The organism is Endozoicomonas sp. (assembly GCF_051008435.1).
In the GTDB taxonomy this organism is placed as follows: domain Bacteria; phylum Pseudomonadota; class Gammaproteobacteria; order Pseudomonadales; family Endozoicomonadaceae; genus Endozoicomonas_A.
In genome coordinates this window covers 1-49,971 of the sequence record NZ_JBPCXO010000183.1, presented here as the reverse complement: position 1 = coordinate 49,971, position 49,971 = coordinate 1, and the positions used below count along the sequence as shown (strand labels likewise).

At 46.5% G+C, this 49,971-nt stretch carries 39 protein-coding genes; 13 read left to right on the top strand and 26 right to left on the bottom strand.

Features of this window, described 5'->3' with window-relative positions; all coding sequences use genetic code 11:
• Positions 1-79 precede the first annotated feature (79 nt).
• The 6 genes from ACR2PX_RS09150 to mnmG form a co-directional block, all read right to left on the bottom strand.
• On the bottom strand, positions 80-520 hold the full coding sequence (locus ACR2PX_RS09150) for a metallophosphoesterase (protein WP_433999051.1): 441 nt from the start codon (positions 518-520) through the stop codon (positions 80-82).
• 423 nt (positions 521-943) lie between these two features.
• Complete coding sequence (locus ACR2PX_RS09145) at positions 944-1,429, bottom strand: hypothetical protein (RefSeq protein ID WP_433999050.1); 486 nt, start codon at positions 1,427-1,429, stop codon at positions 944-946.
• A gap of 412 nt (positions 1,430-1,841) precedes the next feature.
• The gene (locus tag ACR2PX_RS09140; RefSeq protein WP_433999049.1) at positions 1,842-2,744 is read right to left on the bottom strand and encodes a ParB/RepB/Spo0J family partition protein; all 903 of its coding nucleotides are present in this window, start codon (positions 2,742-2,744) and stop codon (positions 1,842-1,844) included.
• Entirely contained in the window at positions 2,744-3,550 is an 807-nt protein-coding gene (locus tag ACR2PX_RS09135) for a ParA family protein (protein WP_433999048.1), read from the bottom strand. The genes ACR2PX_RS09140 and ACR2PX_RS09135 overlap by 1 nt, the downstream gene beginning before the upstream one ends.
• A 52-nt stretch (positions 3,551-3,602) precedes the next feature.
• Positions 3,603-4,247: a 16S rRNA (guanine(527)-N(7))-methyltransferase RsmG gene (gene rsmG, locus ACR2PX_RS09130; RefSeq protein ID WP_433999047.1), complete on the bottom strand. Its 645-nt coding sequence runs from the start codon at positions 4,245-4,247 to the stop codon at positions 3,603-3,605.
• Between the two features lie 500 nt (positions 4,248-4,747).
• Positions 4,748-6,622 carry a tRNA uridine-5-carboxymethylaminomethyl(34) synthesis enzyme MnmG gene (gene mnmG, locus ACR2PX_RS09125; RefSeq protein WP_433999053.1) on the bottom strand — a complete coding sequence of 625 codons (1,875 nt, stop codon included), beginning with the start codon at positions 6,620-6,622 and terminating at the stop codon, positions 4,748-4,750.
• A gap of 870 nt (positions 6,623-7,492) precedes the next feature.
• Here mnmG and ACR2PX_RS09120 point away from each other — a divergent pair.
• From ACR2PX_RS09120 to ACR2PX_RS09110, 3 genes are all read left to right on the top strand, one after another.
• Complete coding sequence (locus ACR2PX_RS09120; RefSeq protein WP_433999046.1) at positions 7,493-8,506, top strand: Fe(3+) ABC transporter substrate-binding protein; 1,014 nt, start codon at positions 7,493-7,495, stop codon at positions 8,504-8,506.
• A gap of 137 nt (positions 8,507-8,643) precedes the next feature.
• The gene (locus ACR2PX_RS09115) at positions 8,644-10,353 is read left to right on the top strand and encodes an ABC transporter permease (RefSeq protein ID WP_433999045.1); all 1,710 of its coding nucleotides are present in this window, start codon (positions 8,644-8,646) and stop codon (positions 10,351-10,353) included.
• Positions 10,350-11,408, top strand: a complete 1,059-nt coding sequence (locus tag ACR2PX_RS09110; RefSeq protein WP_433999044.1) for an ABC transporter ATP-binding protein — start codon at positions 10,350-10,352, stop codon at positions 11,406-11,408. The genes ACR2PX_RS09115 and ACR2PX_RS09110 overlap by 4 nt, the downstream gene beginning before the upstream one ends.
• Positions 11,409-11,413: 5 nt before the next feature.
• Here the strand turns inward: ACR2PX_RS09110 and ACR2PX_RS09105 are convergent, their stop codons facing one another.
• Positions 11,414-13,198: an SGNH/GDSL hydrolase family protein gene (locus ACR2PX_RS09105; RefSeq protein WP_433999043.1), complete on the bottom strand. Its 1,785-nt coding sequence runs from the start codon at positions 13,196-13,198 to the stop codon at positions 11,414-11,416.
• 166 nt (positions 13,199-13,364) lie between these two features.
• Between ACR2PX_RS09105 and ACR2PX_RS09100 the strand changes: the two genes are divergently transcribed.
• Positions 13,365-14,780, top strand: coding sequence for an amino acid permease (locus ACR2PX_RS09100; RefSeq protein WP_433999042.1), 1,416 nt, complete (start codon positions 13,365-13,367; stop codon positions 14,778-14,780).
• A 31-nt stretch (positions 14,781-14,811) separates the two neighbouring features.
• On the top strand, positions 14,812-16,173 hold the full coding sequence (locus ACR2PX_RS09095) for a glutamate decarboxylase (protein WP_433999041.1): 1,362 nt from the start codon (positions 14,812-14,814) through the stop codon (positions 16,171-16,173).
• 175 nt (positions 16,174-16,348) lie between these two features.
• Here ACR2PX_RS09095 and mnmE read toward each other — a convergent pair whose 3' ends face one another.
• Complete coding sequence (gene mnmE, locus ACR2PX_RS09090; protein WP_433999040.1) at positions 16,349-17,725, bottom strand: tRNA uridine-5-carboxymethylaminomethyl(34) synthesis GTPase MnmE; 1,377 nt, start codon at positions 17,723-17,725, stop codon at positions 16,349-16,351.
• Positions 17,726-17,895: 170 nt separating this feature from the next.
• On the opposite strand from mnmE, the gene ACR2PX_RS09085 reads away from it, so the two are divergent.
• Positions 17,896-18,267 carry a hypothetical protein gene (locus ACR2PX_RS09085; RefSeq protein ID WP_433999039.1) on the top strand — a complete coding sequence of 124 codons (372 nt, stop codon included), beginning with the start codon at positions 17,896-17,898 and terminating at the stop codon, positions 18,265-18,267.
• Between the two features lie 61 nt (positions 18,268-18,328).
• Here ACR2PX_RS09085 and yidC read toward each other — a convergent pair whose 3' ends face one another.
• The 4 genes from yidC to rpmH all read right to left on the bottom strand — a co-directional run bounded on the left by yidC (position 18,329) and on the right by rpmH (position 20,996).
• The gene (yidC, locus tag ACR2PX_RS09080) at positions 18,329-20,008 is read right to left on the bottom strand and encodes a membrane protein insertase YidC (protein ID WP_433999038.1); all 1,680 of its coding nucleotides are present in this window, start codon (positions 20,006-20,008) and stop codon (positions 18,329-18,331) included.
• The gene (gene yidD, locus ACR2PX_RS09075; protein WP_433999052.1) at positions 19,984-20,229 is read right to left on the bottom strand and encodes a membrane protein insertion efficiency factor YidD; all 246 of its coding nucleotides are present in this window, start codon (positions 20,227-20,229) and stop codon (positions 19,984-19,986) included. Before yidD ends, yidC begins: the two co-directional genes overlap by 25 nt.
• Positions 20,230-20,461: 232 nt before the next feature.
• Positions 20,462-20,848 (bottom strand): ribonuclease P protein component, encoded by a 387-nt coding sequence (gene rnpA / locus ACR2PX_RS09070; RefSeq protein WP_433999037.1) that lies wholly within the window; start codon positions 20,846-20,848, stop codon positions 20,462-20,464.
• 13 nt (positions 20,849-20,861) lie between these two features.
• Positions 20,862-20,996, bottom strand: a complete 135-nt coding sequence (gene rpmH / locus ACR2PX_RS09065) for a 50S ribosomal protein L34 (protein ID WP_034840262.1) — start codon at positions 20,994-20,996, stop codon at positions 20,862-20,864.
• A gap of 841 nt (positions 20,997-21,837) precedes the next feature.
• Between rpmH and dnaA the strand changes: the two genes are divergently transcribed.
• The 4 genes from dnaA (at position 21,838) to gyrB (ending at position 28,289) form a co-directional block, all read left to right on the top strand.
• Positions 21,838-23,400 carry a chromosomal replication initiator protein DnaA gene (gene dnaA / locus ACR2PX_RS09060; protein ID WP_433999036.1) on the top strand — a complete coding sequence of 521 codons (1,563 nt, stop codon included), beginning with the start codon at positions 21,838-21,840 and terminating at the stop codon, positions 23,398-23,400.
• Positions 23,401-23,484: 84 nt separating this feature from the next.
• Positions 23,485-24,588, top strand: a complete 1,104-nt coding sequence (gene dnaN, locus ACR2PX_RS09055; protein WP_433999035.1) for a DNA polymerase III subunit beta — start codon at positions 23,485-23,487, stop codon at positions 24,586-24,588.
• A 139-nt stretch (positions 24,589-24,727) separates the two neighbouring features.
• Entirely contained in the window at positions 24,728-25,882 is a 1,155-nt protein-coding gene (gene recF / locus ACR2PX_RS09050) for a DNA replication/repair protein RecF (RefSeq protein WP_433999034.1), read from the top strand.
• Positions 25,875-28,289, top strand: coding sequence for a DNA topoisomerase (ATP-hydrolyzing) subunit B (gyrB, locus tag ACR2PX_RS09045; RefSeq protein ID WP_433999033.1), 2,415 nt, complete (start codon positions 25,875-25,877; stop codon positions 28,287-28,289). Before recF ends, gyrB begins: the two co-directional genes overlap by 8 nt.
• A 63-nt stretch (positions 28,290-28,352) precedes the next feature.
• Here gyrB and ACR2PX_RS09040 read toward each other — a convergent pair whose 3' ends face one another.
• A complete protein-coding gene (locus ACR2PX_RS09040; RefSeq protein WP_433999032.1) occupies positions 28,353-28,853 on the bottom strand; it encodes a hypothetical protein in 501 nt (166 codons plus the stop codon).
• Between the two features lie 253 nt (positions 28,854-29,106).
• Here ACR2PX_RS09040 and lpcA point away from each other — a divergent pair, with 253 nt between their 5' ends.
• Positions 29,107-29,685: a D-sedoheptulose 7-phosphate isomerase gene (gene lpcA / locus ACR2PX_RS09035; RefSeq protein ID WP_433999031.1), complete on the top strand. Its 579-nt coding sequence runs from the start codon at positions 29,107-29,109 to the stop codon at positions 29,683-29,685.
• Positions 29,686-29,739: 54 nt separating this feature from the next.
• Here the strand turns inward: lpcA and ACR2PX_RS09030 are convergent, their stop codons facing one another.
• From ACR2PX_RS09030 to glyQ, 4 genes are all read right to left on the bottom strand, one after another.
• The gene (locus ACR2PX_RS09030) at positions 29,740-30,477 is read right to left on the bottom strand and encodes a lysophospholipid acyltransferase family protein (protein WP_433999030.1); all 738 of its coding nucleotides are present in this window, start codon (positions 30,475-30,477) and stop codon (positions 29,740-29,742) included.
• A 93-nt stretch (positions 30,478-30,570) separates the two neighbouring features.
• Positions 30,571-31,116: a D-glycero-beta-D-manno-heptose 1,7-bisphosphate 7-phosphatase gene (gmhB, locus tag ACR2PX_RS09025; RefSeq protein ID WP_433999029.1), complete on the bottom strand. Its 546-nt coding sequence runs from the start codon at positions 31,114-31,116 to the stop codon at positions 30,571-30,573.
• Positions 31,117-31,295: 179 nt separating this feature from the next.
• Positions 31,296-33,395, bottom strand: a complete 2,100-nt coding sequence (gene glyS, locus ACR2PX_RS09020; RefSeq protein ID WP_433999028.1) for a glycine--tRNA ligase subunit beta — start codon at positions 33,393-33,395, stop codon at positions 31,296-31,298.
• Positions 33,395-34,360 (bottom strand): glycine--tRNA ligase subunit alpha, encoded by a 966-nt coding sequence (gene glyQ / locus ACR2PX_RS09015; RefSeq protein ID WP_433999027.1) that lies wholly within the window; start codon positions 34,358-34,360, stop codon positions 33,395-33,397. Before glyQ ends, glyS begins: the two co-directional genes overlap by 1 nt.
• 477 nt (positions 34,361-34,837) lie before the next feature.
• Here glyQ and ACR2PX_RS09010 point away from each other — a divergent pair, with 477 nt between their 5' ends.
• Positions 34,838-39,442 (top strand): hypothetical protein, encoded by a 4,605-nt coding sequence (locus ACR2PX_RS09010; RefSeq protein WP_433999026.1) that lies wholly within the window; start codon positions 34,838-34,840, stop codon positions 39,440-39,442.
• A 42-nt stretch (positions 39,443-39,484) separates the two neighbouring features.
• Here the strand turns inward: ACR2PX_RS09010 and ACR2PX_RS09005 are convergent, their stop codons facing one another.
• From ACR2PX_RS09005 to def, 5 genes are all read right to left on the bottom strand, one after another.
• Positions 39,485-40,933, bottom strand: a complete 1,449-nt coding sequence (locus ACR2PX_RS09005; RefSeq protein WP_433999025.1) for a TrkH family potassium uptake protein — start codon at positions 40,931-40,933, stop codon at positions 39,485-39,487.
• 290 nt (positions 40,934-41,223) lie between these two features.
• Positions 41,224-42,597 carry a Trk system potassium transporter TrkA gene (trkA, locus tag ACR2PX_RS09000; protein ID WP_433999024.1) on the bottom strand — a complete coding sequence of 458 codons (1,374 nt, stop codon included), beginning with the start codon at positions 42,595-42,597 and terminating at the stop codon, positions 41,224-41,226.
• The gene (gene rsmB / locus ACR2PX_RS08995) at positions 42,594-43,976 is read right to left on the bottom strand and encodes a 16S rRNA (cytosine(967)-C(5))-methyltransferase RsmB (protein WP_433999023.1); all 1,383 of its coding nucleotides are present in this window, start codon (positions 43,974-43,976) and stop codon (positions 42,594-42,596) included. The genes trkA and rsmB overlap by 4 nt, the downstream gene beginning before the upstream one ends.
• Positions 43,976-44,977 (bottom strand): methionyl-tRNA formyltransferase, encoded by a 1,002-nt coding sequence (gene fmt / locus ACR2PX_RS08990; protein WP_433999022.1) that lies wholly within the window; start codon positions 44,975-44,977, stop codon positions 43,976-43,978. The genes rsmB and fmt overlap by 1 nt, the downstream gene beginning before the upstream one ends.
• Before the next feature lie 159 nt (positions 44,978-45,136).
• Positions 45,137-45,646 carry a peptide deformylase gene (gene def, locus ACR2PX_RS08985; RefSeq protein WP_433999021.1) on the bottom strand — a complete coding sequence of 170 codons (510 nt, stop codon included), beginning with the start codon at positions 45,644-45,646 and terminating at the stop codon, positions 45,137-45,139.
• Between the two features lie 446 nt (positions 45,647-46,092).
• Between def and ACR2PX_RS08980 the strand changes: the two genes are divergently transcribed.
• On the top strand, positions 46,093-47,937 hold the full coding sequence (locus tag ACR2PX_RS08980) for a DUF885 domain-containing protein (RefSeq protein ID WP_433999020.1): 1,845 nt from the start codon (positions 46,093-46,095) through the stop codon (positions 47,935-47,937).
• A 3-nt stretch (positions 47,938-47,940) separates the two neighbouring features.
• Here the strand turns inward: ACR2PX_RS08980 and ACR2PX_RS08975 are convergent, their stop codons facing one another.
• The 4 genes from ACR2PX_RS08975 to ACR2PX_RS08960 form a co-directional block, all read right to left on the bottom strand.
• On the bottom strand, positions 47,941-48,366 hold the full coding sequence (locus ACR2PX_RS08975) for a hypothetical protein (RefSeq protein ID WP_433999019.1): 426 nt from the start codon (positions 48,364-48,366) through the stop codon (positions 47,941-47,943).
• A 66-nt stretch (positions 48,367-48,432) separates the two neighbouring features.
• A complete protein-coding gene (locus ACR2PX_RS08970; RefSeq protein WP_433999018.1) occupies positions 48,433-48,912 on the bottom strand; it encodes a DUF29 domain-containing protein in 480 nt (159 codons plus the stop codon).
• 26 nt (positions 48,913-48,938) lie between these two features.
• Positions 48,939-49,373 carry a DUF29 domain-containing protein gene (locus tag ACR2PX_RS08965; RefSeq protein WP_433999017.1) on the bottom strand — a complete coding sequence of 145 codons (435 nt, stop codon included), beginning with the start codon at positions 49,371-49,373 and terminating at the stop codon, positions 48,939-48,941.
• A gap of 26 nt (positions 49,374-49,399) precedes the next feature.
• A complete protein-coding gene (locus ACR2PX_RS08960; protein ID WP_433999016.1) occupies positions 49,400-49,834 on the bottom strand; it encodes a DUF29 domain-containing protein in 435 nt (144 codons plus the stop codon).
• Positions 49,835-49,971 lie beyond the last annotated feature (137 nt).

Below are 49,971 nucleotides of genomic sequence, written 5' to 3'. Positions count from 1 at the left end.
GGTGGCGCTCCTATAGAAGTCATCAAACAGTACGTTCAGCAGCAGAGAACACCGCATTAGTCGGCTATCGCCGACGAGCTTACATCCCCGCACTCAAAGTACGGGGTTTTACGCTCAACCGATAATTAAATTCATGGTTACCAATATTACCAACATCATAATCCATCAGGTTCATAGCTTTGTAGACCGGATGGACATCGCCTTTTTTCAGTCCTTTATCCGCCATAAAGTCCCCCATGGGAGAACCCTGAATCAGATCACCGTTATCCACGAGAACACTGTTTTCTACTTCATTGCGAGCTTCACGGATCAAAGTGGCAACACGGGCATAGCCGAATTGGTTGGTAGGTTGTCCCTTGTAGTAATCGAAGTCCATGATATTGGTATGAATATCAGTGGTTTCGAGCACTCTAAGCTCAATGGTGGCTGCCTGTGAAAGACCGCTCAGAGAGGCCAGACCAGCAGATGCCAATAGCCCATAAAGAGCCGCTGCGGAAAGAGTCGTCCTGTTCAAACGCATGAAAGATCCTGATGCTGTGGATGATATCTGGCGTTGAAGTTTATAGTCGTTCTGCTCCCCTTAATATCAGGGTCTCTTGCAAAGCCATGGAATATTTTCCCGATAATCCCCTTCTTTCATGGCAGTATACGCCGGACTGACGGTAATCATTCAATCTGAGGGGATGATCACCCCCTTTGCAAAAACTTTTTATCCTGAGAGAGCTGAAACCATGGGGAAAGACGAATCAAGCCCCTGGAAAATCGAATTTGTTTGTTGGCTGGACATTGAAGGATCAAAAACCAGAACCGCTTATTGAGCAGAGTCCCACTTCAGGGGACTTAGACTGATTACCAAAGTGGAGACAGCCCTGAAGCTCCAACTCTTATTCAGCTTCTGTAGGAAGGAGTTCTCTCTTCTCACACGACGCTGAACTCGAATGATTTATTCAGTTAATGACAACCATTCCAGTTGCTGATTAGCCAGCATACTATTCAATTCTTTGATCAGTGAGTCTTCATCATCAAATACAGTCAGACCTTTATTGATTTGCAGTAAATGCAAAGCGACTGCCTTTGAGGCACTTTCAATATCAACATTGTAAGAACTATTGATACCTGCAAGGTAGGACCTCACCAGATTGAACACACTGTCTTCTACTCTAAAGAATGCTACTTGTGGCTTATAAAAATTCGCAATCAATCCCAGCGCTTGAATAGCGTCGGATAAGCACTTGGGCTTTACAAACCAGCTCAACAACTGATCGGGATCTTCATTAAACAGTGTCTGGTAAAATACGTAGTCTGCGGTCACTATGTGGGAAAAAACTCTTGCCCGTCTTGGGCTACCTTCGAACAGCAGGTTGGCTAACCGACTGTGGTTCTGTGCATGGCTCTGAATCTTGCTGGAAAAGAATCGCTTGAAGTCCATCTTTCTGCCCCTGCCTGGTATACCCAGATCTCATTATTATGGATTTTTATTCAAGGCCGTTTAACAGCATACGCCAAAGTTTACTCAAAATAGAAGAGGTTATTTAAAATAAATATTCACTAAATCAAATAACTGTTATCTATCTCTTCATCCATGACTTTGAAGACTGAATCTACGGTTCGTCATTTCACTTTTATGAATATCAATAAAGACTTTCATTATTTGAATAGTTTGCTTCTTTCAAAGAGCAAAATAACTGCATGGGGTTATCTTCTCGTCTCAATACTATTCTACTTCTGACTTATGACTCGGATATAAGCCAGCAGAGACAGGTCTTAGGCAGGGTAAAGCGATCGAAGCCTGACCACCCTTTTGTTGATCATCAGGGCAGTCAGTCTTAATAATCAGGGATTTATTGAATATGGGCCAGAACACCATCCAGCTCATCAAGGCTGTTATAGGAAATGACCAGTTTTCCTTTTCCTTTCGCGTTGTGGGAAATAGCCACTTTGGCTCCAACACGATCGGACAAGTCCTCTTCAAGGCGCTTGATATCAGGATCAATTTTTTTCTGGGTTTTCTTCTTGCCCTGCTCTTTCTCCTGAACCATTCGACGGACCAGAGCTTCTGTCTGGCGAACCGATAAGCCTTTGGCAACAATGGTTCTGGCAGCTTCGAGCTGCTCCATATCAGAGAGAGGCAACAAAGCGCGGGCGTGACCCATTTCCAGATCACCGTATTCCAGCATCTTTTTCACGTCAGGGCTCAAAGACATCAGACGCAAAGTATTGGCAACCGCCGTTCTGGATTTACCGACCGCTTCCGCCACTTCCTGCTGGGTCAGTTCAAATTCTTTTTGCAAACGGGACAAAGCGATCGCTTCTTCAATGGGATTAAGATCTTCCCGCTGAATATTCTCGATCAGAGCCATGGCAATGGCTGCTTCATCAGGCACGTCCCGAATCAGGGCAGGTACTTCGGCCAGTCCGGCGATCTGCGCTGCTCTCCAGCGCCGCTCTCCGGCAATAATCTCATAACGATTCTGAGACAAAGGACGAACAATAATAGGCTGCATGATGCCCTGGGCTTTAATACTTTCAGCCAGCTCTTCCAGTGCATCCGGATGCATGTCCCGACGCGGTTGATATTTGCCACGCACAACAAATTCAACAGGAATTTCTTTTAGCTCTCTATCATGAGCTGCTGCGCCTTCAGGTGTATCTGTCGGATTGGTCAGTTCATCGGAAACCGAGGAAGAGAGGTTTGCGCCTCCCATCAACGCACTTAAATTGGTGCCAAGACGTTTTTTAGCCATCAGGTCCCTGTCTTCCTTTCAGTCTTGAGCTCTTGAACACTTTTTTCGTGTCTGCGAACCAACTCACCTGCCAGTGCCAGATAAGCTACCGCTCCTCTGGAGGTTCGATCATAAGCCAGTACGGGCTTACCATGGCTTGGAGCCTCTGCCAGGCGCACATTGCGTGGGATAACAGTACGATAAACCTGATCACCAAAATGACCAATCAACTGTCTGGAAACTTCATTCGTCAAACCGATACGAGGGTCGTACATGGTTCTGAGCAGACCCTCAATATGAAGTCTTGGATTAATCGTCTGTCGGATGCCAGTAATGGTTTCCATCAGCGCGGTTAAGCCTTCCAGTGCATAATATTCACACTGCATGGGAATAATCACACCTTCTGCTGCAGCCAGAGCATTCAGTGTCAGCATATTAAGCGACGGTGGACAATCGATTAAAATAAAGTCATACCGATCGCTGACAGAGGCCAGTGCGTTTCGCAGTCGGGTTTCCTTTGCGTCCATTGACATGAGCTCAACTTCAGCTGCAGTCAGGTCGGCATTGGTCGGAATTACATCATAACCCGCTTCTTCAGAACTCTGAATAGCCTGGTCAATGGAGCATCGCCCAGTCAAAACATGATACGACGAATACTCCAGGTCATGCTTATTAACACCACTGCCCGTTGTGGCATTCCCCTGAGGATCCATATCGACCAGTAGCACCTTTCGTTTGGTGGCTACCAGGGAGGCGGACAGGTTGATGCAGGAAGTGGTCTTCCCTACTCCACCTTTTTGGTTCGTTACCGCAAGAATTTTTCCCACTGCCAATTGCTACCGTATCGTCGTTGTGTTTGTTAAAAGCTGTCTGTTTAAATTACACGTCTGCCTTCAGGATAACCAGATGCCTCTGTGCTTCACAACCCGGGACATCCAATGCATGACTCTCCAACATGGATATTTCCGGTCTTACCTGCTTCAAATCAACCAGCTCTTGCTCAGGGTACAGACCCTTCATTGCCAGGAACCTGCCATCGGCTTTAATCAGGTGACTTGTACCTTCAATCATATCCACCAGTGAGCTGAAAGCTCTGGACATGATAACGTCAAACGGCTGCTTTGCCTCAAATGATTCTACCCGGCAATTGGCCACTATAACATTTTCAAGACCCAGCTCTGTTTTGGCCTGAGTCATAAATCGAGTTTTCTTACCGTTACTGTCCAGCAGTGTGAACTGTTTTTCCGGATTCAGAATAGCCATGGGAATTCCAGGCAAACCCGGCCCTGAACCTACGTCCATCAGATAGTCGCCTGACATGAAGGGCGCAATACTCAGACTGTCAAGTATATGCCGGGACACCATCTCTACCGGATCGCGAACTGCTGTCAGATTATAGGCTTTATTCCACTTGGCAAGCAGCTCTACATAACGCGTTAGCAAGTCTGCCTGGCTATCCGCCAAAGACAGGGATTGCGCAGCTGCGCCCTCGCAGATGCGTTCACGTAAGGACAGAAATGACATCAAGAAACAGTCCGGATAGGGTACATGGATTAAGAGCCTTGCGGCTTGGTGGATAGTGTATTGCAAATAGCGGGTTCAGTCGAATTCAGAACTTTCGAATCCAGGGGTATTTTTCATAGCCACATTGATAAAAAAACAGTATCAATTAGACTTATGAAAAAAATAATCAAACGACTTTTTCAGAGTATTCTCAACCGGCTTGAAGCAGGGGTTAATCTTTTTTTTGGAGATGCATCAGAACCTGAACTTGCGATAAGAGAACAAGCCCAGCTCATCACCGATTTCTCAGCACCCGTTACAAATATCTGGAAGCCCGCTTTAACCGCTAGACGAGTAAATTCGCATTCTGCTAGAAAAGGTCGGATAACGCTCCGTACCCTTTTAAAAACGAAGCGCCAATCGTTACGTGACAAGGCCTTACACAAGAAAAGCGATCGCCCGACTCGAGGCAGACTTCACTTCCCGGCATAGAAAGCAAAGTCTGTAGGCAATACTCTGGATCAGGCAACCATTGAACGTTTTTTAAGATGGATCAGCAACAGTGAAACCGCCGCCGGGGTCATTCCCTGGATTCGAGAAGCCCGCCCAAGTGTTTCCGGCCTGTACTCAATAAGCTTCTGTTTCAGCTCATTGGATAAACCTTCGATAACGCTGTAATCAAGCGCTTCAGGAATCCTTGTTCCTTCATAACGGCGCATGCGATCAATCTCTTCAGTCTGTCGATTGATATACCCTTCGTACTTAGTGGCAATTTCAACCTGCTCACACACCTGAGGATTTTCTTCCGGATCGCCAGAAAGCGCAGCTACATCATCATAAGTCAGCTCGGGACGACGCAGCAGTTCCTGCAAGCTGTATTCACGGCTGATGGGGTTGGAAAGCTTACCGTCAATTTTGGCCGAGGCTTCTGTCTTCGGATGAATGTAAGTTGTCCGAAGGCGCTCATTTTCCTTTTCGATCAGCTCTTTTTTATTACAGAACGCTGCCCAGCGCACATCATCCACCAAACCCAGCTCACGCCCCTTTTCTGTCAGACGCAAATCAGCATTGTCTTCACGCAGAATGAGGCGGTACTCAGCCCGGCTGGTAAACATTCGATAGGGCTCGCTGGTACCGTTGGTAATCAGGTCATCCACCAGAACACCAATGTAAGCTTCATCTCTGCGAGGACACCAGCTCTCTTTTTCCTGAGCCTTCAGACCCGCATTCAAGCCCGCCAGCAACCCTTGTGCTGCAGCTTCTTCATAGCCCGTTGTGCCATTAATCTGTCCGGCAAAGAACAAACCGTCAATGGCTTTGGTTTCCAGAGAGTACTTCAGCCCTCTTGGGTCGAAGTAATCGTATTCAATGGCATAACCCGGACGGGTAATGTGAGCATTTTCCAAACCGCGAATAGAGCGAACCATAGCCACTTGAACATCAAATGGCAGACTGGTGGAAATACCATTGGGGTAGAGTTCATTGGTATTCAAACCTTCTGGTTCGAGGAATACCTGATGAGAGTTCTTGTCGGCAAAGCGGGTGATTTTGTCTTCAATGGAAGGACAGTATCTTGGACCAATCCCTTCAATCACACCGGTGAACATAGGTGAACGATCAAGACCCCCACGAATGATTTCATGGGTTTGCTCATTGGTATGGGTAATGTAGCAAGATACCTGGCGTGGGTGTTGATCCACAGAACCCAGATAAGACATAACCGGAATTGGAGTGTCACCCGGTTGCTCATCCAAAACCGAGAAATCAACTGAACGGGCATCAATACGGGCAGGTGTTCCGGTCTTAAGACGCTCAACTGCAAGATCCAGGTCTCTCAGTCGATTTGCCAGAGCAATGGATGGAGGATCTCCGGCTCGGCCACCACTGTGATTTTCCAGGCCAATATGAATTCTGCCACCCAGAAAAGTGCCCGCTGTCAGGACAACATTGGAGGACAGGAATCTAACCCCCATATTGGTGACAACACCAGCCACCTGACCCTGTTCGACAATCAGGTCATCAGCGGATTGCTGAAATATCCACACATTGTCCTGTTTTTCCAGAATGTTCTTGATGGCTTCTTTATAAAGCGCACGGTCAGCCTGAGCACGAGTGGCTCTGACTGCAGGTCCTTTACGAGCATTTAATACCCGAAACTGAATACCGGCTAAATCAGTGGCCAGTCCCATAGCACCACCCAGAGCATCTACTTCTTTTACCAGGTGACTCTTGCCTATCCCACCAATGGCTGGATTACAGGACATCATCCCCAGAGTATCGATGTTATGGGTCAACAAGAGTGTATTAACACCCATGCGTGCAGAAGCCAGGGCAGCCTCTGTACCTGCATGGCCACCACCTATCACTATCACATCAAACCGGGTTGGAAAGTCCACTGCCAAGGTCACATTACCTGTATTTGTTCATGGGTAGCCGTAAGGCCCAAACAGCTATGAGCTAAACATTCAGCTCACTTCAAACCATAACTATCCACAGCAACGATTCGAGCTGGAATATTTACGATCAATAAAAAAGAGCGTGGATTATACATCAGCTCTCTTGTTCACAACATGCATCCTTTTCATCACAGAGGTTTTTCAGCCTCTCAATCAACTGCCGCGTAGCTTAATGCGGCTTGGACTATGGGTTCAGTCGTAAAGCCCGAAATTTTCTATGTTGGCTTCCCATAGTCTTTAGAGGTCCTTACTTGTGAATAACAGTAAATACAATTGCCATCGCTAATGTAGTGTTTATTAGATGTTTTTGTTATTAATGGTGTGAGTACTTTCTGTGGATAAGTAAAAAAACCTCATATACATCATAAATTTAGAAAATGAATAAGTCTGTCAGTGTGCTGTTAGAATCCTCCGGTTAAGGTGTTCTTTATCTGTGGATAAATAGCCTTTTATCCACAGTAGAAATTCATCAAGATCTTATCCCTCTACCTATGAATAGCTTCTCAATGTAGCTTTCCACAGCTCAGATTTTGCTGAATCTTCTCACTGAAAGCGTGATAGAACCTGTGCTCGAAGAATATTTAGACTTATAAGAAGTCATTTTTTATCCACAGACGGATATAAGAGACTTTTTATTGAAATAGAAATGAAATGTCAGGATTTGGTATGAGCGGAGTGAAGATGAATAGAACTAAATAGTTAGTACTTATGTACTTAAATAACTGGCGATCAGAGGGAATTTCTGTAGAATCCGCGAATGATAATGTTTCTTGTTTAGATTGATGTTATAAAAATCAACGGTTGTCGCTCATGTTAAAGAAAGCCCTCATCGCACTTTCCGCCACTGGTATTATGGCTGTATCAGCTATTTCTCAGGCCTCGGAAGCTATTAATGTTTACTCCTACCGCCAGCCGTTTCTGGTGGAACCACTGTTTGCTCAATTCACCAAAGACACAGGCATTGAAGTCAATGTTGTGTTTGCCAAAAAAGGTTTGAGTGAACGACTGGAGCGAGAAGGCAAGCTGAGTCCTGCTGACCTTGTATTAACGACCGATATCAGTCGACTGATGAATCTGGTGGAAAAAGATCTGAGCCAGCCCGTCAACAGCAAGTCCATTAATGCAGACATTCCGGCTCAGTACCGAGATCCGGATGGTGAATGGTTTGCCTTGACCAAGCGTGTCAGAAATATTTACACCACCAAGCGCTCAGATAAGCCAGAAGGTATTACCTACGATGATCTGGCTGATCCAAAATACAAAGGCAAGATCTGCACCCGAAGCGGCAAGAATGCTTATAACGTTGGACTGGTAGCCTCTTATGTGGCTCACAATGGTGAAAAAGCTACCCGTGAATGGCTGGAAGGTTTCAAGGAAAATCTGGCCCGTCGTCCTCAGGGGAATGACCGTGCTCAGGTGAAAGCGATCAAAGAAGGTGTTTGCGACCTGTCTATCGGCAATAGCTACTACTATGGCGCCATGATGGCAAACGAAGAGCAACGCCCATGGGCTGAGTCTGTTTTCATCAACTTCCCTGACCAGAAAGGCAACGGCTCTCACGTAAACGTTAGTGGTATGGTTCTGACCAAGTACGCTCCTAATAAGGATAACGCCGTTAAGCTGATGGAATTCCTGGCCGGGGACAAAGCTCAGGCCACCTACGCTGAAGTCAACATGGAATACCCTGTAAACCCAGAGGTTCCAGTATCCGAGATAGTCGCTTCCTGGGGTGAGTTCAAATCCGACGATCTGCCGGTTTACAAACTGGCTGAGAACTACGCTACAGCTCAAAAACTGTTAGACGAAGTACGTTTTGATCTGTAATTAAATAGAGCTCTGTCATGATCAGCCCAAGCCGTTTGAAAAAGACATGCAAATTCTACTGATATTCATTCCGGTTTCTGTAGAATTCGCAGCTTGGCAGAGCTCAGACAGATATTTAACAGACTTTCATGAAACATGTGCCTACAGCTTTAGAAGCACCGGAAAATGACTCGACACCACTCTCTATGCAGCGTGGCAGTGTTCAGTCACTTTCAAGGCAAGGCCTTTCAATCTATTGGAGAGCTGGCAGCTGGTTGCTGGCTTTTCTGCTTTTTACGCCGGTACTGGCTCTGGTCTATGAGGCCTCAGCGCCCACCGGCGAGATTTTTGCTCATCTGCGCAATACCGTTCTCGGCACCTACATTCTCAATACCGTATTACTGATTTCCGGTGTAGGCATTCTGGGTTTGATACTGGCCCTGCCTGCCGCCTGGATAATGGCAAATTGTGATATTCCCGGTAAGCGTTACCTTCAGTGGCTTCTGGTTCTACCTTTGGCCATGCCGTCCTATATTGTTGCCTATATCTATACCGATCTTCTTGAATACGCAGGCCCGGTCCAAAGGCTGTTAAGAGATCTAATGGGTTGGGAAAGTGCTGCTGATTATTTCTTCCCTGATATTCGCAGTTTGGGTGGCGCAATCATTATTCTGGCTCTAGTGCTGTATCCCTATCTTTATCTGCTGGCCAGAACGGCTTTTCTTGAACACTCTCAGAGCCAGATTCTGGCCAGTCGGTTATTAGGCTGCTCTCCTGTTTCCAGTTTTCTCAGAGTATCGGTTCCCATGGCCAGGCCAGCCATTATTACCGGGCTTGCGTTAATGGGCATAGAAACACTGGGTGATTTTGCCACCGTCGATTACTTTGCCGTCCCTACATTAACGACAGCCGTCTATGATACCTGGCTGGGTTATGGCAGTTTGAATGCCGCAGCAAAACTGTCTGCCATTATGCTGGTTGTGGTTATGCTGCTGATCTCCATGGAAAAGTACAGCCGCAGAAGACAACAGCTTTATCAGAAAAATACCGGGCAGGATCATAAGAAACCCACTCCTCTTAAGGGATGGAAAAAGGGTTTGGCTATGGTCTGGTGCTGGATGCTGGTGACGCTTGGATTCCTTCTGCCTTCCTTGATTTTGCTGGATTATGTCTTCAGATATTTCGGTGACTCCTGGAATATAGAACTGCTGACATACAGCCTGAACAGTTTAAAAGTCTCTCTGGGTGCCGCTACATTTGCGACACTGGTCGCCCTGTTTCTTGGACTGTATCAACGCCTGCAGAAAAGTCGCTTTGCCAGTGTTCCCTCTCGTTTGGTATCAACGGGTTATGCCTTGCCCGGTAATGTTTTGGCCATTGGTGTTCTTACCCCATTAACCCTGTCGGATCACGGACTGAATGGTATTATCATGGCCTTCGAATACCCCTCTGTTGGTCTGATCTTCAGTGGTTCCATTTTTGCGATTATTTTCGCTTACACTGTGCGCTTTTCAGCCGTGGCCGTTGGCAGTGTGGAATCGAGCCTGGGCAGGGTATCTCCTTCTCTCGACATGGCCAGCCGAACTTTGGGATGCAAGCCTGTGGAGATGGTCAGGCGAGTGCATGTGCCCATGATCCGAAAAGGCTTGTTAACGGGCTTTCTACTGGTTTTCATTGAGTCCATGAAAGAGCTGCCTGCAGCCCTTCTATTAAGGCCTTTTGGCTTTGAATCACTGGCAACTTGGGTTTTCCAGTTTGTTTCCGATGAAAGACTGGAACAGGCAGCATTGGCTGCCCTGATACTGGTACTGGCCGGACTGGTACCGCTGATACTTCTGAACCGATCACTGGAGGCAGAACAAAAATGACAGCCCTGAATATTGCTGGCCTGAGCTGCCGCTATGCACAAACCAATGTGCTCTCTGACTTGAATCTTCAGGTGGAAGAGGGAGAAATTGTTTGCCTGTTGGGTCGAAGTGGCTGTGGTAAAACAACGCTATTAAAAGCTATTTCAGGACTGATAGAACCTTCAGCAGGAAGCATTTCCCTGCACGGTCAGAAAGTCAGTTCTGCCCATGGAATCCTTCCGCCCGAACAACGGGGAATTGGTATGATTTTTCAGGATTATGCCCTCTTTCCTCATCTGACCGTGTTTCACAACATTGCTTTTGGTTTGAAAGATCTGTCTCGCAGAGACACTCGCAAGCGAGTTGATGAAATGCTGGAGCTGGTCAATCTGTCAGGTCTTGATAAGCGTTATCCTCATGAACTTTCCGGTGGACAGCAGCAGCGAGTAGCCATTGCCAGAGCTTTAGCCAACAACCCTTCCCTGCTGTTGCTGGATGAACCTTTTTCCAATATCGATAGCCAGGTGAGACAAAGACTGGTGAGGGAGATCAGGGATATTCTCAAACAGCAAAAAGTGGCTGGCCTGTTTGTTACTCACAGCCGTGACGAAGGGTTTGCCTTTGCTGATTCTGTGGCCATCATGCATGAAGGAGAAATTCTGCAAAGAGGCCACTCTTTTGATGTCTACAATCGCCCTGCGAATCGGTTTGTGGCTGAGTTTATGGGTTCAGGCAATCTGTTGCCCTGTGAAATTATCAACAGTCGCAGTGTTTCCACCCCGGTGGGTATTGTTGAATCATCCAGTGAAATTTCAGCCCATCCTGGCCAGGCTGCAGAACTGTTTATCAGGCCGCAAATGTTCTCAATTGAAAAGTGTCAGTGCGAGAACCCAGTGGATCCAGCCCAGATCAAGAGCCAGCAGTTTATGGGTACCAGTCTGAGGACAGAGGTTAAGCTCAAAGAAAGTATTCTGGTTGTGGAGAACTCAACCCCATTCCCGGAAAGCACGCCTGTGGATATCTCAATACAGCCTCATGGACTGGTGCTGTTCGATCAGAAAGGGCATTCACTCTGACCCCTTCAGAGTTCATCCCTCTCTGGTTTGATCGATGCTCCCAGCGTTGGGTCATGATCTTTGCTGTCTTCACGAGCTTTGCTTAGCGGGTAATTGGCCGGATTACAGTAAAGTCCTTTCTCAGACATCATTTCGCAAGCCATCTTGGCAATGGCATAGTGAGCTTCTGCACTGGGGTGAACACTGTCAGCAAAGAAGGCCACTTTTTTATCCACAACCTTTATGGAGGTGGCTTCTGCTTTGGAGCGCCCTTTCAACTTCCAGTTATCATCAAAAGCTCGATTTTCAACCAGTTCTTGAGTGACAAAGTTTTGGGTTGCCTTAGCTTCTTTTCTGACGTCCTCTTTATCCACACCCGGCACTTCTACATCCAGTAAAGGGTTTACGGTATCCCAGCGATCCTGAGCCAGTAAAACATCGAAAATATGATCGCCATGAATGGTAGTGACCTGATAACCCCCTTCACCATTAAAGCGCTCCCTCAGCAGCTGTAACCTTTGCTCCATACTGTCATTGTATTTTTCTATCAGGCCGCTCACTTTAAGACCTTCTTCGGTCCCTATGAATCTCGGTGTTTTACCAATATCGGGCAAGAGAACCACAACGACTCTCCGCGCTCCAGACGAGAGAATGTTGAAGATATCGTTAATGTGTTCCTGGGCGACATCATCAGGGTCTGCCCACATATTCAGGAAGTCATTGGCACCATTAAAAAATACGACCAGAGTATTATCAGGAATCAGATCATCCTTTAGTGTTGCTTTTCTCTTCTCTCGTTTTCTGAACAATTCTCTTTGTTGGTTCAGATAAGATTGAACAATCAGACCTTCACAGGGAGGAATCAGACTGCCCTGAAACAACATCACAAAACCATTGAAGAGTCCGGCAGCTGTTTTCTTCAGGACATCTATATTGACCATTTTCGCAGCAGCGCAAAGCGTCCAACTGCCAGCCATTGCACGATTATCCAGCTCTACCTTCTGCTCATCAGTAGACATCATGCGAATGACATACTCAGCCCATACCCTGTCCAGCTCAACTCCGGCAGTCCATTTACCGGTTATGTAGTACTCAGGATCGGGGACCAGAGGAATCATATCTTTCAGTTGACCGGTGATCTCCAGCAACTGATCTTCTGAGAAATCCAGCATTAAATCCTCCAGATCATCCTCCACCAGATCTATCAGAAAGTTTGTTTGATGCTTGAGTGATTTCAGTACGGTCCAGGTCGTGCCATCTCTCTTAACCTTTCTCATCCAGGAATCGAGTTTTCCAGAAACCTGTTCCAGGGTACTCAACATGATTTTATCGAGCTTGCCTTCAGCCTTATCAATTAAAACGACAATTTTCGTCAGCAGATCCCCTAAACCTTCCAACAGGTGAGCTTGAATTTCTTTGAAAAACCGCCCAAGCGGCCCTTCTTCCTGACTCTCTCTATAAATCTCTCTGCTCATCAGTTCCAGATTAATCTGAAGATTATTAATACTGGCTCTTCTACCGATGATCCCACTGAGATCCATGGGGCGAACTTCATCACCTTCCTTGTTTGTCACCATCTCCCCGTTGAGCGTTCTGAGCAGGTTATAAGTCGAATAGGCTCTGTCGGGGTTTAGAAAACTGTCACCGTGACTGTCACTTAAACTGTCGCTGAATAAGACAACCACTTTAGGGTGCCAGACTTCAGGCTCAAATGTTTGAGGCGGACTGATATCAATCTTATCAATGGCGGAGGCAAAAAGTGGCAAAATAATGAATGGAAGAATCAGGAATAGACGTGAATGAATAAACATCTGGCAACCCTGTGTGGCACTAAAACAGGTTTAGCACAGCTTCCGTAAAATACCAATAAATTGTCGTATTTAAAGAAACTTCAGCCTAAACTTGTTTATCATTTGATTTTTACTGATCATTGCAAACAAACAAATTCCATTACAATCCAAGCTTTAACTTTTGATAATGAAAAACTCTGACAATAAAGGTGGGACAATTACTGTTCTGCCACTGATATTTATAACTGCAGCTCTGTTCATGACCCTAAGAAATATGCCAGCCATGGCGGAAACCGGGTTACATATGGTGATTTTTAATGCGATAACCGTATTTGCATTCCTCATTCCCGTAGCGCTTGTTTCCGCAGAACTGGCGACCGGATGGCCTGAACGAGGTGTATATCAGTGGATAGACGCAGCATTTGGTTCATCTGCGGGTTTTCTGGCAGCCTGGCTGCAGTGGATTCAAAGCGTCTTTGGTATCACCAGCATACTAGCCTACGTGGGAGGTTCCCTTGCTTATGTGTTTGCTCCCGACCTTGGCTCTAATCCTTATTTCATTACTTGCGTTATCATTGGTGTTTACTGGTTTGCTACTCTGATTAACTTTAAAGGAACTCACCTTTCCGGTCTAATTTCCAGCGTTGCCTTACTTGCCGGTGTTCTATTGCCAACAATCCTGCTTATTCTTGGAGCAGGGTTTTATATTGTGTCGGGTCAGACTATTCACATCGACCTGAGCCTGACACGAGACAACATAATTCCATCTCTCACTGATACGACAGGCTTGCTGTTTTTCTTGAGCTTTGTATTTGGCTTTGTGGGTATAGAGGTATCTGCCAATCATGCGGTGGAAGTGAAAGACCCTCAGCGTAACTTTCCCCTGGCGCTATTTACTGCGGCAATCCTCGGGTTTATCCTCACCCTGCTTGGTGGGCTGGCCGTCGGCGTGCTGATTCCAGCTGAACAGATCAATCCGGTTAATGGCGCAACCCAGGCATTCTTCATACTTCTTGATCAGTTTCATGCTGGAGAGTGGATTTCCTTGATCGCATTTCTGATTGCCATGGGGGCCGCAGGGCAAGTCAGTACCTGGGTTGTAGGACCTGTCAAGGGGCTTTGGGCTGCTGGCGTATGCGGTAACCTGCCTCCTTATTTCCAAAAGACCAATAATTATGACGTGCCTGTACGACTGTTGATTGCACAGGCTCTCAGTATATCTATGATTGGCTTACTATTTCTTTTGGTGAACGACGTTAATAGTGTGTTCTTGTTACTAACGTCTATTGCTATCATCCTCTATGCGATCATGTACATCATGATGTTTTCGGCAGCGATACGTTTACGGTATACCCATCCAGAAGTACCCAGAGCCTATAAAATTCCTGGAGGGAATCTGGGTATGTGGATAATCAGCAGTATCGGGGCACTCTGTGCCACAGCCTGTCTTATTATTGGTTTTATTCCCCCAACACCTGATCCGCTAGGCTTTTTTGGCTTTGAAGTTTTGATTCTACTGACCTGTCTGGCTTCTCTTGGCGGAGCAATTATTATTCTCAGGCTTCGCAAGCCTGAATGGCTTTTAGTAAAATCAGGTCAATAATACAAATCTGCGAACAAATAAGTAGGAACCCATGGTTTTAGTCAGAAAAAGCACCAAACACGGTAGCAATGTATCACCGTCGTATAGCTCTAGAGCTATGTCGGAATCTATCCCAAAGTTTCAAATGCCTGAAGAGGAAATCTCCCCTACAACAGCTTATCGTCTTATTCATGATGAATTGATGCTTGATGGTAATTCCCGTCTTAATTTGGCAACGTTCGTGACAACATGGATGGAGCCTGAAGCAGAAGCACTCATGGGGGAAAACTTTGATAAAAACATGATTGACAAGGATGAATATCCCCAAACGGCAAAGATTGAAGAACGATGCGTAAATATACTCTCCCATTTGTATCACGCACCTCAGTCCGGAGCGGGAACATCAACATTGGGCTCTAGTGAAGCAGTCATGCTGGCAGGACTGGCATTCAAGTGGAAGTGGCGAGAAAAGATGAAATCAAGAGGGTTACCTCAGGATAATCCTAACCTGGTTTTAGGTAGCAATGTTCAGGTTGTCTGGGAAAAGTTCTGCCGTTACTGGGATGTAGAACCTCGTTATGTGACCATGACCAAAGACCGTTACGTTATTGATCCTGAAGGAGTCCTTGCCCAGGTTGATGAAAATACGATTGGCGTTGTCGCAATTCTTGGAACAACCTTTACAGGAGAATATGAGCCAATAGAGGCGATTCATGATGCACTAGTAAAGCACAATGAATCATCCGGTTGGGAAATTCCTCTACATATTGATGCGGCCAGTGGTGGCTTTGTGGCACCTTTTCTGCACCCTGATTTAAAGTGGGATTTCCAGTTACCCCAGGTAAAGTCCATTAACGTTTCAGGGCATAAATATGGCTTGGTTTATCCTGGTGTCGGATGGGTTCTCTGGCGTGATTATGACGAGTTACCAGAAGACCTGATTTTTCATGTGAACTACCTTGGCGGCGATATGCCAACGTTTACATTAAACTTCTCCCGCCCAGGAAATCAGGTGCTCGCACAATACTATAACTTTATACGCCTTGGGTTTAATGGTTATAAGCGGATCATGGAAAGCCTGCAACAAACTGCCATAAATCTTGCGAAGCAACTTGAGTCGACTGGTCACTTTGCCATCATCAACAATGGTGCAACCATTCCTGTTATTTCTTTTAGAGTCAAGGATAATGTAGGATTTGATGCCTATGAACTGTCTGACGCATTGCGTCGCTTTGGCTGGCAGGTTCCGGCTTATACAATGCCAGCCAATATTCAGGATATATCTATCCTGCGCATAGTGGTTAGGGAAGGATTTTCAAGGGATATGGCTGACTCTCTGGTGGAAGATATTAATCGCTCTATCTCCCGGTTCCAGGGAGAAGAAACAGTCGTTCAATCCATGTTTTCTCACTGACCTGATAAATTTTGATCCAAAGCGTACCCTGTAAGAAAACCATGTACTAGTTTGGTATATCTGCTCAGGGTGCACTCAAGTAATGGGTACATACCTTAAATTTTCTAATTCGAATGATTACTGCGTCAGCCCCAGGAGTTTCAAAAACCCACTTTTTTAAACTGCCCCAGTTTAGTTACTTACCAATGCAGAAAGAAGAGAAAATACGGCCCAGTAAATCATCGCTGGAAAACTCGCCGGTGATCTCGCCTAATGCTTTTTGAGCATGACGAAGGTCTTCAGCCAGAAGCTCTCCTGCTCCCCTATATTCAAGCTGCTTCTGACCATTATCCAGAAACTCTTCCGCTCTGCGTAATGCATCAAGATGCCTTCGACGAGCCGAGAAGCCACCTTCCATAGCGCCTTCATAACCCATACAGGTCTTCAGGTGCTCTCTAAGCGCGTCCAGGCCATGTTCTCTCATTGCACACGCCATGATCAGGGGAACGCCTGAAACGTCCTCTACGCCCGCTTGTTCGCCTGTGAGATCAATCTTGTTACGAATGACCGTCAGCTTTTCTCTGGATGGCAGACGATCAACAAACTCAGGCCAGATATCATGAGGATCTTTTGCGTCGGTGGTTGATCCATCCACCATCAAGAGAACCCGGTCCGCATCCTCAATTTCCTTGAAGGCTCTTTCTACTCCAATCTGCTCGACTTTATCTTCAGTCTCACGCAGACCGGCAGTATCGATAACATGCAAGGGCATTCCATCAATATTGATATGCTCTCTGAGTACATCACGGGTGGTGCCGGCTATATCCGTTACGATGGCTGATTCCCGTCCTGACAGAGCATTCAACAGACTGGATTTACCTGCGTTGGGACGACCGGCGATCACAACGGTCATTCCCTCACGCTGAATCGCACCCTGACCCGCTTCTTTCATAACCTGTGAGAGGTGACTGATAATGGTTTTGAGATCCCCTGCCACTTTTCCATCGGCCAGGAAATCAATCTCTTCTTCCGGGAAATCTATGGCCGCTTCGACATAAATTCTCAGTTCGATCAGACACTCTACCAGCTCATTCACTCTTCTCGAGAAAGCGCCCTGTAATGATCTCAGAGCCGACCTGGCTGCCTGCTCTGAAGTACTGTCAATCAGATCCGCTATGGCCTCAGCCTGTGCCAGATCCATTTTGTCATTAAGAAAAGCCCTTTCGGAAAACTCTCCCGGGCTGGCCAGTCTGATCCCCAGAGCATTAATTCTCTTCAGCAACATGTCCAGAATGACCGGTCCACCATGCCCCTGGAACTCTATAACATCCTCTCCAGTAAATGAGTTTGGATTAGGGAAGAAGAGTGCCAGGCCTTCATCCAATACCTCGTCCTGCTCATCATAGAAAGGGCCGTAATGAGCGTATCGAGGTCGGGGTTCCATTTTCAGAACATCTCTGGCTACTCGCAAAGCCTCAGGACCGGAAACTCTGATGATACCCACCCCACCTCTACCGGGAGCGGTAGCTTGAGCTGCAATAGTGTCTTTATGGAGATTACTGAGATCGGACATAAGCCAGGTCGGAGATAGAAAATTGAGGCGTAGTCTAATCCAAGGAGGATGCTGGCGCCATGGCCGTCAAGAACATGGGACGTCAGTACTGCCAACAGATTGGTCAGTCAAGGTTTTAGAATAGAAAGATAAAGTCTTCAACTCAAGACAATTAACGGGGGGACTTATCTATGAGCTTGAATATCAGTATGCCGAGCCTTGCTAGCGTCGGATCAAGCATCGCAGCCTTGCCAGGAAACATTGCTAAAGGTATTTGTAGCTTTGGACGACTGGTTAGAAAGTATACAACAGGAAAGCTGCTCGAAAGCACAGTAAATAGAGCTATCCGTGATGGCTCTCATGACAAGGTCAGCACACCTACTCTGAAAACCGTAGGTGAAAGAGGCACTTCGGTGATCAAAGGAAAGACTCATTACAACCTTAAGACTTCCGATGGAGATGTCGTTCGTTCTCGAGGGTTTGGTGAATACTGCCTGGACATGGCCTTGAAGCCAGTAATGAAGGTTCTGATGAACAGTGACAGCCCTGCAACCTCTGTGTGATGAATACCCAGCAATAAAAAACGGACCTTTACGGTCCGTTTTTTATTGAGAGATGTCAGGCTCAGGAGCCTTCGTTCTCGATCTTCTTGGTAATGAAGTACTGCTGAATGATCGACAATGTGTTGTTGGTCACCCAGTACAGAACCAGACCTGCGGGGAACCACAGGAAGAATACCGTAAAGATGAGTGGCATCAGCTTCATCACCTTGGCCTGTATAGGATCAGGTGGAGTCGGATTCAGCATCTGCTGAATAAACATGGAAGCGCCCATGATCAAAGGCAGGATGAAGTAAGGGTCCATCTGAGACAGATCCTGAATCCAGCCCAGCCATGGAGCCTGTCGCAGATCAACAGATTCCTGCAATACCCAGTACAGAGCAATGAATACTGGCATCTGTACAAGAATCGGCAGGCAGCCACCCATAGGGTTAACCTTCTCCTTCTTGTACATCTCCATCATGGACTGAGACATCTTCTGACGGTCGTCACCGTACTTCTCTTTCAGCTCCTGCATCTTCGGCCCCAGCTTGCGCATCTTAGCCATAGAGCGGAAGCTAGCCTGGTTCAGAGGATAGAAGACAGCTTTCACACAAACAGTCAGCAGAATGATCGACCAACCCCAGTTACCCACCAGAGAGTGAATAAACTGCAGCAGAATGAACAACGGCTGAGCCAGGAACCACAGAATACCGAAATCCATGGTCAGCTGCAGGCCATCGGCCAGATTCTTGAGTGCTGTCTGCTCTTTAGGACCAGAGTACAGTGTGGCGCCCGTGGAAACCTTCTCACCAGGATTGGCCACGATAGGATCGTTATAGAATCCCACCATGTAGTACTCATTGTTACGTGACACTTGCGTGTAGTAAGTATGAGGCTGATTCTGACTTGGCACCCAGGCGCTAACAAAATAGTGCTGAAGAATTGCAGCGTAGCCACCATCAACTCTTTCCTTGAAAGCCTCTTTCTGGAAATCGTCAAAAGACAGCTTTTTGTAAGGTTCGTCAACAGAACGAACAGCGGCACCCAGATAGGTATTCATGGGGGCACTGGAGTTCACAGAGCTTGGATCTTCAGAACCATCACGCTTCAGCTGAGCGTAGAAGGTATCACGCCATACCTTGTCACTGTTGTTGGCAATCTCATAGGCCATTTCGACCTCATAGGTGCCACGCTCAAAGGTATAACTTTTCGTTACCTGCACATCACCCGTAGATCGTGTCAGCTTAACGGTCAGCTGATCCTGCCCGGTGGGTAATGTATAGCTGGTTTGTTCTGAGCTGTAGAGTGGTCTCTGATTCTGGTCGTTTGTAGGACCATCAGTAGAAATCAGACCACTTTGTGCGGTGTAGACACAGGTAACATCGCCAGGTGTGCAATCGGGTCTGTTAACCAGAAGCTGGAAAGGAGTGGCTTTTTCGCCTTCTTCAGGCAGCCAGGCAGGATATTTGGGCAGGCTGAGCCCAATAATGTCACCACCGGCCGGGTCAATCTGAACGTCCAGGGTATCTGTTTTAACGCTGATCAGTTGAGCAGATGACTGAACCTTGGCATCCAGAATTTCTGGAGAGGAAGATGATGACGTAATCGTGGGTAAATCAGAACCACTTTGAGAAGTGGAGACATTAGCCACTACAGCATCGCTGGCCGGCCGGGTCTGATTGTAGTCTTCATTCCATTGCTGAAGTGTCAGTACACCAACAACGGCTATAGCACCTATCAAGAGTGTTCTTTGCAGATCCATGATGTCCGAGCCAAAGAGTCTTGGTGATGAATATGATCGTCTGATGACCGGTTTTGCCTGTCTGAGGGAGCGGGCACCGGATCAAAACCTCCTGGATGCCAGGGATGGCAACGCAGCAGTCGTTTCAAGGTCAGAAAACTGCCTTTCAGAAAACCATGATGTTCGAGAGCTTCCTGAGCATAGCTGGAACAGCTTGGGTAAAAGCGACAATGCCTGGCCATAATCGGGCTCAAGCAATAACGGTATACCTTGATCAACCCCATGGCAGTGCGTCTGGGCAAAAGCATGAGAAAGTTCATCACAGGTTTGGTCATGTCAGCTTTACTCTGTCTGTGCCGATTCGACAGGAAACACGTCGGCTGATTTGTGTGAGACAGTATGACTGGCTCTTCTGAAGAGTGACTGGAGGTAGTCTCTACCTCCTCTGTCACGCAGCTCCATAGAGTGCCTGCTTCAGGCTGTGGCTTCCATTTCGGAAACCTTCCGCTCATTCCGACGTCTGGCCAGTTTAAACCATTGGTTAGCGAGCAGTTTATTGATATCGCAGCTATCTAGCTCACCCAGACCTCTTCTGGCCAGAACAACAATATCCAGGTTTCCCAGTTCCTCCTGATGGAGGCGAAAAGTTTCCCGGATATGCCGCTTGACTCGATTACGGTCGGTGGCTTTACGGATATTTTTCTTGGCTATCACCAACCCCAGCCGGGGTTGATCCAGATCATTCTTACAAGCCAGTATCAGCAAATTGCGACTGCTGACCTTGATATCCGTATGGTCGAAAACCTGCTTAAAATCAGCTGCTGAGCAAAGTCGCAGATCGCGACCAAAAGCGAAGCCCACCTGTCAATCCAAATCAGGCGGCCAGACGCTTACGACCTTTGGCACGACGACGGTTAATAACCGCACGACCGTTCTTAGTTGCCATGCGAGCACGGAATCCATGGCTACGTTTACGCTTCAGATTGCTTGGCTGAAATGTTCTTTTCATGACGTTTCTCGTTTTATCAATTTACAAAAAGACGGGCATTCTAAGTAATTGAGGGATTAGCGTCAATTTGCATTTGTCAAGAGTTTGCCACTGGGGCTAAAGGTCTAATCCTTAGGGCTCTGGTAACTCTCGGCAGATATTCAAAAAGGCTAGTAAAAAAAAGCATTTTTATAAGGGTAATTACTTCCCTATATCTTTATAGAAAAAATCCTGTCCGAGAGAAATTTAAATCAAGAATCAAATCACGAATACTTATTCTGAGTAACCCATGAATACGAAATATATATAGTACATATGTACTTGAGTAATGTTGTTTTGTTTATGTAATAAATATTAAGCAGCCCTTTTTCTGTGGATAAGTCCTATCAGCCCTGTTGTGCTCTGGGCTTGTCCTTGTGTGTGATCGTGTAGAAAAAGAGCGATTATGCTGTTCTCTTCTTGCTGACAGTTTGTGTATAACTTGGCACCTTATACACAGTACGAAAATGCAGTCTACTTATGCACAGCTCACCCAGCCTTCATTACCCCTCCTCAACACAGCCTTTTCCACATTATTTTTTCAAAGGATTTTGCTTCCTGTTTTAGCTCTTTTTGTTCATAACATGCTGAAATATATGGTTTATTTGACTTTAATGTACTTACCTTTGAGAAATTTAAGGTGTGGATAACTTTTCCCTGAAAGGATACAATTGAAGCTGTTTTTTGCTTATTCTTCCCTCGTTTCTGCAGTATCCGCTGTGGAAGAGTACGTATTCCTGGACAGGTTCTGTTTCCTGCCTTTAGTGAAGTCGACCAGCAGGCTGACTGACTTCCATTTCACCCATTTTCAGGAGAGCCGCCTGTGCCTCTAGAGCTCTGGCAAAAGTGTGTGGACTTGCTTCAAGATGAACTGTCCTCACAGCAGTTCAACACCTGGATTCGCCCGTTGAAAGTGATGGGTGATGAGCACGATCTTTGCTTGCTGGCTCCTAATCGTTTTGTTGCAGACTGGGTGAAAGAGAAGTTTTTGCCCCGTGTAGAAGAGATTCTTGATGAACTGACTGACGGGCAGTCCCCGGCAGTTGCTTTGGCTGTTTCGAATCGTCGTCCCCAGTCCCTTAGTCGAAGGGTATCTGCACCTGTAAGCAAACCTGTGCATACAGAGGCATCACAGTCGGCCGTAGAAGAAAAGAAGGTAGTGACTCGGGAGCTGGTTTCGAGCCTGAGTGAAGCTCCAGGGCCATCTTCCAGCCAGCATACACCTGCTGATATAATTGAGACGCCAGTTCTTCAGAAGAAAGTGAATCCTCTTAAAGTAAAAGAGGACGCAGTTAGCCGTCTACCTGTTGAAAAGGAAAAGCCTTCATCTGGCCGACAGATAGAAGTCGAAGGATCAATAAAGCACAACAGTTCTCTCAATGCTCACTTCACCTTTGATACTTTTGTAGAAGGTAAATCTAACCAGCTGGCACTTGCTGCTGCTCGACAAGTAGCTGAAAACCCGGGCGCTGCTTACAATCCGCTTTTTTTATACGGCGGTGTTGGTTTAGGTAAAACTCACCTTATGCATGCTGTTGGTAATTCTCTGGTTCGTCAAAATCGCAATGCCAGAGTCGTGTATTTACATTCTGAACGCTTTGTTGCAGATATGGTTAAAGCACTGCAATTAAACGCTATCAATGATTTCAAACGTTATTATCGATCTGTAGATGCTTTGCTGATTGATGATATCCAGTTCTTCGCCGGTAAAGAACGATCCCAGGAAGAATTCTTCCATACCTTCAATGCTCTGCTTGAGGGAGGTCAGCAAATGATTTTGACCTGCGACCGTTACCCTAAGGAAATCAATGGGGTTGAAGAGCGATTAAAATCCCGCTTTGGCTGGGGTCTTACGGTAGCTGTGGAGCCTCCTGAGCTTGAAACCCGGGTGGCTATCTTAATGAAGAAGGCAGAGCAACAAAAAGTGGATTTACCCCATGAAGCCGCTTTCTTTATTGCTCAGCGTATTCGATCCAATGTTCGTGAGCTTGAGGGGGCTCTGAAAAGAGTCATCGCCAGTGCTCACTTTATGGGTCGCAAGATTGATATTGATCTGATCCGGGAATCTTTGAAGGATCTACTGGCCTTGCAAGATAAACAGGTCAGTATTGATAATATTCAAAGAACAGTGGCAGAGTACTACAAGATCAAGGTTGCGGATATTCTTTCCAAGCGTCGTAGTCGTTCTGTGGCTAGGCCCAGGCAGATAGCCATGGCTCTTTCCAAAGAACTGACCAGCCACAGTTTGCCTGAAATAGGTGATGCTTATGGTGGCCGTGATCATACCACTGTGCTTCATGCCTGCCGTAAAGTGAAAGAGCTGGTGGGTGAAGATGGTGAAATCCGTGACGACTACAAAAATCTTTTGAGATCCCTGACCAGCTGATCGAGACTCAGTTGGCAGACATTTATGAATTCAGGAAGAAAGTCGCAGGGACTTCCTTCCAGGTAGCCAAGAGAAAGGAAAGCGATGAAATTTACCATTAATCGGGAAGCATTGCTCAAGCCACTGCAACTGGTGGCAGGCGTTGTTGAGCGCAGACAGACACTACCTGTATTGTCCAACGTCCTGATGGTGGTGGACGGTGATCAGCTCTCTTTGACAGGAACAGACCTGGAGGTGGAGCTGGTCGGTAAAGTGACCCTGGATGCGGTTTCTGAGGGAGGAGAAATTACTGTTCCTGCCCGGAAGCTGATGGATATCTGTAAATCTTTGCCAGAAAACTCACTGATTGAGTTTTCTCAGGATGAACAGAGGGTCAAACTGAAAGCAGGTCGTTCCCGCTTTACTCTGTCGACATTACCCGCCAATGAGTTCCCTAGCATTGAAGAAGAAGCGGGTTCTATGACCTTCACTATTGGTCAGACTCGTCTGCGTCGACTCATTGATCGCAGTGGCTTTGCTATGGCGCAGCAGGATGTCCGCTACTACCTTAATGGCATGTTGATTGAAGTCAGTCAGAATACTTTACGCTCAGTGGCTACCGACGGTCATCGTCTGGCTATGTGTACTGTAGATGCTGATATTAACCAGCAGGATCGACACCAGGTGATCGTTCCTCGTAAGGGTATTCTTGAAATGGCTCGTCTTTTGATTGAAGGCGACGAGATGGTTCATATCTCTCTTGGAGCCAATCACATCAGGGCTAAAACGGGCGATTTCATGTTCACCTCTAAATTGGTGGACGGTAAGTTTCCTGACTATGACCGTGTTGTTCCCCGTGGTGGCGATAAGATCATTATTGGTGATCGTCAGGAGCTTCGTCAGGCGTTCCAGCGTGCTTCCATTCTCTCTAATGAAAAGTACCGTGGTATTCGTCTAATACTCTCTGATGGCATGCTGAAGGTTATGGCTAACAACCCGGAGCAGGAAGAAGCAGAAGAAGAAATCAATCTGGCTTACCATGGTGAAACCATGGAGATTGGTTTTAATGTGAGCTATCTGCTGGATGTTCTGTCTGTAATTTCTGGAGAATCCGTCAAGATTACTCTTTCAGACACAAATAGCAGTGCTTTGCTGGAAGAATCTGACACCAGTGATTCCACTTATGTTGTTATGCCTATGAGACTTTAATGAAGGTTTTTTTACCATCATTGAATGTTTCTCTATTATTCAGGGCCTTCTCAGCGCAGAAGGCTCTTTTATTGCTGAAGTCTCCCTCCTCATTAAGAGCTGTAGTGAAGAGCGTCATTCCTGAGAGTTGTATAGGCAAATGACCATTCACAAGCTGATGATCAAGGATGTCAGGAACCTGGCTTCCGCTACTTTCTCCCCTTCTGCGGATATCAATATTCTCTACGGTCTTAATGGCAGTGGAAAAACCAGTATTCTTGAGTCTATACATCTGCTGGGTTTGGCAAGATCTTTCCGAAGTGCCAGACTCAAACCGGTGATTCGGCATAAGCAGGGAAAATGTACGGTCTTTGCACAAATCCAGTCTAATAACGATCGCCTGATACCCGTGGGTGTTTCCCGGGATATAGAAGAAGAAAACTTTCAAATCCGGGTGGCAGGAGAAAGTCTTAAGTCCACTTCCGAGCTTGCCAGGCTCTTGCCTTTGCAGATTATTAATCCGGATACGTTCAAGCTTTTGGAAGGGTCTCCCAAGCAAAGAAGACAGTTTCTGGATTGGGGAGTGTTTCACGTGAAACACAATGAATTCTTACCACTTTGGAAGCGAACTCAAAAAGCACTTAAACAGCGGAACAGTTTGCTTCGGCATGGTAAAATAACGGGTTCGTCTTTGTCATCCCAATTATCAGTCTGGGATGTGGAGCTGGTTAGAGCCGCTGAGGCCGTAGATCAACTCAGGCAACAGTATTTTGAACAACTGACACCCGTTTTTCAGAATGTTCTGAGCCAACTAACCTCTCTTGCTGATATCAAGATCAGCTATTACAGAGGTTGGGATAAAGAGCGGTCTCTGGCTGAAGTGCTAAAAGAAAATGCAGTTCGAGATCTTCAGACAGGATACACACAATCAGGACCACAACGTGCAGATATCAGAGTTCGGCTTGAAGGAAGTAATGCCGTCGATATTTTGTCTCGTGGTCAACTAAAGTTAGTAGTTTGTGCATTAAAGCTGGCGCAAGGTTATCTCTTTTCAGAAGCTAATAATAGCCAGTGTGTTTTTCTTGTGGATGACCTGCCTTCAGAGTTGGATGCACCCCACAGAAGAGCTATGTGCAGAATATTGCAGAATATGCAAAGTCAGGTATTTATTACCTGTGTTGAGCCGGGTGCACTGGTGGATTGCTGGGAGCCTGAAATTGATCTTAAAGTGTTTCACGTGAAACAGGGATCTGTGAACTTGGAATCTGGGCGTGAGATTCGCCAGACTGAATCGCTGGAGAAAGAGTATGAGTGAACAAAATTACGATGCGTCCAATATTAAAGTGCTGAAAGGCCTGGATGCAGTTCGTAAGCGCCCAGGGATGTACATAGGCGATACGGATGACGGTACAGGTCTTCACCACATGGTGTTTGAGGTTGTAGATAACTCGATCGATGAGGCTCTGGCTGACTTTTGTGATGAAATAGCTGTCATTATTCATCCCGATGAGTCTATAACCGTTCGTGATAATGGACGGGGTATTCCTGTAGATATTCACGAAGAAGAAGGCGTCTCTGCCGCTGAAGTTATCATGACCGTACTGCATGCAGGCGGTAAGTTCGATGACAACACTTACAAGGTCTCAGGTGGTCTGCACGGTGTAGGTGTCTCCGTGGTTAATGCTCTGTCCAAAGAGCTTAAACTGACGATTCGCAGGAATGGTCAGGTTCACCAGCAGATCTATTCTCACGGTGTTCCCCAGGAACCCATGAAAGTTATCGGCGAAACTGAGAGGAGCGGTACAGAGGTCCATTTCGTGCCATCAGAGGATACATTCTCCAATATTCAGTTCAGCTATGACATTCTGGCAAAAAGACTCAGAGAGCTCTCCTTTTTGAACTCTGGCGTGTTTATTCGTCTCTTTGATGAGCGCACCGGTAAAGAAGACGAATTCCGCTATGATGGTGGCCTAAGTGCATTTGTTGAATACCTGAATACCAATAAAACTAATATTAACAAGGTCTTTCACTTCACCAAAGTTAGAGAAGACGGTATTGGTGTTGAAGTGGCCATGCAGTGGAATGATGGCTTTCAGGAAAACATTTACTGCTTTACCAATAACATTCCCCAGCGCGATGGCGGAACTCACCTGGCAGGATTCAGAGCCGCTCTCACCCGAAATCTGAACAACTACATTGAGCGGGAAGGTTTTGCCAAGAACCAGAAGGTTTCCACTTCCGGTGATGACGCGCGTGAAGGTCTGACTGCAATTATTTCGGTTAAAGTCCCTGACCCTAAATTCTCATCCCAGACCAAAGACAAGCTGGTTTCTTCTGAAGTAAAGACGGCTGTTGAGCAGGAGATGAGTAGTTACCTTGCTGATTATCTGATGGAAAATCCTCAGGAAGCACGGGCTGTGGTCAATAAGATGCTGGATGCAGCAAGAGCGCGTGAAGCTGCCCGTAAAGCTCGTGAGATGACCCGGAGAAAAGGTGCTCTGGATATTGCCGGTCTCCCAGGTAAACTGGCTGATTGTCAGGAAAAAGATCCAGCCCTATCTGAACTGTATATAGTGGAGGGTGACTCTGCGGGTGGTTCTGCCAAGCAAGGCCGAAACCGGAAAACCCAGGCTATTCTGCCACTGAAAGGTAAGATTCTGAATGTTGAGAAAGCTCGCTTTGACAAGATGCTTTCCTCTCAGGAAGTAGGAACTCTGATCACCGCTATGGGTTGTGGGATTGGTCGTACTGAATTCAATATTGAGAAGCTGCGCTATCACAACATCATTATCATGACTGATGCGGATGTCGATGGCTCTCATATCCGAACCCTTCTCCTGACGTTCTTCTTCCGTCAGATGCCTGAGCTGATCGAAAACGGCTACATCTACATTGCCCAGCCACCGCTTTATAAAGTGAAAAAAGGCAAGCAGGAACAATATCTGAAAGACGATATTGCACTGGATGAGTATTTGACCCAGTCGGCTCTGGAAAGCGCCACTCTTCACGTCAATGAGAATGCACCAGGTATCGGTGATGAATCTTTGGAATCTTTGGTAAAAGAGTACAGAAAGGTCATTGCTACTATCGAGCGATTGTCTCGTGTTTACCCGTCCGAAATCATGAGAGAGATGATTTATATGGATGGGGTCGCTGAAGAAGATCTTAAAGATCAAACAAAAATGCAGGCGTGGCTGGATGTTCTGAATGCCCGTATTCAGGACTTGAAGTTAGCGGGCCGTAGTATGAGTTTTGAACTGTTCGAAGATCGTGAACATCAGGTATGGATACCTAAGGTCACTATCATTTCTCACGGAGTACCTACCGACTACACATGGAATGTCGACTTCTTTGGTTCTGGTGACTATGGCTCTATAAAACGCCTTGGTTCCAAGTTGCAGGGTTTGCTGGAAGAGTCTGCATTTATCCAGAAGGGTGAACGTAAGAAAGCAGTAACAACCTTTGAAGAAGGTCTTGAATGGCTCATGACCGAATCAACCAAGCGCCATAACATTCAGCGCTATAAGGGTCTGGGCGAGATGAACCCTGAGCAGCTTTGGGAAACAACAATGGATCCTGATGTGCGAAGAATGCTGAAGGTTACCATTGAGGATGCTATTGGTGCTGATCAGATCTTCAACACCTTAATGGGGGATCAGGTTGAACCACGCAGAGACTTTATTGAATCTAATGCATTGAATGTAGCCAACCTCGACGTCTAATCCTCTGTTGAGCTCTTACTAAACTCAGAGCCGCCAGATATGAGCGGCTCTGAGCTTATCTCACTATTCCTCTTTAGGGCAAGAGAATGTATGGTGCACTGTTAAAGCATCAGCAGAACATTTGTAAGTACCTTGCCAGCTGTCCCCGTCCCTGACTTCCACTGTAATTGTATCCTGGCCACTTTCATCTTCTGTGATAGAAACATTTCTGACATAGAGCTTAATAGGTTTTCTGATGTCGTCAGGAACCATATAGTCATTGAGCATCAGGATGTAACTGGCTTTGATAGCTTGGTTAGAGCGACTGAAGAGCTTGGTTGCAGAGGCTCCTTTGAGACTGAATGAGTAAGTCCAGTCGTCTTCATTATCGGATGAAGGCTGGTCACTACGTTTCTCTAACTGACACTTATTGGCATTAATTACTGCCTTATATTCACTGCCATGGGTGTAGGCATTCTCGACCCATTTAAAGACTTCTCCTGCTTCTACAGAGAAAGCGGTAAGAGATCCAAGAGCAAGAATAAAGCTGGAAAGTATGGTGGAAAGAGAGCTTCGTAAAAACATGATGTTGAACCTGAGGGTTGGGATTGAATGAAGAGTGAGAGCTAAGCTCTCGGAGAGGGACGGGTTATTGAAAGGGTGAAGTGATGATAGCGTTCAGTATAGTTCTTGCTCTTATAAAAGCATAAAAAAAATCAGCAAATTCGTTATAACCTGAAAGCGAAGTTTTAATCATTTAGCATTACGCGGGATGGTATCTATGGCGGTATGCCGTCATGCAGTATACTTGAGGCTTCAGATTTGACAGTTGATAGCCATGTACCATTCAGTAATTCGAGCAGAACTCGAAGAAGCCCAGCAGGTTCTGGAGCGCTTTCTTAATGATGAAACCTGTATTGATGCCATAGATAGGGCTGCGAGCCTTCTGGCTGAATCATTTAAGCAGGGTGGAAAGGTTATTTCCTGTGGTAATGGTGGCTCTCATTGCGATGCCATGCACTTTGCTGAAGAGCTGACGGGTCGTTATCGTGATAACCGTCCAGCCTACCCCGCTATTGCTATCTCTGATGTCAGTCACCTTTCCTGTGTTTCCAATGATTATGGCTATGAGTATGTGTTCTCGCGCTATCTGGAAGGTGTTGGCTTTGAGGGAGACGTACTGTTCGGTCTTAGTACCAGTGGTAACTCAGGCAACATTTTGAAAGCGATAGAAGCTGCTAGAAAGAAAGGGATGAAAGTGATTCTGCTGACAGGTAAAGATGGCGGAAAAATGGACGGTCTGGCCGATGTAGAGATCCGGGTCCCACACTTTGGTTATGCAGATCGGATTCAGGAAATTCACATCAAAGCCATTCATATCATGATCCAACTGATTGAGAAGCATATGGCTGCTTGATGATCTTGAAAAGTCATTCATCACCTTTCTGAAGGTGATGAATGATAGGTTATATTAAGCCTGCCCTGAACTGTTCATCTCGTCCAAAGCGTTTGAAATCCAGCCCCGGATTTCGTTATTGATATCCAGTGCAGTTCTGTCTTTGGAGTCTACAGCGGGTCCTATATGAAGCTGGATCGTACCGGGCTTTTTCAGAAAGCTGCCCATCGGCCAGCAAACCGCTGCATTATGAGCAATGGGCAGTACATTAGCCTCAGCCTTGCGAGCCAGATTCACACCACCTCTTGAGAACTTACCCAGCTTACCATTGGGGTTACGAGTCCCTTCCGGGAAAATTAATACCCACCTTTTTTCATGCAGAGCCATCGTGCCCTGCTCTACTACATCGTTTAATGCTGCTCTGGGATCATCTCGATTAATTGCGATGGGCTTGATGAGTCTGAATGCCCAGCCAAAGAACGGGATCATCAACAGCTCTTTTTTGATGACCTGAGCCTGGGGACTGAAGAGTGTTTGAAGGAAAAAGGTTTCCCAGGTGCTCTGGTGATTACTGATTATTACACAAGGTGTATCCGGTATATTTTCCTTGCCATGAATCTCATAGCGAATACCACAGATAAATCTTGCCAGCCCCACGGCAATAACCGCCCAGTATTTTACCAATACTTTATGGCGTGTATTCATGGGAACAAAGGGAACAACAAAAACCAGTACAGTGGACCAGAGAACAGTAAATGTAGCCAGCAGAAAATAAAATAACGCTGTTCTTATGGATTGTACGACGAGTGACATTTATAACCTATCTTGTTTATCTTTGGATACCCAACTGATCGCTGAGAGGGTTGATCAGTGGGTATTACAGTTGCTTCTACCTGTTTCGGGTAACTAAAACTGTTTGTCGAGAATAAAGTTAGTAAATGTTGAGAGGTCTTCAAATACAGGGATACCCTCAATACCTACACCTTTATCCAGGGTTCTGATGCCTTTCCCTGTTTTCACCAGTGCTATCTTACATTCCATGGCTTGTCCTGCTTGAAGATCTCTCAGAGAATCTCCAACTACCCAGGCAGATGCTGCAGGGATGTTCAGAGTTTCTTCGATCTGTTCAATCATACCTGGCAGAGGCTTTCTACAGCGGCATTGATCGTCAGGGCCATGAGGGCAGTACTTGATACAGTCTATTTTTCCACCTTCAGCGGTCACCAGATCCCGCATTTTCTGATGCATCGCATCAAGGGTTTCTTCACTAAAGTAGCCCCTTGCAAGACCAGACTGGTTCGTTGCGATAGCAATCCTATAACCTGCTCTGCTGAGTTTGGCTATAGCCTCAATACTGCCAGGCAGAGGAATCCATTCATCTACCGTACGAATGTAATTATCGGAGTCTTCATTGATGACTCCGTCGCGGTCAAGAATGATCAGTTTGCTCATAATCTCAGAAAGCAGGTTTCGTATCTAAAGTACTGGAAAAGTATTTTTCTGCTCGAATCTAATAAAGAAGGAGAAGCAAATTACTTTTCTGACAGATAAAAAAGTGCGGCATAAAAGCCGCACTCACTGTATCAAGCTTTGCTCAGGATTTCTGTAACAAAGACAGCCCTGTGCGCAATCTACAGTAATGAAATGTCTGCAACGTGCAGGAACAGGCTGCGTAATTGTTTCAGAAGCGCGTAGCGGTTCAAACGAACCTGCATATCTTCAGCGTTTACCAAGACTTCATCAAAAAAGCGGTCAACAGAGTCTTTCAGTGGCGTCAGGCTTTCCATGGCTACAGAGTACTGTCTTTGTTCCAGAATGGGCGCTACTTTCTCTTTGCTGTCTGCCAGAGCTGAAGCCAGAGCTTTCTCTGCGGCTTCTGTCATCAGTGCGGGATCAACGGAATCAGGAATAACCAGATCTCCGGCTTTAGCCAGAATGTTAGAAACACGCTTGTTGGCTGCAGACAGGGTTTCGGCTTCAGCCATTTGGCTAAAGCTGTGCACCGCCTTGACGCGCTGATCAAAATCGAACGGACGAGAAGGTTTTAGTGCCTTAACAGACAGGAAGACCTCGACAGGAATCTGTTCATCCTGGTACCAGGAGCGGAAGCGCTCCAGCATGAACTCCAGAATGGTTTCAGTGAGCGCTTTCTGATTGGCTGAGGGCTCTTCGGCTGGAAGATCAACCCCCTGTGATTTATAACCTCCAATGGATTGGTTTATGAGATCACGCAGATCCAGATCCAGTTTCTTCTCAACAATAATTCGCAGTACACCCAAGGTAGCTCTTCGCAGAGCAAAGGGATCCTTGTTGCCTGATGGAGGCTGGTTGATACCAAAGATACCGGTAATGGTATCGATCTTATCGGCTATCGCTACTGCACACCCTGTCAGGTTTGAAGGGAGTTCATCGCCGGCAAAACGTGGCATGTATTGTTCATTCAGAGCTAGGCAGACGTCTTCAGGCTCATTATCGTTTGCTCCGTAGTACTGGCCCATGATGCCCTGCAGTTCCGGGAATTCCAGAACCATTTCAGAGGTCAGGTCTGATTTACAAAGTTCACCAGCACGGACAGCCAGCTGTTCTTGTCCACCTTCCTGGTGTGCGATGAAACCGGCCAGTTTTGCAATGCGATCCGTTTTATCAAACAGCGATCCCAATTGAGCCTGGAAGACAATGGGCTTCAGGGTTTCCCTGCGTGCTTCAAGGGTGGTTTTTTTGTCCGTATCAAAGAAAAACTTGGCATCTGCGAGACGAGGCCTTATTACCCGTTCATTACCGGATACCACTTGTTCAGACTGCAAGCTCTCAATATTGGAAATGGTTATAAAATGGGGAAGAAGCTTTCCTTCCTTTGAAACCACATGGAAATATTTCTGATGCTCTTTCATGGATGAGATCAGAGCTTCGGCAGGTACTTCCAGAAATTCGTCATCAAAACGGCCGGATAAGGCTACTGGCCATTCGTTCAGAGCAGTGACTTCATCCAACAGGTCTTCATCAATAACGGCTTCGCCACCCAATCCGGTAGCTACTTCTGTCACCTGTTTTTTGATGAGGCTGCGTCGCTCTTCAAAAAGAGCCATAACCTTACCCTGCTCTTTCAGAAGACTCTGATAATCTGCAGGTTGGTTAACGGTCAGAGACTGATTAGCATGGAAGCGATGGCCTCTGGTTTGGTTACCTGATTTCAGCCCCAGAATTTCGCAATCAACCACTTCTTCTCCCATCAGCATGACAAGCCAATGGACGGGGCGAACAAATTCTGTACGGCTAGCTCCCCAGCGCATACGTTTGGGAATAGGCAGCTCATTCAGAGACTGGCTGATCATTTCAGGCAGCAGTTGAGATGTCTCGGAACCCTGCTGAACGGCACGGTATACCAGCCAGGCGCCTTTATCGGTTTCCAGTGTTTCCAGTTGATCCACTGAAACACCATTGGAGCGGGCAAAACCTTCGGCCGCTTTCGTGGCCTTGCCTTCAGCGTCGTAAGCGGCTTTTACAGCAGGGCCCCGGCGCTCAAGTTGCTGATCAGGTTGAGCGGTTTCCAGTCCTTTTATCAGCAGAGCCAGGCGACGTGGAGCTGCAAATGCTTCAAAGCTGTCAAAAGACAGTTGAGCACTCTTCAGACGATCAACAATACCCTGGGTGAAAGCATTGGAAAGGGTTTTCAGAGCTTTTGGAGGGAGTTCCTCAGTACCCAGCTCGACCAGGAAATCTTTCTGACTCATCACTTCTTCTCCTGTGTCTTGCTTTCTTCCAGGCTGGCCAGCACTTCTGTGCGGATATCATCGCTTGCCAGCGGGAAGCCCAGATTATGGCGCTTATCAAAGTAGGCTTTGGCAACGGCTCTGGCCAGAGTTCTGACTCTTAGAATGAAGCGCTGACGCTCTGTGACAGAGATGGCATGACGGGCATCCAGCAAGTTGAAAGTATGAGAAGCTTTCAATACATATTCATAGGCAGGCAGAGGCAGGCCGGCTTCAACCAGGCGTTTGGATTCACCTTCGTAAAAATTGAACTGATGGAACAATTCTTTGGTATCAGCATGTTCAAAGTTGAAAGTAGACATCTCTACTTCCTGCTGATGGAAAACATCGCCATAAGAAACGGCGCCCTGTGGCCCTTCAGTCCAAACCAGGTCATACACGTTATCAACATTCTGAATGTACATGGCCAGACGCTCGAGACCATAGGTGATCTCGCCTGTTACCGGATAACATTCAATACCGCCTACCTGCTGGAAGTAGGTGAACTGACTGACTTCCATACCATTCATCCAGACTTCCCAGCCCAGACCCCAGGCACCCAGTGTTGGGGATTCCCAGTTATCTTCTACAAAGCGAAGGTCATGAACCAGAGGGTCTATACCCAGCTCTTTTAGAGAGTCGAGGTAAAGTTCCTGAATGTTGTCAGGAGACGGCTTCATTACTACCTGAAACTGGTAGTAATGCTGAAGACGGTTTGGGTTCTCTCCATAACGGCCATCAGTTGGACGGCGACTGGGCTGTACGTATGCAGCGTTCCAGTTTTCCGGACCTATGGAACGAAGGAATGTAGCTGGATGGAAGGTGCCTGCACCTACTTCCATGTCCAGCGGCTGCATAATGACACAGCCCTGGCGAGCCCAGAACTGCTGAAGGGCCAAAATCAGGCCCTGGAATGTCTTGATATCAGGCGTGCTTTGAGAAGTCACAGTACTACCTCATGGAGGCTCAAAATTAGGCTTTATTCCTCTATCCCGGCTGCCAATAGCTTCGACAATTTGAGTCCGGGCGCTTGCAATACCACTGACAGCATGAGCATTTAACAGCCCTCTGTGCATTAAGAACGATGGCATCTTCTAGAAACAGCAGCGGATTATACCGTTTTGGCTTTGGGGCGGATACTGTTGTAACCCTCTGGAGAAGAGGCTGTTGTGCATAAAGTTATCAGAATATCAGAAATATCTTTACTTGATAGAGTTCAGAGGGTTTTAAGGGGTTGTGGATAAGGTGTTAGTAATTGTGAATAACTTTCTTCACTCTGCTTTAACTCAATAGAAAGAATCTAAATTACAAATCAAAACAATATAACCATTCAAAAAAGAAGCCTCGGTTGAAAAACCTGAACTACTTTGCTTGGAGTGACATAAATCTGAATTTAATATTGAGACTGCAACAGAAATTTAGATATGACTCTAAGAAATTTATGGATACAGCTGAGCTTGCTGGGATGCTCTACTCTGCCAGCCTCTCTCATGTGCAATGTAAATAGCACTGACCCCAATTACTTTGAAGTTAGTATCGGAGAAGGCGAGATTGAAAGCAGCTATGCCTGTGATCTTGTTTTCGACAGAGAGGCTGTAGCCGTAAAGGAAGAAGCTAAAAAAACTATTGATGATGATGAAGATGATGATGAAGATGATGATGAAGATATTGAAGATTCAAACACTTTATTGATTCCCGTCTCAAACTCTTACATTGCTGAGTGCCGGCCTGGTGTCGTTCACCAAAAATCAGGTTATCAGTTTTATTTCAAAGGCACTTTATCCGTTTCAATCGTTGATCCACAAAGTAACGTCCAATGGCTGGCAGAAGCGTTTAAATATGCGATGGTGATCTGGCTGATTAAACCCTTAAGTCAGTGGTTGGGAGAAAGCACACTGGCCCGACCAGAAAGCTACAGACAGTATGATCCGAAGAAGTGGAGGAATAGAGAGGTTCCTGAAAATCTGGAATCTATCCCGGATAAGAAAAACCTCCTGAAAACGATTTTACCCAATCAAAGAATGTTCTTTCCTGGTTTACCCGGCCTTTCTGGCGCTTCTTTGCAGGGAGGCGATTTTCTGGTTCAGGAAGAGCTTTATCAACCTTCGGCTCCCATAGTAGAGAATCTGCCCGCCGAACTGGCGGTCATTGATTTCACTCACAATACCCAGATTCAAGCTGTTTTGATTGAAGTGCTGAATCTTCTTTCTGTGATAGGTGATTCCGCTATGACGGAAGTTGGGCTCGACCTCTCCGATTTTGAAAATATGAATCTGGGAGAGCTCATGCACTATCGAAATCTGCTTAGAGATTATCTGGAAAGACTTGAGCAAAATGAATTACTTGAAGACGTTGCGAATACGCCTTCTGCAGTTGCCTTCAGAGAATTTGTACTGTTGATTCTTTCAGATCTGGATAGGTTACAAAGAATACAGTCAGAAAGATTGAATGATCCCAACCCTCATGTAACCAGTCGACCTCAATCTCTGGCTGGTGAAATTTTTGACAGACTCAGAGATTTGAAACCAGGGTTTTCAGGTAAAAGGCTGAAGTTTGCGATTATGCAGACTTATATGACTGAGGTAGAGAAATACCAACCCGTATTAGAAGCAGAGCTTCAACAGAGCGTTTCAGAATTGTTGGAGAGCAGACACTTCCAGAGAATGACTCCTCAGGAGAAAAAGCGTCACATAGAAAAGAAAAAGCAGGAAGTATTAAAGCGCTTGACTGCATTAGAACAAGGCTCTTCCTATTGGGAGAGAACCATGAAACAGATTCTTTCCAACAGGCTGGATATTCTGACGGCGGATCTTGCTGATATAGACGAAGAGCCGGTTGATATGGATGGAAAAGACAGTGTAACCCCATCACCTCCTGCGAGTAATGATGAAGATGAAGAAGACAGAGAAGAAGAGCAGCCTGATCCCCCTCATTCCGGAAGCTCTGAACATTCTTCTGGTGGTGGTAATCGAAACCCGGATGGCAATGAAGTCACGGAGCAACCTTCCGCTTCAGCTCATGCTGGCTTTCTGATTCAGAATCCTTCCTACACTGCCTTTCTTGCCGACCTCTTTGCCAGTTACCACCAGTCTGAAGAGAGCACTCAAGATGAATTTATATCCAACCTGATGACAATTCTGAATGCTGTTACAGAGGAATATCAGCAAAAGACCGTCACTCTTCAACAGCGACTGATTAAGTTGCTGAAAGAGGAAAAAGCATACAGTCATCTCCAAAAAGAATGGGACATTATGAGGCTTGATGAACTCATCAAGCTGACTCTGGATTATGGTCGTTATGCTTATTTGACCCGGGAGGTCATGAAGGTATTCACAGAGCAGGATGCTCAGCAGATGCGGACTATGGCTAATGAGCTAAATATGGGCCGACAATCCACCCAGTTTGAGGTACCTGGTCCTCAAAGTTCATCAGGTCTGGTGGTTAGCTTTTCTCACGATAGTATGGACTACACAGAGCCGTCACCTTTCATGCAATTGCTAAGAGACCGTCTTGAACACCTTGAGTTACATAGACGTATGCTTTCTCTGACCCAATCTGACAGGCTATCTTTTTCCGAAAATGAAATCCGTAGATGGCGAGAACAATGTGCAAGAGATGGTCAGCGATTACCGATCATTTTCAGGTATTTTGTAGAGGGAGAAGAGTCTGAAAGTTATATCCTTGGGGACACTGCTAACCTGATTCGTCATTTCAAAAGCCGTTTCCCCCAAGTGGATATTACCGCTCTGGAGGCTGAAAGAAATAAGGCATCAGGCGAAAGAAGACGGCAGCTTGAGCAAAAGATTGCCCGTCTGCGCTCCGAATCAGCAGTAAATGCTGGTATTGAGACTTCTGCCAGAATGGCAACTGTTTGCGAATTACCCGAGATTCTGGATCCACAGTTGCCAGGTTTGGAAGTCCTTCTTTATAGGGTCTTGAATCAGGATTCTCCCAATACACTCAGGGGAGCTGTGTTCGGAACGGACCGACTGCTGGGAAGGGATAATCTTTTAGGTTTTTTAGTCACGAATGGCGGGATGATCAGCCCGTCTAACCGTGATGATACTCTGGATTCGGCCACCCCTGTGATTGTTGAGCTCACCTCTACGGGGCGATTAAAACTGAAATTTCATAAAGAGTTTGATATCTGGACAGTTCCCGACAGCAAGCAGCAAATGGATGGAATGTTCACGGTCAGTATGGAATACGAATTTCAGATTACAGGTCAGAAGTTAATACTCGAATACAGTGGCTTTAGTTATAGAGGCAATATTCGTGATAAGGTTCTAGACAAAGGCCGTAAAGAGCTTGAAAGCAGACAGAAAGAACGGTCAGCAGACTTCAAGGAGAGAATGAAGGGCCGGGTAGGTGAAAAAGGGAACAAAAAACCAGGAGGGTTACAAAAGAGATTTAGTCAGGAGTTAGGTGCTGTAACTGCTTCTGTTGAATGGTCTCAGGAACGAGCTCAGGCTGTGGGCAGGCTTCTTAGTGATATTAATACTCAAATGCTTGAAATTGAGCAGGCTAATTTAAGGAACTGGCCAAAATTAGATGAGTACTATAAGCGGCTTGAAACCATGATGGCCAAAGTTGAGAAGGAGTATCAAAAGCTTCTTAAGGCAGAAGCTGAGTATTACAGGAAGCAAGTTAACAGCTTTACACCCTCTTCTTCTGCCGCTGGAAAATATGCAGAGATCCATCGTCATGCTGAACACTATAGAGATCGATTGAAAGTGTTGGAAAAGACGTTAGTCAGGATGAAATCTGTATCCAGACAATCGGTTACTGATCTTGAACTGGAACGTGTTCGCTATCTTCAGGCATCAGAAGAACTGGAAACCATTCTCTACGACATTGATTTCAGAGGGGCGCTGTATAAATCAGCTAGGGCCTTACCAGAGACAGAAAAGGAAAACCTTCATCATTTGTTTGAGTCCGTCAAGCTAATGGTGAGCCATGCCACTTTAACGGTGACTGAAAAGCTCAATCAAATAACACAAGAGACTACGAGCCGTTTAAATACTCCGTCTGAACCTTCGGCTTTGAATCGAGAAGGATCTCAGAGTCAGGAAGATCTTCTGGATTCTTCCCATAGAAGAGTTTCTGAAGGGCATAGAGAGTATGGTCTGAGAAGAAACGCGAGATACGGCTCTGAAGGCGCTATTAATAAGCTGGGGGTTAAAACGTCGCAAGATTCGTCTCCGTCTTCCAGCCCCGGTAGAAGAGTTACCAATTATTTACGACCTCCAGCATGGCTTGGAAAAGTGTGGAAAGCGATTAGCCGACCTGATCTGGATCTTAACATGAGTGGGCTCAGAGAGTTCAGCCGGGATGGTACGATGAGGAGTTATTCAAGGGGTTATTCAAGGGGTCGTGGAAATGACAGATTAACTGACTATCCAGTCAGTGCGGTTTATATACACGTTTCTTCACCGGAATCTGATCAGAGCACGGGTGAAAATGGCCGCAGTAGAGAGCTTATGAGCTTCCTGGAATCCGATAACTCCCCAGGAAATGTATTACCTTTTCCTCATCCTGAGTTCCATACACAACGCTCTTTACCTGAACAGAGACTTGCTGCCAGAGAGAGTCATACGCACACACTCAGTGCGCCTGAAAGCACAAGGTATAGAATGGGTCATAGAAGGAGTGATCGTCAGCCAGAGGTTCAGCTGCATAGAGTGCCAAGCGTACCGGACCAGACTGAGAATCAGAGAATGAGCAGTTATCTCTCTGCTTATTCCCAAGATCAACGATTCATCGGCCTGATCAATCACTATGTTCAGACCAGTTTTGATGGAGACATTAGAGACTTTGGAGAAGATCTGAAACAATTTTATCGTACTCTCTCATCTACAGAAAGTTCGGCATTGGAGCCCATTGCTCTTGAACAACGAGTGGCCAGTTTATTGACTCGCTTCATTGATGCGATGGGAATAGAAAGTCTGGCTAATGCTTTGATCAGGATTTTCGGAGAACAGATTTTGATAGATTTACAGAGAATATTTCCGACAGCTACTGATGTTTGATAGTGGGTGCAGCCTGGGTTTGAAATCCAGACTGCATCCCTCTCAGTACTTCCAGAATGTTGGTGTAAACAACACCAACAGGGTGAATATTTCCAGACGACCCAGAAGCATGGCAAAGCAGAGAATCCATTTTGCTGTATTAGGCAGAGAGTCGTAGTTTTCAGCGGCTTCACCCAATGCGGGCCCCAGATTATTCATACTGGAAGCTACGGTAGAAAATGCGGTAGTCAGATCAACCCCTGTTGCCATCACGGCCAGAATCATCACGGCAAACAGGAATACATAGGTAGCAAAAAATCCCCAGACTGCTTCACCGACTCGACTATGAACGGCTTTGCCACCCAGCTTGATTGAGAAAATAGCGTTGGGATGAACCAGACGACGAAGTTCTCTCATTCCCTGTTTAAAGATCAGCAGGACACGAATCACTTTCATACCTCCCGCCGTTGATCCTGCACATCCCCCTGCAAAGCTGGTCATAAACAACAGCAGTGGCAAAAATGTCGGCCAGGCTGAGAAGCCGCTGGTGGCATAACCTGTCGTGGTGGCAACGGATACCACTTCAAAAACACCGTGATTCAGTGAGTCCTCCAGATCATAAGTGCCAGAGAAGTAGAGACCAGAAACTGTGATGAATGAGACAACCAAAAGGATCAGCAGGTAAGCTCGAACTTCAGGATCTTTCCAATAATGATGCGTCGATTTATTGCGCCAGGCGAAAAAGTGCAGAGCAAAGTTAATACCTGCAACCAACATGAAGAAGGTGGCGGTGGCGTTAATCAAGGGTGACTCAAAATAGCCAATACTGGCATCGTGGGTTGAGAAACCGCCAATGGCTATTGTGGAAAAGCTGTGGCTTATGGCATCAAAAAGATTCATACCGGCTAACCAGTAGCCCAGGGCACAAACCGCAGTCAATGCGAGATAAAGAAACCAGAGTGCTTTGGCTGTTTCTTTGATACGGGGAGTCAGTTTGTTGTCTTTAATCGGCCCGGGCGTTTCTGTCCGGTAAAGCTGCATCCCACCGACCCCTAACATGGGCATGATAGCCACAGCGAGGACGATGATTCCCATTCCACCCAGCCATTGGAGTTGCTGGCGATAAAAGAGAATGGATTTGGGCAGCTCGTCAATCCCCGTGAGTATTGTCGCCCCGGTGGTGGTCAGGCCTGACATGGACTCAAAAACAGCGTCAGTTACGCTAAGAGCCGGATCTGTCATAAACAGCAGAGGCAGAGAACCCATTCCCCCAAGAACTACCCAGAAAAGAACCGTGATGATAAAGCCGTCTCGGGTGCGCAGGTCAGCTTTGATCTTCCTGAGGGGAAACCAGAAAAAGAAACCAATCAGGAATGTCAGGAAAAAAGTATATAAAAACAGTGAAACCTCTGTTTCTCCATAGATCAGCGCTACCACCAGTGGCGGTAAGCTGGAGAAACTGAACAACATCAAGAGAATACCCAGGACAGGCAAAATAACAGAAAACTGCATAAGACCCTGTTTTTCTAGTTATACAGACAACGGCCATGCTGTCTGATTCAGTTATCGTTACGTGCGCAAGGTAAGAGGTTGGTCGAGAATAGCGCTCAAGCATAAAGTTCAGTGAAAAAGATGGACGCTCTTTCTGGGCTTTAGGCCAAACTGTCTGTTCTCGGTCAGTCTCTTGGTACTTCTGCATCCTTCCCTCCCCCGGATGATGCAGAAGTACTTCCAAGCCAACGTTGCATTTTTTCAGTAGCGGGAAAAAAGAAACCGCTGACTTTGATTTCGAAATGTATCGTTTAAAAGAAGCCGAGTCCAACCTGGAAGAGCTGTTCTACTTCATGAATACGTTTCTTGTTGGTCAGGAACAGGATGATATGGTCTCCGGACTCTATACGAGTAGTGTCGTGTGCGATCAACACTTCATCGTTTCTGACAATGGCCCCGATAGTGGTTCCAGGGGGCAACTCGACTTGCTGAACGGTTTTGCCCACGACTCTGGATGAACTTTCATCACCATGAGCAATGGCTTCAATCGCTTCGGCTGCACCCCGGCGCAGCGAGTGTACATTGACGACATCACCACGGCGAACGTGTTTGAGCAGACTGCCAATTGTGGCCTGTTGTGGTGAAATCGCGATATCGATTTCACCCCCCTGAACCAGATCAACATAGGCAGGGTTATTAATCAGAGCCATCACTTTTCTGGCCCCCAGACGTTTGGCCAACATCGCAGCCATTACGTTGGCTTCATCATCGTTGGTCAAAGCACAGAAAATATCAGTTTCTTCAATATTTTCAGAAATCAGCAACTCTTTATCCGACGCATTACCGTTGAAAACCATAGCTTTGGTCAACGTTTCTGACAGAAACTGACAGCGCTCCATATTCTGTTCAATAATTTTTACCTTGAAATCATTTTCAGCAGACTGGGCCAGACGCAGACCAATGTTACCGCCACCGGCAATGATGATGCGTTTGTAATCATCATCCAGCCTCTGCAGTTCGCTCATTACTGCCCGGATATGACGGCGGTCAGCAATAAAGAACACTTCATCATCGGCTTCGATGACGGTTGTGCCTTTTGGCATGATGGCTTTGCCCCGACGGAAAATCGCAGCAACCCGGGTATCAACGTTGGGCATATGCTCACGCAGATAGCGCAGTTCCTGACCAACCAGTGGACCACCATAATAGGCTTTCATGGCCACCAGCTGGGCACGACCATCGGCAAAGTCCAGAACCTGAAGCGCTCCAGGGCGTTCAAGGAGGCGTCGAATGTAATTGGTGACAACCTGCTCGGGACTGATCAGTACGTCGATGGGCAGTGCATCATCGCCAAACAGGTTTTCCTTGTTCAGATAGGCCGCCTGACGAATACGGGCAATCTTGGAAGGTGTGTGAAATAGGGTGTAGGCAATCTGACAGGCCACCATGTTAACTTCATCACTGTTGGTGACCGCCACCAGCATATCAGCGTCATCAGCACCGGCCTGCTTAAGCACAGAGGGAAAAGACGCCATACCCTGAATAGTCCGGATGTCTATACGGTCCTGGAGCTCCCTGAGACGCTCTCCATTGGTATCCACTACCGTAATGTCGTTCTCTTCATTGGCCAGATTTTCTGCCAGGGTTCCGCCTACTTGTCCGGCACCGAGAATGATGATCTTCATAGACTTTCCTGATTGCTCTCTATGAGCTGATGGCTCTCTATGAGCTGATGGCTCTTCTTAGCGGTGGATTCGTCAGAATCGCTTTCCACTTTCTTCAGCAGGCTGTAGAAAAAGCCATCTCCTGAGCCGGGTAGAATCTGTCGGCCAAAGCCGGTGTCCAGTCCCCATTCACCAGGAATAGGTTGCAGTCTGGCATCTTCACGTTGCTCGATGAAGGAGGCAATCTGTTTGCTGTTTTCAGCAGGCATAATAGAACAGGTTGCATACAGCAGTGTGCCACCGGGCTTGAGCAATGACCACATGGTATTAAGAATCTTGCCTTGAAGTTCGGCCAGAGCGTCAATGTCTTCGGGTTTTCGAAGCAGTTTAATATCCGGGTGGCGACGAATCACGCCTGTCGCGGAGCAAGGGGCGTCCAGAAGAATATGATCGTAACGCTGTCCATCCCACCATTGATCCGGCTGAGTGCCATCACCGGTCATGAGTCGTGCTTTCAAGCCAATACGGTCCAGGTTTTCCTGCACGCGGACCAGTCGCCTTTTATCAACATCCAGTGCATCCAGTTCAATATTTGGATACATTTCCAGCAGCTGGCAGGTTTTGCCTCCGGGAGCACAGCAGGCATCCAGAACCTTATCGCCTTCTTTGACAGGCAAGAGGTTTCCGGAAAGCTGGGCGGATTCATCCTGAACACTGACCACACCTTTAGAGAAGCCTGGCAGCTGATCAACCGGGAGTGCCCGGGCCAGGGTAATTCCCTGGGGAGAGACCAGCGAAGATGATGCCTGGATACAGTCGTCCAGCAGTTTTTTCAGGTAACGATCACGCTTGATGTGCTGTTCGTTAACCCTGAGCGTCATAGGGGGTGACTGGTTGTTGGCTCGGGCAATATCCTGCCAGTGATCAGGCCAGGCTTTGCGGATCTTGCCGATCAGCCATTGAGGATGAGCGGTCAGACAAATATCGTTGGAATCAGCCAGTGCATTGAGCTCTTCTTCCTGACGCTGTGCAGAACGAAGCACACCGTTGACCAAACCTCTGGCCCAGGCTTTACCCAGAGTACGGGTTACCTGAACCGTCTCACCAATAGCGGCATGTGCAGGAATACGCGTGTAAAACAGCTGATAGAGCCCTACCAGAATCAGACTGTGAATAGTCTGTTCTTTCGCTTTCAGAGGCTTGTCCATCAGAGTACTGAGCCAGATGTCCAGGCGAAAGTAGTAACGCAGTGTGCCGTAGCAGAGTTCTGCCAGCAGTGGCTGATCTTTCTGTCGCAACCCCTCCTGGTATTCAGGAAGCACCTGATTCAGGGACTCACCGGAAACAACACGGCTGATCACTCTGGCGGCGGCCAGTCGAACGGAAGATTGTTTAGCCATCAGCTGAATTTTTTCCCGGGTACAAACATATCTCTACGGCTGTTCAGAAGATCCTGAACTGACATGGCGCGACTGCCAGATAATTGCACATTAGTCAGACGGAGTAAGCCTTCTGCTGTAGCAACATCCAGACCAGACTTGTCTGCCTGAATCAGGGTGCCTGGCGTTTCATTGCTGGAACCTTCTACTCGTTCCGCTTCCCAAACCCGAATAGCATTACCTTCAAGTTCTGTGGTGGCTACTGGCCAGGGATTGAAGGCCCGTACCAGACAATCAAGATGCTCTGCCGGTTTGGTCCAGTCTATCCTGGCCTCTTCCTTACTCATCTTGTGTGCATAGCAGGCGCAGCTGTCATCTTGTTTTTCTTTTGTAATAGAGCCTTCTGCAATCGCATTAACGGCTTCAATCAGAGCCGGTTGCCCTACTTCGATCAGACGGTCATGCAAGTCAGAAGATTTGTCTGTTTTGTGAATGGGGCAGCAGGCTTTAATCAACATATCACCTGTGTCCAGCCCCTTGTCCATCTGCATGATGGTAACGCCAGATTCCTCATCCCCTGCCGCAATCGCTCTCTGGATAGGCGCTGCTCCTCGCCATCTTGGCAAAATTGAGCCGTGGACATTGATGCAGCCGTATTTTGGAATATCCAAAACACTCTGAGGCAATATCAGGCCATAGGCCACCACAATCATCAGATCAGGTTTCAGTGCAGCAAGCTGTTCTCGGGCAGCTTCATCCTTTTTCAGGGACAGTGGCTGAAATACTGGAATATCATGTTGCAGAGCCAGTTCTTTCACTGGGCTGGGCTTGAGCTTTCTGCCTCGTCCCGCCGGTCTGTCGGGTTGTGTATAAACTGCAACCACTTCATGGAGGTTGTCCTGTACAGCCTGACTGTCCAGAACCGCTTGACTGTCCAGAACCGCTTGACTGTCCAGAACTGCTTGTAGATGGGCGCTGGCAAATTCCGGAGTACCGGCAAAAACAATACGAAGGCTTTTCATTGGGTTTTCTACAGGCTCGACAGAACGATGGGGATGGCGGCGATGATAGATAAAGTGAGGAGCTGAGTAAATCAGCCAAGGACGAAAGTCAGTTTAATATCTATTTAATAGTGCTCTCAGAAGAGCGGCTTTTAGCCTCTTCTGGGAGCAACAAACTCATTAAGCCGTAGCCAGACGTTTGTTTTTAATCAGCTTTTTACGGATTCGATCTTGTTTCATACGAGACAGATAATCGACAAACAGTTTGCCATTCAAGTGATCAAGTTCATGCTGTACACAGACTGCAGGCAGGCCATCCATATCCTTTGAATACTCTTTCCCGTCTCTGCCCAGGGCAGTCAGACGCACCTGAGCCGGGCGATCCAGTAATTCAAAGAATCCAGGTACAGACAGACAGCCTTCAGACAGATCCGTCAGCTCATCGGTCAAGGGTTCAAAAGATGGATTGATCAGAACCAGAGGTTCCTTTCCATCATCAGAAAAATCCATGACTACGATACGCAGATGGATATCGACTTGAGTGGCAGCCAGACCAACACCCTTGGAGTCGTACATGGTTTCCAGCATATCGTCGACGATTTTACGAATATCGTCGTTCACTTCAGCCACAGGCTCAGCAATAGTGCGAAGTCTATCGTCAGGGTATTGGAGGATTTCCAGAAGCGCCATTCAAATTCTCAAGCTTTTTGTCGGTAAAAACGCAGCTTTGGCTGCATGGGCTCAAGGCTGGTTTATTTGATTAAAAAATAATTTTAAATTTCTTTTAGGTATATAGGTAGTTTTAAGTGCGAACGTTCCATTTTCAAGTATTTATTTTCAGTAAAGTGATTAACGCGAGTAGAGAGGTCTGTGTTTCAAGCTGAGTAATCGGGATAAATGATTAGATTGCCGTGTACTGACAGAAGGGCGTGAAATGTCATGCATCAGTCTGTGGGTTTGTCTCACAGTTAACGGATGGAAATCGGTCACGACTGGACAAAGGAGAAAGTGAGGAGTGAAATAGGTGTCGAGTCAGCTTTGAGTAATGTGTATCTCCTCCTCTAAAGCCGTTGAGAGCAGGCTTCGAACCAGAGCTGAAAAACAACAATAACTCACTCTTACTTGTGTACCCCACAATGCAAAAAACAAAAACACTTTTGGCCATTGCTATCGCAACAGCCTTCATCTCAGGATGCTCTACCCAGCAATCCCGGAATCAAGCTGACAGTCAGATCTCAGGCATTGAGCAACAAGCTCTCTCTGAGTCTGAAAAGGCAAACCAGTTCTTTGATGCTCTCTTTATGGAGAGGGTGATGCAGAGTCCCAATCTCCAGACCATGCTGGGCATTAAAAAAGACCAGGATAAATGGGATGACATCAGTGAAGCAGGCAGTGAACGATCGCATCAGCTGAACATTAAGCAGCTGGAAAGAATCAGAAAAAGCATTAATCCGGACATGCTGGATGCCCAGGCTCAATTGAGTTATCGATTGGCGATCGCCAGCCTGGAAAATGAAATCGCTGACTATCAATGGCGTTATCATAATTATCCGGTCAACCAGATGTTTGGTGTTCATGCTCAGGTTCCTGCGCTGTTAATCAACCAGCACCAGATAAAGGATAAGGTCGATGCAGAGGCCTATATAGCCCGATTGAAGGCAGTGACCGTCTATTTTGATCAATTGATTAGTGGGCTTAATACCCGGGCTGATATGGGCATTCTGGCGCCCGGATTTGTTTACCCCCATGTCATCCGTGATTCTAAAAACATTATCGCCGGTGCGCCTTTTCAGGATGGAGAGAGCAGTACACTACTGGCCGACTTTACTCGTAAGGTAGAAAAGCTGAATCTTGAAGACAAAGACAAAAGTCTTTTGATCAAAGAAGCTGAACTGGCGCTGAACCAGCATGTGGGACCCGCTTACCGAAAGCTAATTACTCGTCTTGAATCGCTTGAATCACGGTCAGATGACAGAGATGGTATCTGGAAGCTGCCCGAGGGCGATGATTTCTATCGGAACGCTCTTAGAAGAACGACCACAACAGAACTGAGTGCTGATGATATCCATAATCTGGGGCTCTCAGAGGTGGCTCGAATTCAGGATGAAATGAGAGACATCATGAAAACCGTGGGTTTCGAAGGAGACCTTCAGGATTTTTATGACTTCATGCGCTCCGACCCGCAATTTTATAAATCGGAGACAGAAACCGGTCGTCAGCAGTATTTGAATGAGAACATCCGGTTTATTGCGGATATGAAGGCTTCTCTGGATCAGATGTTTCTGACCAAGCCAAAAGCGGAACTGGAAGTGAAACGGGTGGAAGCTTTCCGCGAAAAATCGGCAGGCAAAGCCTTTTACCAGCGTCCTGCACCCGATGGATCAAGACCGGGCATGTATTACGCCAACCTGTTCCAGATGAAAGAGATGCCTACCTACCAGATGGAAGCGCTGGCGTATCACGAAGGTATTCCTGGTCATCATATGCAGTTGGCTATCTCTCAAGAGCTGGAAGGTGTCCCCATGTTTCGGAAGTTTGGCCGCTATACCGCCTACACGGAAGGTTGGGGTCTCTATGCAGAGTACATTCCCAAAGAAATGGGTTTTTATAAAGATCCTTACTCAGACTTCGGTCGGCTGGCTATGGAAATATGGCGAGCTTGTCGTTTAGTAGTGGATACTGGTATTCACAGCAAACGCTGGACTCGTGAAGAAGCCATTGAGTATCTGGCTGAGAATACGCCGAACCCCAGAAGGGATATTGAAAAAGCCATTGAGCGCTACATTGTGATGCCCTCTCAGGCGACCGCTTATAAAGTAGGTATGCTGAAGATTCTGGAACTGAGGGAAGAGGCCAGAGAAACCCTGGGCAGTCAGTTTGATATTCGAGAATATCATGATGTGGTTTTGAAAAATGGTCCTGTGCCGCTGGATGTCCTTGAAGAGCAGGTCAGTCTCTGGGTCAACAAAAAGAGAGGCTGAATCTTATTGTTCAGCCGGTTTATTGATTCTGGGCCAGGATTTTGTGGCTTCCAGCACGGCTGTAATATTACAATTTTCTGGTCCACCTGCATGGCGAATCAATCGATAGGCCAGGTGGCAGGCGGATTGTTGTGGGTAACCTTTACTCATCAGCGATCGAACGATCCGCCGGCTTACCTGCTGCTGTACAAAGAGGCGGGACTTGTGTTGTTTGTGGTAATAGGACTCAGCATAAACAGGTCTGCCTGTGACCCATTGAATGAAGGTGGCTTTCTGACCTTTCATACGCGTCAGCATTTTTTGGATGATCCGAGTTGAGACCTTGTTGGAATAGCCTTTACGTTCCAGCTCACCCAATGCCCACTGAAACAACGATGGGTTCGATTCCAATGGTTGAATGGGCAGATTTTTTTCGAGTGTGATTTCCATGATTTTGCCAGCGCCTGTGTACTAAGGCTGATATCGGCAGGCGTCATTTAATCTTGCTTGCTGTTCTCAGTTCGGCAGCCAGCCTTCTTCCATGATTTGCTCAAAGCTCCAGAGACACTGCGCTGGATAACTGTTGTTATTCAGTTGTTGATGAGACTGAACGTAGTCATTCATGGCTTCTATGGCTAGCTTCTTGCTTGTGGGATAAATCTCTGCCAGTGCGTTGTTTTTTTCATATTTCAAGTGAGGACGTTTTTTCATCAGTCGCTTGATTTGCTCACGCTGTTCCCGGATGGTTCCCTTCCAGTTACGACAGTTATAAGGCTCTGACAGGTTAGGGTTAATGACCTGTACCTGATACTGGTACTTGAGCAGATGGAGCAGTAAAGTGGTCAAGCGGGATTCAAGAGTATCCAGATCACTGCCCATATCGTCTATTTCCTCGATAAGGTTTTTCAAGTCAAGCTGATCAAACTGACGATTGGCCAATAGCTCTTTTTGCCTTTTAATCCACTGGTAGTAATCAGTTTTGTACAGATTTTCCATACCTTTCATCCTTTGGTTTGGCGGCATCACTTTTTTGGCAGCCAGCCATCTTTCATAACTTGCTCATAGGTCCAGGGACACTCTCTTGGAAAAGTCTGTGTCGGCAGTCCTGTCTGCTTGACAGTCAGTACAACCGCTCTTTGATAAGCTTTACTGTAGAGTTCAGTCACTCTGGGTTTCAGACTGGGGTTATCCAGAAGTATCTCCTGAACATCTTCTCTATGGAGAATAATGGAATCCTGCCAGCTTCTGGATTGACGTTCTGGTTGATACTGCCATTTAAGGAGATGCATGAGCAATTGCTTCAGGTGACTGGTGAGAGACCGGGGCTCATGCTTACCCATATCGTCTACTTCCTCAATGAGATTCTCCAAGTCAAGCTGGTCAAACTGACGGTTGAGAAGTAACTCTTTTTGTTTTTTTACCCACTGGTAATAATCGGTTTCGTACAGGTTTTCCATAAAGAGTCTCCTTCAGCCTCACAGCATCATTTATTTGGCAACCAACCGTCTTCCATAACCTGTTCATAGATCCATGGACATTCTTTTGGGAAAGTATTTTTCGGGAGACCGGTCTGCTTGACTGCCAAGGCAACGGCTTTTTTATAAGCTCTATCGTAGAGTTCAGGCAGAGGGGTTTTCAGTCCGGGGTTTTCTGAAAGAGTATCCTGCGTTTGGAATCGGTGGTTAATGATCGAATCCTGCCAGCTTCTTGATCTTCGAGAGGGTTGGTACTGCCATTTCAATAAGTGCATCAGCAGTTGCATGATATGACTGGTTAAACTGTGTCTCTCACTACCACCCATGCTTTCGAGTTCTTCTATAAGATTTTCTACGTCCAGTTCATCAAGTCTTCGCTGTTTGAACAGTTCAGTTTGCTGATTAATCCAGCTATAAAAATCGGTTTCGTAAAGGTTTTCCATAAATCACCTCCCTAGGAGCCTGTCGGACTTACCACTGACCTACTGCGAAAAAGCCTGATTTGGCCATTTTTTATGATTCTTTTCGTTGAATAGCTCGCTATTCGCCTCAAATAATCATAAAAACTGTCTCAAACCGG

What these genes read in the sequence shown, in the direction of transcription:
- ACR2PX_RS09150 (WP_433999051.1), bottom strand. Translation starts at nt 520, where the DNA reads ATGCGTTTGAACAGGACGACTCTTTCCGCAGCGGCTCTTTATGGGCTA.
- ACR2PX_RS09145 (WP_433999050.1), bottom strand. Translation starts at nt 1,429, where the DNA reads ATGGACTTCAAGCGATTCTTTTCCAGCAAGATTCAGAGCCATGCACAG.
- ACR2PX_RS09140 (WP_433999049.1), bottom strand. Translation starts at nt 2,744, where the DNA reads ATGGCTAAAAAACGTCTTGGCACCAATTTAAGTGCGTTGATGGGAGGC.
- rsmG (WP_433999047.1), bottom strand. Translation starts at nt 4,247, where the DNA reads ATGTCATTTCTGTCCTTACGTGAACGCATCTGCGAGGGCGCAGCTGCG.
- ACR2PX_RS09120 (WP_433999046.1), top strand. Translation starts at nt 7,493, where the DNA reads ATGTTAAAGAAAGCCCTCATCGCACTTTCCGCCACTGGTATTATGGCT.
- ACR2PX_RS09110 (WP_433999044.1), top strand. Translation starts at nt 10,350, where the DNA reads ATGACAGCCCTGAATATTGCTGGCCTGAGCTGCCGCTATGCACAAACC.
- ACR2PX_RS09105 (WP_433999043.1), bottom strand. Translation starts at nt 13,198, where the DNA reads ATGTTTATTCATTCACGTCTATTCCTGATTCTTCCATTCATTATTTTG.
- ACR2PX_RS09100 (WP_433999042.1), top strand. Translation starts at nt 13,365, where the DNA reads ATGAAAAACTCTGACAATAAAGGTGGGACAATTACTGTTCTGCCACTG.
- ACR2PX_RS09095 (WP_433999041.1), top strand. Translation starts at nt 14,812, where the DNA reads ATGGTTTTAGTCAGAAAAAGCACCAAACACGGTAGCAATGTATCACCG.
- mnmE (WP_433999040.1), bottom strand. Translation starts at nt 17,725, where the DNA reads ATGTCCGATCTCAGTAATCTCCATAAAGACACTATTGCAGCTCAAGCT.
- ACR2PX_RS09085 (WP_433999039.1), top strand. Translation starts at nt 17,896, where the DNA reads ATGAGCTTGAATATCAGTATGCCGAGCCTTGCTAGCGTCGGATCAAGC.
- yidC (WP_433999038.1), bottom strand. Translation starts at nt 20,008, where the DNA reads ATGGATCTGCAAAGAACACTCTTGATAGGTGCTATAGCCGTTGTTGGT.
- yidD (WP_433999052.1), bottom strand. Translation starts at nt 20,229, where the DNA reads ATGGCCAGGCATTGTCGCTTTTACCCAAGCTGTTCCAGCTATGCTCAG.
- rpmH (WP_034840262.1), bottom strand. Translation starts at nt 20,996, where the DNA reads ATGAAAAGAACATTTCAGCCAAGCAATCTGAAGCGTAAACGTAGCCAT.
- dnaN (WP_433999035.1), top strand. Translation starts at nt 23,485, where the DNA reads ATGAAATTTACCATTAATCGGGAAGCATTGCTCAAGCCACTGCAACTG.
- recF (WP_433999034.1), top strand. Translation starts at nt 24,728, where the DNA reads ATGACCATTCACAAGCTGATGATCAAGGATGTCAGGAACCTGGCTTCC.
- gyrB (WP_433999033.1), top strand. Translation starts at nt 25,875, where the DNA reads ATGAGTGAACAAAATTACGATGCGTCCAATATTAAAGTGCTGAAAGGC.
- ACR2PX_RS09040 (WP_433999032.1), bottom strand. Translation starts at nt 28,853, where the DNA reads ATGTTTTTACGAAGCTCTCTTTCCACCATACTTTCCAGCTTTATTCTT.
- lpcA (WP_433999031.1), top strand. Translation starts at nt 29,107, where the DNA reads ATGTACCATTCAGTAATTCGAGCAGAACTCGAAGAAGCCCAGCAGGTT.
- ACR2PX_RS09030 (WP_433999030.1), bottom strand. Translation starts at nt 30,477, where the DNA reads ATGTCACTCGTCGTACAATCCATAAGAACAGCGTTATTTTATTTTCTG.
- gmhB (WP_433999029.1), bottom strand. Translation starts at nt 31,116, where the DNA reads ATGAGCAAACTGATCATTCTTGACCGCGACGGAGTCATCAATGAAGAC.
- glyS (WP_433999028.1), bottom strand. Translation starts at nt 33,395, where the DNA reads ATGAGTCAGAAAGATTTCCTGGTCGAGCTGGGTACTGAGGAACTCCCT.
- ACR2PX_RS09010 (WP_433999026.1), top strand. Translation starts at nt 34,838, where the DNA reads ATGACTCTAAGAAATTTATGGATACAGCTGAGCTTGCTGGGATGCTCT.
- ACR2PX_RS09005 (WP_433999025.1), bottom strand. Translation starts at nt 40,933, where the DNA reads ATGCAGTTTTCTGTTATTTTGCCTGTCCTGGGTATTCTCTTGATGTTG.
- trkA (WP_433999024.1), bottom strand. Translation starts at nt 42,597, where the DNA reads ATGAAGATCATCATTCTCGGTGCCGGACAAGTAGGCGGAACCCTGGCA.
- rsmB (WP_433999023.1), bottom strand. Translation starts at nt 43,976, where the DNA reads ATGGCTAAACAATCTTCCGTTCGACTGGCCGCCGCCAGAGTGATCAGC.
- fmt (WP_433999022.1), bottom strand. Translation starts at nt 44,977, where the DNA reads ATGAAAAGCCTTCGTATTGTTTTTGCCGGTACTCCGGAATTTGCCAGC.
- def (WP_433999021.1), bottom strand. Translation starts at nt 45,646, where the DNA reads ATGGCGCTTCTGGAAATCCTCCAATACCCTGACGATAGACTTCGCACT.
- ACR2PX_RS08980 (WP_433999020.1), top strand. Translation starts at nt 46,093, where the DNA reads ATGCAAAAAACAAAAACACTTTTGGCCATTGCTATCGCAACAGCCTTC.
- ACR2PX_RS08975 (WP_433999019.1), bottom strand. Translation starts at nt 48,366, where the DNA reads ATGGAAATCACACTCGAAAAAAATCTGCCCATTCAACCATTGGAATCG.
- ACR2PX_RS08970 (WP_433999018.1), bottom strand. Translation starts at nt 48,912, where the DNA reads ATGGAAAATCTGTACAAAACTGATTACTACCAGTGGATTAAAAGGCAA.
- ACR2PX_RS08965 (WP_433999017.1), bottom strand. Translation starts at nt 49,373, where the DNA reads ATGGAAAACCTGTACGAAACCGATTATTACCAGTGGGTAAAAAAACAA.
- ACR2PX_RS08960 (WP_433999016.1), bottom strand. Translation starts at nt 49,834, where the DNA reads ATGGAAAACCTTTACGAAACCGATTTTTATAGCTGGATTAATCAGCAA.